Source organism: Veillonella rogosae JCM 15642 (genome assembly GCF_002959775.1).
GTDB classification, from domain to species: Bacteria; Bacillota; Negativicutes; order Veillonellales; family Veillonellaceae; genus Veillonella; species Veillonella rogosae.
Map to the genome: position 1 here is coordinate 1 of NZ_PPCX01000012.1, position 57,671 is coordinate 57,671.

48 protein-coding genes, 1 tRNA gene, 2 other RNA genes and 1 other annotated feature are annotated in these 57,671 nt (G+C 40.2%); all 51 genes read right to left on the bottom strand.

The features are described 5' to 3' along the window. Window positions 1–297: 297 nt before the first annotated feature. Window positions 298–1,503 (bottom strand): MFS transporter, encoded by a 1,206-nt coding sequence (locus VRHSUH09_RS08555; protein WP_105081923.1) that lies wholly within the window; start codon window positions 1,501–1,503, stop codon window positions 298–300. Between the two features lie 254 nt (window positions 1,504–1,757). After that, complete coding sequence (gene thrS, locus VRHSUH09_RS08560; RefSeq protein ID WP_105081924.1) at window positions 1,758–3,668, bottom strand: threonine--tRNA ligase; 1,911 nt, start codon at window positions 3,666–3,668, stop codon at window positions 1,758–1,760. Window positions 3,669–3,740: 72 nt separating this feature from the next. Next, window positions 3,741–3,973 (bottom strand) — a binding site (T-box leader). Between the two features lie 247 nt (window positions 3,974–4,220). Beyond that, entirely contained in the window at window positions 4,221–5,210 is a 990-nt protein-coding gene (locus tag VRHSUH09_RS08565; protein WP_105081925.1) for a hypothetical protein, read from the bottom strand. A 116-nt stretch (window positions 5,211–5,326) separates the two neighbouring features. Continuing rightward, the gene (locus VRHSUH09_RS08570; RefSeq protein WP_054746786.1) at window positions 5,327–5,602 is read right to left on the bottom strand and encodes a DUF4911 domain-containing protein; all 276 of its coding nucleotides are present in this window, start codon (window positions 5,600–5,602) and stop codon (window positions 5,327–5,329) included. A gap of 114 nt (window positions 5,603–5,716) precedes the next feature. Beyond that, window positions 5,717–6,958, bottom strand: coding sequence for a peptidase U32 family protein (locus VRHSUH09_RS08575; protein ID WP_105081926.1), 1,242 nt, complete (start codon window positions 6,956–6,958; stop codon window positions 5,717–5,719). Continuing rightward, entirely contained in the window at window positions 6,958–7,566 is a 609-nt protein-coding gene (locus tag VRHSUH09_RS08580) for an O-methyltransferase (RefSeq protein WP_105081927.1), read from the bottom strand. The genes VRHSUH09_RS08575 and VRHSUH09_RS08580 overlap by 1 nt, the downstream gene beginning before the upstream one ends. 23 nt (window positions 7,567–7,589) lie before the next feature. Beyond that, window positions 7,590–9,026 carry an endolytic transglycosylase MltG gene (gene mltG / locus VRHSUH09_RS08585; protein WP_105081928.1) on the bottom strand — a complete coding sequence of 479 codons (1,437 nt, stop codon included), beginning with the start codon at window positions 9,024–9,026 and terminating at the stop codon, window positions 7,590–7,592. A gap of 249 nt (window positions 9,027–9,275) precedes the next feature. After that, a complete protein-coding gene (locus tag VRHSUH09_RS08590) occupies window positions 9,276–9,572 on the bottom strand; it encodes a DUF1292 domain-containing protein (RefSeq protein ID WP_009351240.1) in 297 nt (98 codons plus the stop codon). A gap of 28 nt (window positions 9,573–9,600) precedes the next feature. Then, a complete protein-coding gene (gene ruvX, locus VRHSUH09_RS08595) occupies window positions 9,601–10,020 on the bottom strand; it encodes a Holliday junction resolvase RuvX (RefSeq protein ID WP_005386119.1) in 420 nt (139 codons plus the stop codon). After that, entirely contained in the window at window positions 10,020–10,280 is a 261-nt protein-coding gene (locus VRHSUH09_RS08600) for an IreB family regulatory phosphoprotein (RefSeq protein WP_009351224.1), read from the bottom strand. Before VRHSUH09_RS08600 ends, ruvX begins: the two co-directional genes overlap by 1 nt. A 155-nt stretch (window positions 10,281–10,435) precedes the next feature. Then, window positions 10,436–13,051, bottom strand: coding sequence for an alanine--tRNA ligase (alaS, locus tag VRHSUH09_RS08605; protein ID WP_105081929.1), 2,616 nt, complete (start codon window positions 13,049–13,051; stop codon window positions 10,436–10,438). Window positions 13,052–13,264: 213 nt separating this feature from the next. Continuing rightward, window positions 13,265–14,077, bottom strand: coding sequence for a C40 family peptidase (locus VRHSUH09_RS08610; protein WP_009351205.1), 813 nt, complete (start codon window positions 14,075–14,077; stop codon window positions 13,265–13,267). Between the two features lie 81 nt (window positions 14,078–14,158). Next, window positions 14,159–15,169 (bottom strand): glycosyltransferase family 2 protein, encoded by a 1,011-nt coding sequence (locus tag VRHSUH09_RS08615; protein WP_105081930.1) that lies wholly within the window; start codon window positions 15,167–15,169, stop codon window positions 14,159–14,161. A 592-nt stretch (window positions 15,170–15,761) separates the two neighbouring features. Then, window positions 15,762–16,139, bottom strand: coding sequence for a hydrogenase expression/formation C-terminal domain-containing protein (locus tag VRHSUH09_RS08620; RefSeq protein ID WP_054746792.1), 378 nt, complete (start codon window positions 16,137–16,139; stop codon window positions 15,762–15,764). 8 nt (window positions 16,140–16,147) lie between these two features. After that, window positions 16,148–16,726 (bottom strand): HyaD/HybD family hydrogenase maturation endopeptidase, encoded by a 579-nt coding sequence (locus VRHSUH09_RS08625; RefSeq protein ID WP_105082020.1) that lies wholly within the window; start codon window positions 16,724–16,726, stop codon window positions 16,148–16,150. Next, a complete protein-coding gene (gene cybH, locus VRHSUH09_RS08630) occupies window positions 16,719–17,528 on the bottom strand; it encodes a Ni/Fe-hydrogenase, b-type cytochrome subunit (RefSeq protein ID WP_105081931.1) in 810 nt (269 codons plus the stop codon). The genes VRHSUH09_RS08625 and cybH overlap by 8 nt, the downstream gene beginning before the upstream one ends. A gap of 14 nt (window positions 17,529–17,542) precedes the next feature. Beyond that, a complete protein-coding gene (locus VRHSUH09_RS08635; RefSeq protein ID WP_105081932.1) occupies window positions 17,543–19,444 on the bottom strand; it encodes a nickel-dependent hydrogenase large subunit in 1,902 nt (633 codons plus the stop codon). Further along, window positions 19,444–20,583: a hydrogenase small subunit gene (locus tag VRHSUH09_RS08640; RefSeq protein ID WP_054746796.1), complete on the bottom strand. Its 1,140-nt coding sequence runs from the start codon at window positions 20,581–20,583 to the stop codon at window positions 19,444–19,446. The genes VRHSUH09_RS08635 and VRHSUH09_RS08640 overlap by 1 nt, the downstream gene beginning before the upstream one ends. A 271-nt stretch (window positions 20,584–20,854) precedes the next feature. Next, window positions 20,855–21,184: a thioredoxin family protein gene (locus VRHSUH09_RS08645; RefSeq protein WP_054746797.1), complete on the bottom strand. Its 330-nt coding sequence runs from the start codon at window positions 21,182–21,184 to the stop codon at window positions 20,855–20,857. A 60-nt stretch (window positions 21,185–21,244) separates the two neighbouring features. Further along, an RNA gene (gene rnpB, locus VRHSUH09_RS08650) (RNase P RNA component class A) lies at window positions 21,245–21,595 on the bottom strand. Window positions 21,596–21,645: 50 nt separating this feature from the next. Continuing rightward, window positions 21,646–22,749: a Nif3-like dinuclear metal center hexameric protein gene (locus tag VRHSUH09_RS08655; protein ID WP_105081933.1), complete on the bottom strand. Its 1,104-nt coding sequence runs from the start codon at window positions 22,747–22,749 to the stop codon at window positions 21,646–21,648. A 15-nt stretch (window positions 22,750–22,764) separates the two neighbouring features. Then, a complete protein-coding gene (locus tag VRHSUH09_RS08660; RefSeq protein ID WP_105081934.1) occupies window positions 22,765–23,496 on the bottom strand; it encodes a tRNA (adenine(22)-N(1))-methyltransferase in 732 nt (243 codons plus the stop codon). Between the two features lie 71 nt (window positions 23,497–23,567). After that, window positions 23,568–23,642, bottom strand: a tRNA-Ile gene (locus VRHSUH09_RS08665). Between the two features lie 179 nt (window positions 23,643–23,821). Next, on the bottom strand, window positions 23,822–24,982 hold the full coding sequence (gene rpoD, locus VRHSUH09_RS08670) for an RNA polymerase sigma factor RpoD (protein ID WP_105081935.1): 1,161 nt from the start codon (window positions 24,980–24,982) through the stop codon (window positions 23,822–23,824). A gap of 23 nt (window positions 24,983–25,005) precedes the next feature. Next, window positions 25,006–26,778, bottom strand: a complete 1,773-nt coding sequence (dnaG, locus tag VRHSUH09_RS08675) for a DNA primase (protein ID WP_105081936.1) — start codon at window positions 26,776–26,778, stop codon at window positions 25,006–25,008. 252 nt (window positions 26,779–27,030) lie between these two features. Continuing rightward, entirely contained in the window at window positions 27,031–28,575 is a 1,545-nt protein-coding gene (gene rny / locus VRHSUH09_RS08680; RefSeq protein ID WP_105081937.1) for a ribonuclease Y, read from the bottom strand. A gap of 196 nt (window positions 28,576–28,771) precedes the next feature. Beyond that, a complete protein-coding gene (locus VRHSUH09_RS08685) occupies window positions 28,772–29,215 on the bottom strand; it encodes a regulatory protein RecX (protein ID WP_105081938.1) in 444 nt (147 codons plus the stop codon). 2 nt (window positions 29,216–29,217) lie between these two features. Next, window positions 29,218–30,258, bottom strand: a complete 1,041-nt coding sequence (gene recA, locus VRHSUH09_RS08690) for a recombinase RecA (RefSeq protein WP_009351219.1) — start codon at window positions 30,256–30,258, stop codon at window positions 29,218–29,220. A gap of 4 nt (window positions 30,259–30,262) precedes the next feature. Further along, window positions 30,263–31,510 carry a competence/damage-inducible protein A gene (locus VRHSUH09_RS08695; RefSeq protein ID WP_105081939.1) on the bottom strand — a complete coding sequence of 416 codons (1,248 nt, stop codon included), beginning with the start codon at window positions 31,508–31,510 and terminating at the stop codon, window positions 30,263–30,265. 35 nt (window positions 31,511–31,545) lie between these two features. Further along, on the bottom strand, window positions 31,546–32,892 hold the full coding sequence (rimO, locus tag VRHSUH09_RS08700) for a 30S ribosomal protein S12 methylthiotransferase RimO (protein ID WP_105081940.1): 1,347 nt from the start codon (window positions 32,890–32,892) through the stop codon (window positions 31,546–31,548). A 68-nt stretch (window positions 32,893–32,960) separates the two neighbouring features. Continuing rightward, window positions 32,961–33,998, bottom strand: coding sequence for an ABC transporter substrate-binding protein (locus tag VRHSUH09_RS08705; protein WP_105081941.1), 1,038 nt, complete (start codon window positions 33,996–33,998; stop codon window positions 32,961–32,963). 60 nt (window positions 33,999–34,058) lie between these two features. After that, window positions 34,059–36,041: a YgiQ family radical SAM protein gene (locus VRHSUH09_RS08710; protein WP_105081942.1), complete on the bottom strand. Its 1,983-nt coding sequence runs from the start codon at window positions 36,039–36,041 to the stop codon at window positions 34,059–34,061. A gap of 39 nt (window positions 36,042–36,080) precedes the next feature. Further along, a complete protein-coding gene (locus VRHSUH09_RS08715) occupies window positions 36,081–36,533 on the bottom strand; it encodes a helix-turn-helix domain-containing protein (protein WP_054746804.1) in 453 nt (150 codons plus the stop codon). Window positions 36,534–36,575: 42 nt separating this feature from the next. After that, on the bottom strand, window positions 36,576–39,320 hold the full coding sequence (locus VRHSUH09_RS08720) for an FtsK/SpoIIIE family DNA translocase (RefSeq protein ID WP_105081943.1): 2,745 nt from the start codon (window positions 39,318–39,320) through the stop codon (window positions 36,576–36,578). An 82-nt stretch (window positions 39,321–39,402) separates the two neighbouring features. Next, complete coding sequence (locus VRHSUH09_RS08725; RefSeq protein ID WP_105081944.1) at window positions 39,403–40,704, bottom strand: replication-associated recombination protein A; 1,302 nt, start codon at window positions 40,702–40,704, stop codon at window positions 39,403–39,405. A 90-nt stretch (window positions 40,705–40,794) separates the two neighbouring features. Further along, window positions 40,795–40,967: non-coding RNA, 6S RNA (gene ssrS, locus VRHSUH09_RS08730), on the bottom strand. An 80-nt stretch (window positions 40,968–41,047) separates the two neighbouring features. Beyond that, window positions 41,048–42,853 carry an aspartate--tRNA ligase gene (gene aspS / locus VRHSUH09_RS08735; RefSeq protein WP_105081945.1) on the bottom strand — a complete coding sequence of 602 codons (1,806 nt, stop codon included), beginning with the start codon at window positions 42,851–42,853 and terminating at the stop codon, window positions 41,048–41,050. Between the two features lie 8 nt (window positions 42,854–42,861). After that, window positions 42,862–44,133 (bottom strand): histidine--tRNA ligase, encoded by a 1,272-nt coding sequence (gene hisS / locus VRHSUH09_RS08740; RefSeq protein WP_105081946.1) that lies wholly within the window; start codon window positions 44,131–44,133, stop codon window positions 42,862–42,864. Next, window positions 44,133–45,560, bottom strand: coding sequence for a coproporphyrinogen dehydrogenase HemZ (gene hemZ, locus VRHSUH09_RS08745; RefSeq protein WP_105081947.1), 1,428 nt, complete (start codon window positions 45,558–45,560; stop codon window positions 44,133–44,135). The genes hisS and hemZ overlap by 1 nt, the downstream gene beginning before the upstream one ends. Continuing rightward, on the bottom strand, window positions 45,553–46,044 hold the full coding sequence (locus tag VRHSUH09_RS08750) for a Fur family transcriptional regulator (RefSeq protein ID WP_054746808.1): 492 nt from the start codon (window positions 46,042–46,044) through the stop codon (window positions 45,553–45,555). The genes hemZ and VRHSUH09_RS08750 overlap by 8 nt, the downstream gene beginning before the upstream one ends. 44 nt (window positions 46,045–46,088) lie before the next feature. Beyond that, the gene (locus VRHSUH09_RS08755; protein WP_105081948.1) at window positions 46,089–46,724 is read right to left on the bottom strand and encodes an MBL fold metallo-hydrolase; all 636 of its coding nucleotides are present in this window, start codon (window positions 46,722–46,724) and stop codon (window positions 46,089–46,091) included. Next, window positions 46,724–48,964, bottom strand: a complete 2,241-nt coding sequence (locus tag VRHSUH09_RS08760; protein WP_105081949.1) for a RelA/SpoT family protein — start codon at window positions 48,962–48,964, stop codon at window positions 46,724–46,726. The genes VRHSUH09_RS08755 and VRHSUH09_RS08760 overlap by 1 nt, the downstream gene beginning before the upstream one ends. Before the next feature lie 11 nt (window positions 48,965–48,975). Beyond that, window positions 48,976–50,958 carry a single-stranded-DNA-specific exonuclease RecJ gene (gene recJ, locus VRHSUH09_RS08765; RefSeq protein WP_105081950.1) on the bottom strand — a complete coding sequence of 661 codons (1,983 nt, stop codon included), beginning with the start codon at window positions 50,956–50,958 and terminating at the stop codon, window positions 48,976–48,978. 194 nt (window positions 50,959–51,152) lie between these two features. Next, window positions 51,153–52,571 carry a [FeFe] hydrogenase H-cluster radical SAM maturase HydG gene (gene hydG, locus VRHSUH09_RS08770; protein ID WP_105081951.1) on the bottom strand — a complete coding sequence of 473 codons (1,419 nt, stop codon included), beginning with the start codon at window positions 52,569–52,571 and terminating at the stop codon, window positions 51,153–51,155. A gap of 238 nt (window positions 52,572–52,809) precedes the next feature. Further along, window positions 52,810–53,574, bottom strand: coding sequence for an ABC transporter permease (locus tag VRHSUH09_RS08775; protein ID WP_105081952.1), 765 nt, complete (start codon window positions 53,572–53,574; stop codon window positions 52,810–52,812). After that, on the bottom strand, window positions 53,571–54,227 hold the full coding sequence (locus VRHSUH09_RS08780) for an ABC transporter ATP-binding protein (RefSeq protein ID WP_054746814.1): 657 nt from the start codon (window positions 54,225–54,227) through the stop codon (window positions 53,571–53,573). Before VRHSUH09_RS08780 ends, VRHSUH09_RS08775 begins: the two co-directional genes overlap by 4 nt. 214 nt (window positions 54,228–54,441) lie before the next feature. Further along, window positions 54,442–54,726 carry a 50S ribosomal protein L27 gene (gene rpmA / locus VRHSUH09_RS08785; protein ID WP_054746816.1) on the bottom strand — a complete coding sequence of 95 codons (285 nt, stop codon included), beginning with the start codon at window positions 54,724–54,726 and terminating at the stop codon, window positions 54,442–54,444. Window positions 54,727–54,738: 12 nt separating this feature from the next. Next, the gene (locus VRHSUH09_RS08790) at window positions 54,739–55,053 is read right to left on the bottom strand and encodes a ribosomal-processing cysteine protease Prp (protein WP_105081953.1); all 315 of its coding nucleotides are present in this window, start codon (window positions 55,051–55,053) and stop codon (window positions 54,739–54,741) included. Window positions 55,054–55,055: 2 nt separating this feature from the next. After that, window positions 55,056–55,367: a 50S ribosomal protein L21 gene (gene rplU / locus VRHSUH09_RS08795; RefSeq protein ID WP_004698652.1), complete on the bottom strand. Its 312-nt coding sequence runs from the start codon at window positions 55,365–55,367 to the stop codon at window positions 55,056–55,058. Window positions 55,368–55,571: 204 nt separating this feature from the next. Beyond that, the gene (locus tag VRHSUH09_RS08800; protein ID WP_054746817.1) at window positions 55,572–56,147 is read right to left on the bottom strand and encodes a manganese efflux pump MntP; all 576 of its coding nucleotides are present in this window, start codon (window positions 56,145–56,147) and stop codon (window positions 55,572–55,574) included. A 29-nt stretch (window positions 56,148–56,176) separates the two neighbouring features. After that, the gene (locus VRHSUH09_RS08805) at window positions 56,177–57,604 is read right to left on the bottom strand and encodes an Rne/Rng family ribonuclease (protein ID WP_105081954.1); all 1,428 of its coding nucleotides are present in this window, start codon (window positions 57,602–57,604) and stop codon (window positions 56,177–56,179) included. Window positions 57,605–57,671 lie beyond the last annotated feature (67 nt).

The window sequence follows — 57,671 nt, forward strand, 5'->3', positions numbered from 1 at the left end:
CATGTTTCATTACAATCAGGACATTTTATTTGTCGCATAAACTCTTCCTCCATATTTGTTTATATATAGGAAGATATAACCTCATTTTAGTCAGTAATTACAAGGGTTAATTGATGTTTTCACCCACACTTTTTGTCCACCCTCAAACTTCTCCAAAAAAAGATTAAACCCTTATAACACTAGTAAATATCTAGTGTTATAAGGGTTTTTACACACACTTTTTGTCCTATAAGCCAAATCCTACAATTTCTGATTTCCGGAAATTGTAGGATTTTTAATTGTATTAGATTGCTTTTCCTATTCTAATTCCTTACCTTTTAGTTCAGGAATCAAGAATACTGTTGCTAAAATATCGATTACATAGATAATCGCAAGGAAGGCAATTGCCACTTGGTAGGAGTACATAGAGATAATCATACCTACCACCATTGGGCTAAAGCCACCTACAGCACGACCGATATTAAATAATACGTTTTGAGCTGTTGCACGAGCGCTTGTTGGGTACGCTTCTGCCATTAAAGCACCGTAGCCACCCATCATACCATTTACAGAGGCACCTAGAATAGCACCAGCAAATAGCATTGCTGTTGGATCAGATAGTTGGGAGTAAATCAAAATAGAAGCTACTGCACATACTTGGAATAGGATAAATGTAGGTTTACGGCCAAGTTTATCCGCTAATCGTCCGAATAGCCAAATACCAACCATCATGCCGCATACTGTAACGGCAGTCCATAAACCAGATTTAGTAAGAGAGAAACCTAATTGCTTACTCAAGAAGTTAGGTAACCAAATCATAATACCGTAGTAACCAAAGTTCTGAACCGATGTTAAGATGGCCACACCAATCGATGTTTTCGTAGTGGCTACATCTTTCACAAGTAATTTAAAGGATTCCGTATGGGAATGTTCATTTACCTCTTTGCTTTGTACAAAAATTTCTGGTTCATGTAATTTCGCACGGAAGAACCAGGCCACAAAGGCAGGAATAATACCTATCATAAACATGCCACGCCATCCGATGTAAGGAATCAATAACGGTGTTAATAGTGCAGCGGCCAATACGCCTAATTGCCAACCAAGGGCAACATAGCTAGTCGCTTTTGCACGGTGTTTCGCAGGCCATGCTTCAGCAGCTAATGCCATGCCGATACCAAATTCACCACCTAAACCAATACCAGCGATTGTACGGTAAATAAGTAGGTCCCAATAGCCTTGAGCAAAGGCACAGAGTCCAGTAAATACAGCAAAGAGTACGATAGTCCAGGTTAAGACGCGAACACGGCCATATTTATCCGATAAGGTACCAAAAACAAAGCCACCTAATACAGCACCAATTAAGGTCCACGTAACTAACGAACCAGCTTGTCCCGTAGACAAACCTAAATCCCCTGATATCAAGGTTAGCATAAAACCTAGAATCAAGAGATCAAAACCATCCATGGCATAGCCCACAGAAGAACCAATGACAGCTTTCCAGCCGTATGAATTTACATCTTTCATAGTTTTTTCCTTTCGCTACTCACAGGTAACAATTAAAGAGAATATAAGTCAACTTAATATTTGTACTAAGTTCACTAACATTAAATTATACAGCTTAGTGAAAATTATGCAATATATATTTCTTAATCTTCTAAATTATTTAGTTGTCTAAAAACTTTATTTAGAGAAAAACAAAAAGGTAGGGTTTGGTTCACTTAGTGAGGACCAAACCCTACCTATTATAGAGTCATCAGAAATAACTAAGCCCTTTAAGGTTAGTTGCGTTCTTTGATTTCGATTTTAATCGCATTGAAGAATTCTTCGAATGGTACAGAACCTAATTCGTCACCGCCGTGTTTACGAACGTTAACTGTGCCTTCTTCAACCTCTTTATCCCCCACAACAAGCATGTATGGAACTTTTGCCATTTGTGCTTGGCGGATTTTGTAGCCAATTTTTTCGCTACGATCATCCACTTCTACACGTACATAGTCGCGATGCATTTGTTTTGCCAATTCTTTAGCATATTCAACATGTTTTTCAGAGATAGGCAAGATTTTAACTTGTACAGGAGCCATCCAAGTTGGGAATGCACCTGCATAGTGTTCAGTCAAGATACCGATGAAACGTTCCATGGAGCCGAAGCATGCACGGTGAATCATGATAGGGCGGTGTTTTTGACCATCTTCGCCAACGTAATCAATTTGGAAGCGTTCAGGCAAGTTCATATCTAATTGGATAGTACCACATTGCCATGTACGGCCTAAGGAGTCTTCGATATGGTAGTCAAGTTTAGGACCGTAGAATGCACCATCGCCAGGGTTAATTACGTAAGGAATCCCTTTGGCTTCAATCGCATTGCGCAATGCTTCTGTAGCGGCTTCCCAAATTGCATCATCACCCATTGCATTGTCTGGTTTAGTAGACAATTCAACATGGTATTTCAAACCAAATTGGCTGTAAATCCGGTCGAACAATTCGATAACTTTCATCAATTCAGATTGCATTTGATCTGGCAACATGAATACGTGAGCATCGTCTTGTGTGAATGCACGTACACGGAATAAGCCGTGTAATGCACCAGATAATTCATGACGGTGAACTAAACCAAGTTCAGCATAACGCAATGGGAAGTCACGATAGGAATGCATTTCGTTTTGGTAAACCAAGATACCACCTGGGCAGTTCATTGGTTTAATTGCATATTCTTCATCATCGATAATTGTAGTGTACATGTTTTCACGGTAATGGAACCAGTGACCAGATGTTTCCCACAATTGTTTATTTAAGATGATTGGTGTACGAATTTCTTCGTAATCAAATTCATGGTGAACTTCACGCCAGAAGTTTTCTAATTCGTTGCGAAGTGCCATACCTTTTGGTAAGAAGAATGGGAAACCAGGGCCTTCTTCTTTGATAACGAACAAGCCAAGTTCTTTACCAAGTTTACGGTGGTCCCGTTTAGCTGCTTCTTCAAGCAAGTGAAGGTATGCATCAAGGTCTTCTTTTTTCTCAAATGCTGTACCATAAATACGTTGCAACATTTTATTTTTTTCATCGCCACGCCAGTATGCACCTGCAATGCTTTGTAATTTGAAAGCTTTCACCTTACCAGTGGATGCTACGTGAGGACCTGCACAAAGATCGATGAAATCGCCTTGAGAGTAGCAAGAGATTACTGCATCTTCTGGAAGGTCTTGAATCAATTCTACCTTGTAGTCTTCGTTTTTAGATTTGAAGAACTCAATAGCTTCTTGACGAGACATTACAGATTTAGTAATAGGCAAGTTTTCTTTCACAATACGGCTCATTTCCTTTTCGATTTTGCCTAAATCTTCAGGAGTCAAAGTATGTTCCATATCGATATCGTAGTAGAAACCTTTGTCGATAGCAGGACCGATAGCCAATTTAGCTTCAGGCCATAAGCGTTTAACCGCTTGTGCCAAAATATGAGAAGCTGTGTGGCGCAAAGTATGTTTACCGCCATCTTCTTCGAATGTTAAGAAAGCTACTTCAGAACCATCTACGAGTTCTTCGCGAAGATCTGTTAATTCACCGTTTACGTTTGCAGCTAGTACTTTTTTAGCTAAGCTGTTAGATAGTTGTTTTACTGCTTCCCCAAGAGTAGTGCCAGCAGCGTATTCCTTTGCACTACCATCAGGTAAAATGATTTTTACATCTGCCATTTTTCTTTCCTCCAATTTATAAACTAGGATAGTTGGATTTTGGTAATAAAAAAAGACCCTCTATCCCTACAAACAAGGGACGAAGATCATTCGCGGTTCCACCCTAGTTAACTACCTATACGAATATATGTGTATAGTTAATTCACTTCATTAAGCCCGATAACGGTGGCGGCCGTATTTGCCTACTTAGGTTCGACAAATCAGTTTAAAGGGGGTAACTCTGATATATGTGTAAGGCATTTCCAGCATCAGCCTCTCTCTGGTACACAGGGATATGAGAATCATGTCCTTTGCATAACTTTTACTAGATTATAGTATCATAGAGAATTAAAAAATTCAATACAGTTTAACTGTAAATTTCACAAAATCTATAAATAAAAGAAATGCCTTCAAACACATCATATAAAAACGGCCCGATATAACTGATATGTACCCCTTTACGGGTTGTCCATTAAAAGGGGTACATATCAAACTCGAGCCGTTTATTAAGATTATCATATATACGCTAACCAATGTAGCTGTACTACAGCTCACTGTACATAGGCTAGATTATTAGCGTTTGAAGTTTGTAGATAACATAGCACCAATTACTTTTTCCAACTTACTATTGGAAAGGTCTGGGCCTTTGTAAAGTGTTAAGAGCACATCATTGGAGTTATCTTGTTTAGAAACCATCATAACACCGCTGCCACGAGCACCATTATCGTCGTAATCTTTCGCTACGATAACGAGGTTTAAGTAATGGTCCTTCATGTATGTGTACACTTTGCTAGTACGTGCAGAAGAGCCAATCATTTTCGCCATGCTCATACCACGGTTGAATACGATTGTATTTGCATTATGTGGATTTACCGCTAATTGTTGTTTCTCCTCTTCATTGAGAGGCATAAGGTTTACCATGAGGGAGTCCCCCATTTTACCACGGAACATAGTTGGCATTGTTTCCCGTACGTCTTCTGGAATAGCAGTATCAGCCGTCAATTTCAATTCCTTAGGTACAGTCATGTATAGAACGCCCTTGCTATTGCGACCTACCTCTGTTGTACTAAGGTCTACAGCGCTAAGCATAATGGAATCTTTAATGGTTGCTACTTGGTTTGCCAATGGCTTTTCAGGAACACCACGGCTGGCCAATTGCACGTCGCCAGATTTAGTTTTTTTCAACGTTTCTACGTTCCAGTTAGCCCCTTTTTTGTCAGCATCGCTAACTTCTGTGAAAGCGTTCGCCCCATCTTTTGTGCCTACATATACGTAAGTTTGCGCTGGGATAATTGTATCTGGTGCACCTAATTTATTGAACGCTGCACCGTATACAACATTAGGAATTACTGTGGAACCAATTTGTAAATTATTATTGGTTTGGCTTTCCACATCAAAATTGATATTCCCTGTGAAAGTCATATCAGGGCCATGATTGATAATAACCACATCCCCTGCTTGAGGAATGATGACAGGACCTACAGGGCCTGCCATAGCCACACCTGCCATAGATACACCAAGGCAAGCTGTTAATAATGCACGTTTCAAAATAGATTGTTTCATAGATATACTCTCATTTCTCTACTATTCATATACTTGGTTCTAGTTGTATGCCCTATAAGATGCTGTAACAGACTTACATAGGTGCACACTAGATATAGATAAAACCAACAATATACTTAATTTTCGATAGTGACATAATCAGATAAACTACGTAATACGTCAATAGCCAATGACCGCGTAGAGGGCGTACAGCGCAACATGCACCGCCCACTTGTATCTACAGAGGTCATAACACCTAAGTATTCATAGCCTTCAATGATACGATTGATGAAGTTCGTATGTGTAGGATCTATATGAAAGTACACATACGCTTCCTCTCCGGAGGTCGGTAAGTCAGGTATATCTGGAAATGCACCGATAGATTTACTCGGTTCTAAAGCTATACCACTCATAATCGCCCTCCTTCAAAGCTACTCCATATATCGCTTACTGTTATAATCTAAATACCATTGTTAATGTAACTACTACTCAAATGTAAGATCTTTTATATTAGTATATGTAAACTATTAATCCTCTTTAGGTTTGCACTCACGACGCATCATGGAGTACGGCTCAAGTGGTGTATCCATATAGATACGAACCTTCATTTGTGCATGAGGCGCTACGTCGATTGGATTACCATCTTCGTCTGTCATTTTTTCAATTACAGTTTCTACAAGGTCCCCTTTAGGTTGGCAGAATTCTACTTTATCGCCTACTTTGAAGTTGTTCCGTTGTTCAAGATCAACGTATTTTTCTTCTTCATTGTAGCCCATAACTAAGCCGATGAAGTCATGGCTTTGTGTATTAGTAGATTTGCCATAGTTTTGAGCCGTTTCGTCAGGACGACCTTCTGCAAAGCCATCTGTATATGGACGGTGGGAAATTTTTTCTAATTCTGCAATCCATTCTGGACGAACGTACCAATCTTTACCTTCTTTAAGGTATGCATCAATCGCTGTACGGTATACTTTCGCTACTGTTGCGCAGTAGTGAACAGATTTCATACGACCTTCAATTTTTAAGCTATCTACGCCAGCTTCGTATAAATCTGGAATGCGGTGAATCAAGCACAAATCTTTAGAGTTAAAGATATATGTACCATGCTCATCTTCTTCAATTGGATAGTATTCACCAGGTCGGTTAGATTCTACAAGGGAGTATTTCCAACGACAAGATTGAGAGCATTGACCACGGTTCGCATCACGATTACCTGTCATGTAGTTAGACAAAAGACAACGGCCAGAATAAGAAATACACATGGAACCATGTACGAAGGATTCGATTTCAATATCTACATTATCCTTCATTTCTTTAAGATCTGCTAAAGATACTTCACGAGCTGCTACTACACGTGTAGCACCAAGTTCTTTCCACATTTGAACTGTGTGCCAGTTTGTAGTGGAAGCTTGGGTACTTACGTGAAGTTCAAGACCTGGAGCCACGCGTTTAGCAAGGCTAAAAATGCCCATATCGGCAACGATGATTGCATCAACGCCGATACTTTCAAGGAATTTCAAATAGTCCTCTAAACCTTCAAAGTCCTCGTTGTGAGGAATGATATTACATGTAACATGGAGTTTTTTACCATGAGCATGTACGAATTCTACAGCCTCCTTTAATTCCTCGTCGGAGAAATTAGAGTTACCTGCGCGCAAGCCAAAACGTTTACCTGCGCAATATACGGCATCCGCACCATAGCGAATCGCCATTTTAAGCTTGTCCATATTCCCTGCAGGACAAAGCAATTCCATAAAATGTTCTGCCATTATTTGTTGTGCCCTTTCCACACACTCACACTCATGCCATCACCCATAGGGTAAATGGTGGTGTTAAACAATTCTTTATTTTCAACATATGTTAAGTATTCTTTTAACCGTTTTACGATAGTTTTGAACCGTTTTGGCGGCTCCTTATCGCCCCTCACATAGCCTCTAAAGAGTACATTGTCCGCTAGGATAACGCCTCCTTCTTTCACATGCGGCAAAATGAGCTCTAATTGCTTTAGATATTGCCCCTTAGGACCATCTAAGAACACTAGATCATATTCCCCAGTGAGTTCCGTTAAGACTTGAGATGCATCGCCTTTCAACAATCTAATTTTATCGGCATAATCGGATTGGTTAATATAATATTTCGCCATTTCGTGACGCACATCATCTGATTCAATAGATGTAATGTGTCCCTCCTCTTTATCGAGTAGCGGAGCCATCAATAAAGCTGAGTAACCAATGGCGGTGCCCACCTCTAACACAGAGGTGGGCCGGTACAAACCTATTAATTCTTCAAATAGATGAACCTCGGATTCACGTAAAATCGGTACATCATTAATCATCGCATAAATACGCTGTTCATTTAAAATATCATTTAATGTCATGAAAGTAGATTCAATCTCCTACATTATTTATTGCTATTACCAGTAGGCACGTTGATCGTAGAACGATCAACTGATTCAGCTGGTTTCACTTCAATACGCGGTACCTCTTGTGTACTTGGAGTTACATACGGAGTCGTTTCTGGTGCACGATTAGTAGTCGGTACATAAGTATTATTACTGCTATTACCATTAGATGGAGTAGTTGGTGTAACTTGAGTTGGTGTTTGATTTTGTGTTGGAGCAGGCGTAGGAGCTGGAACCTCAGCTGCTGGAACAGTTGTTGGCGTGTATTTATACGTAGGTTCTACGTCAACATATTGAGAATCTGCTTCCACCGCTTCTGCAGAACTATAGTTGTAGTCAGGCTCTGTAGTTGCTACTGCTACGTCATAGTTAGGACCTGCTTGTGCTGCGATTTCTGTAGTGGCAGAAGGAGTCGCACTTGTTGCAGTATCTGCACCATAAATCTTATTAACTTCCGCTAAATGCTCTTCGTATGTTTTAGAGAAGTGATTATGACCTTCTTTATCTGCTACAAAGTACAAGTAATCTGTATTTTCAGAATGTAATACTGCGTCTAAAGATTTTTTACCAGGGTTAGCAATCGGTCCTGGTGGTAAACCTTTAGATACATATGTATTATATGGGCTTTGTAGTTGAGTATCACCAATTGTTACGTTTTCTTTTGCGTAACCAAGTACATAGGAAATGGTCGCATCAGATTGTAATGGAATACCATGAGCCAAACGCTTTTTAAACACACCCGCAATAGTAGGACGATCCGCATCAAATAAAGACTCACGTTCAACAATAGATGCTAATGTAACAAAGTCATGAATGCTCATGTGCTGCGCTTGAATTTGTTTCTTCACAGCTGGTGTGAGGTAACGATTCATTTCGTCAGCCATCATTTGAATGACTTCGCGTGGTGTCGCCCCTACTGGAATCTCATAGGTACTTGGGAATAAGAAGCCCTCTACTGGATATGTAGCAGGTCTTGTACCCTTCATGTATGGATATGGTACAAAGGTTTTCGCTTCTGCTAAGAAGTCCTTTGCCTTCATAATTTGATTTTTTTCTAGAACAATAGCAATATCCCCAACGGTATATCCTTCAGGAATGGTAACACGAATCGATTCTACATGACCTTCTTGTAATAAAGAAATGAGTTCGCGCACAGTTACCTTATTAGGAATTTGGTAGTGCCCAGTTTGTAGCTTGTCATTAGTACCGCTCAAGTACAACCAAAGTTTGAAACCTTGGGTAGAACGGATAAGACCTCTTTCAAAGAGCATATCTGCAATTTCAGAGCCCGTTTGACCCTTTTCAATAACTAAAACTTGGGTACCATCATCTTGAGCGAAGGTATTAGGTATCAGGTATAGTGCACCAAGACCACCGCCAATAATCAATACACCAATAATAGCAAGAATTAGAATATATCTTAAGGCTTTTCTCACGTCCTTGAGTTCCTTTCTGTAACATAACAGTATTTATCACTTTATTATACCATAAACTCTATATTTCCCCTACACAAAAGGGTATTAATCACCTTGTTTCCCTCTGCTTATGTGATATATCAATTATAGTTTTTTGTCATGCTAATAATATGAATGAACACCTTAGTTTATAATTCAATACTAACTATCTCCAAACATAAAAATAGCGCATTGCTCTACGCAATACGCTAGATTTATGTTTAAAGACGATTATTCGTCTTCACCCATTTCTTCATACAATTTTACTAGAGTTTCAAAAACTTCATCTTCTTCATCTAAAGGTACGTATTCTTCTACGCCTTCTTCATTTTTTTCGATGCTAGCCAAGATCATGTATGTGTCATCTTGACCTTCGTGGTCTGCATCTTCGTCTTGTACATGTACAAGAACTGCATACTCACGACCTTCATGGTTTAGAACAACATCTTCTGTGAAGTATTGTTTATTGCCGTTTTCGTCTTCGAATTCTAAATAATACACTTCACCTTCAAAGTTTTGGTCAACCATTGGAAACCCTCCTTGTGGAAAAAAAGATTTATTTATTGAACTGCAAGCGATCTAAGTATCCTTGCAAAATTACAACCGCTGCCATTTTATCAATAACAGATTTACGCTTTTTACGACTTACGTCAGCTGCAATGAGTTGGCGTTCAGCCATAACCGTAGATAACCGCTCATCCCAATATGAAACAGGTAAATCGATGACTTCTTTCATCTTTTCAACGAATTCTTCAGTCTTTTCAGCTCGTTCACCTTTTGTACCATTCATATTCTTTGGCATACCTACTACAAGCTCATGTACTTCATATTCAGCAATAAGTTCTTGTAAGCGATTAAAGTCTTTTTCAAGAGATGTTCTACGAATGGTTTCAATACCTTGTGCAGTCATGAGCAGTGCATCGCTACAGGCAATACCGATAGTGCGGCTGCCCACGTCTAATGACATAATTCTCATTATAATTGTTTAGCCTTTGCGTATTCTTTCAACAATTCCTCAATCAAGTCATCTCGTTCTAAGCGACGAATATCAGAACGTGCATTATTATAACTAGTAATGTACGCTGGATCACCAGAGATTAGATAACCTAATATTTGATTGATTGGATTGTAACCTTTTTCTTGAATAGATTGATAAACACGAGTAAGCACTTCTTCTGCTGTCATCGGTTCATCGTCTACTTTACGGAATAGCATGGTTTCATCAGAAACTTTCATCGTATCCCTCCTTTTTATTACATTGGCGGGCTTCACTTGTGAAAGTGAAACCTCGCCTACTATTATACTTGAATCAAAGGTACATAGTCATTAACTTTTTATGTATTATGAATTTTTTCTATAACAGATAGAAATATAATTATAAAATTATATGCCTATTGTAACATAGATGTTAATTCCTCACCACCAGCTTTTAATGCTTGCATCAATTTAGCTGGCTCTTTACCGCCTGCTTGAGCCATATCTGGACGACCACCGCCATTACCACCAGCTACTTGAGCCGCAGCTTTTACGATGTTACCAGCTTTTGCACCTTTAGCAACAACGTCTTTAGATACTTTACATACAAAGTTAACTTTATCGTCACCCATAGCAGCACCTACGAGGACTACGCCAGAGCCATTTAATTTATCTAGGCCCATATCTGCTAAGTCACGTAATTCATCGATAGAGGATGCTTTTACAGCAGCCGCTACAAATGCAACATCGCCAATCATGACTTTCCCAGCAATGATATCCGCAGCACCTGCAGCAGAAACTTCTTTACGAATTTGTTCTAATTCTTTAGCAGTTTCTTTAGCTTCTGCCAACACTTGATGTAGACGTTCTTCTACTTGAGGTGCTTTAGTTTTAAGCTCGCCCGCCATGCGTTCGATGGTCAAACGATCTTGTTTAGCTGCATCGAGAGCTGCACGACCAGTAATAGCTTCAATACGACGTACGCCGGAACCGATACCAGCTTCAGAAGTTAAACGGAAGGAGCCTACGAAGGCAGTATTACCTACGTGAGAACCGCCGCATAATTCAACGGAGAAGCCTGGAACCTCTACAACGCGAACAACGTCACCATATTTATCACCAAAGAGTGCCATCGCACCTTTTTCTTTTGCTTCGTCCATGGACATTTCAGCAATAGCAAGATCAGTAGCTTTAAGTACCTCTTCATTTACAAGAGCTTCGATTTGATCAAGTTCCTCTTGTGTTACAGGAGAGAAATGAGTGAAGTCGAAACGCAAGTAATCTGGCGTTACTAAGGAGCCAGCTTGGTTAACATGGTCGCCTAAAATTTGTTTTAATGCAGCATGTAACAAATGAGTTGCAGTATGGTTACGAGCCATTGCAGAGCGACGGTTTGTATCTACTTCAAGAGCTACATCATCACCTTCAGAGATGGAGCCTTCTACAACAGTACCGATATGGTATACTGTGCCTTCTGGTAAGCGTTTTGTGTTATGAACCTCTACTTTACCCATTGGGCCCACGATGAAGCCTGTATCGCCCAATTGACCGCCCCCTTCTGCATGGAATGGAGTTGTGCGTACGATAATCGTAATTTCATCACCGTCAGCAGCTGTTTGTAAACGCTCAGCACCTTTACCTATCATCAATACAGAAGATGCTTTAACAGACTCATCTTCAATAAGTTCTTCGTCTTTCAAGAAAGTAATGTCTGGTGTGGCTACCTTCGCATCTTCTTTAACACGAGCTTCACGAGCGCGTTCACGTTGCTCTTTCATAGCAGCTTCGAAGCCCTCATGGTCGATTGTAAAACCACGTTCAGATGCGATTTCCTCTGTTAATTCCCAAGGGAATCCATAAGTATCATATAATTTGAATACTTCAGAACCAGGAACTACAGTTGCTTTTTCAGCAGCCAATGTGTCGATCAAGGAGTTTAATAACTCAAGACCTTGTTCCAATGTTTGGTTAAAGCGTTCTTCTTCGTTTTGAACTACCCGTTTAACGAAGTCTTTCTTCTCAGCAATGGATTTAATACCAGGGCCAAGAATATCTACTACTACATCAACTAGCGGTGTTAAGAAGATACCCTCAATACCTAATAAGCGACCATGACGTACAGCACGGCGCAAGATACGACGCAATACATAACCGCGACCTTCATTAGATGGCAATACACCATCGGAGATCAATGCTGTTACAGCACGAGCGTGGTCAGCAATGACTTTCAAAGATACATCGGTATTAGGGTTATCGTTATAAGTAACACCAGCACGTTTTGCAGTAGCTTCGATAATTGGATAAATCAAATCTGTTTCGAAGTTAGTTCTGCAACCTTGCAATACGGAAGCCAATCGCTCAAGACCGGCGCCTGTATCGATGTTTTTATGTTGTAATGGCTCATAGGAACCATCTGGCATTTTATTGAATTGAGTAAATACAAGGTTCCAGATTTCAAGGTAGCGATCGCAATCACAGCCCGGTGCACAGTTAGGATCATCACAACCATGTTCAGGACCTTGGTCAAAGAAGATTTCGCTATCTGGACCACATGGGCCTTCACCGATTTCCCAGAAGTTGTCTTCTAAGCGAGAAATGTGGCTTTCTTCTACTCCACACTCTTTATGCCAAGTATCATATGCCTCTTGGTCATCTGGATATACAGTAACGTATAATCTATTTTTATCGAGTTTAATAACCTCAGTTAAGAACTCCCATGCCCAATGGATAGCTTCTTTTTTGAAGTAATCACCAAAAGAGAAGTTACCAAGCATTTCAAAGAATGTATGGTGACGCGCTGTGCGACCTACGTTCTCAAGGTCACCTGTACGCATACATGTTTGGCTTGTTGTAATACGACGACAAGGAGGTACCAGTTTCCCTGTAAAGAAAGGCTTTAATGGCGCCATACCTGCCCCGATCAATAATAAAGATGGATCATTTTCTGGTATAAGAGAAAAAGTATCTAATTTTAAATGTCCTTTACTTTCAAAAAACTGCAAATATGCTTGACGCAGCTCATTACCCTTCATGTGTATATTCCTCCTAAAATTATTTACTCTTCATTATATCGTAAAAACGACATAAAATCTATTAAAAACATTGAGATTATGCGGAATTTACCGACTTTCACAATAGCAAATACAAGGATAAAATTCAATATTTCTAGAAATGAGAAAAAGAGGTTATACAAATCAACAGAACATAATTGATTCGTATAGCCTCTTTTATAGCTAGTTATTAAATTAGCGCACAACGCGTTTCGCGCCGATGTAGCGTTCGCCCCAATATCCTGTATCAAGGTCTGCTACTGCAACACCACGACTGGAAGTGGCGCTGATGAACTTGCCATCGCCAATATAGATACCGGAATGAGATGGACCTGGCTCATATGTTTCGAAGAATACCAAATCCCCTGCTTTCAAGTTCGCACGAGAAACCTCAACACCTACGTTATATTGTTCGTCCGCCAAACGAGGTAAGGAAATACCTTGTTTTTCGAATACATATTTAACGTAACCAGAGCAGTCGAAACCACTTGGAGTCGTACCGCCAAATACATATGGTACACCACGGTATTTGTCAGCTTCTGCCAAGATAGCATGAATGCTGCTAGGTGTTTCATTTTTCGCAATATTATTTAATTTAACGTTTTTGCCATTAATGGATTGACCAGCAATACGACGAGATGTCGCATTATTGTTTGTGAAAGCGGATTTCGTTGCTACTGCTTTAGTCGCTGCATTTTGAGTCAATACTGCCTTCGTAGAACGAGGAGCACCCATCAATGCGTTATACGTAGCAGGACCTACGATACCGTCCACTGGAAGGCCACGATCTTGTTGGAACAGACGAACTGCCCATTTCGTTTCCTTACCATATACACCATTTTTGTCTGTAGCATTATAACCGTGCTTAATTAGTTGTTGTTGAACCGCTGTAACACTTTTGCCCTTATCACCATATTGTAATGTTGTTGCGCCAACCATGGCTGTTGTGGCACACACAAAAGTTAATGTTAATGCCGTTATTTTAACCTTACTATATTTTGACTTCATATGCTTCCTTTCCAAACTTTTAAAGTAAGTTATTTATTCAAAATATACTAACCGTCTATTTATTTGCATCTACAAATACAGCTAGTCTTCTTTGCGTTTGTGAGTATAAGTCTCTGATGCCATAAATACATCTGCACTACTAGGTCCGAGTAACGGAGCCTCTTCATGCTCTTCAAAATTTATAGCTGACTTAACCCAATACAAAGGCCGTTGCTTCACCTCTTCAAAAATACGACCTACATACTCGCCAATAATTCCCAGTCCGACGAGTTGAATCCCTCCAATAAACAAAATGGATACGCCTAACGTAGTCCACCCATTCAAGGCTTGTCCTGTAATGTATACATACAACAGATGTAAGATAAGCAAGAAGCTCATACCACCACAGAGTACACCTACATACAAAGCGGCCCGTAAAGGAACCCTTGAAAAGGCTGTTACCCCATCGAGAGCAAATCGAATCATTTTGCGCACACTAAACTTTGAAACCCCTGCAAATCGAGGTGGAGCTACAAAGTGCAACTCAGCTTGTCTATACCCTAAGGCTCCAACAATACCGCGCAAGAAACGACCATGTTCTCTAAACCGTTTCAACGTGCCTAATGCTTTACTATTCATGAGGCGGAAATCAGATCCACCTTCCACAATAGGAACATCAGCCATCTTGTTCATTAGCTTGTAATAATACTTAGACGTGAAAGATTTGGCCCAACTAGCGTCCTCAGTTGAATCTCGAATGGTGCGCACCACATCGTACCCCGATTCCCATAACCGAACGAGTTCAGGAATCAATGCCGGTGGATGCTGCATATCACCGTCCATTGTAATAACTGCATCGCCATGAGCATAATCAAGACCACACGTAAGTGCTGTCTGATGCCCAAAATTACGAGCAAGCAATAACACTTTCACATGTTTATCATTGTATGCAATTTCACGTAATATCATAGATGACGAATCACTAGATCCATCATCTACGTAGATTAGTTCATAATCGTACGTGAGACCTGCCATAACATCAGTGACGGCTTCATAGAAAGTTGCTATGTTTTCCTCTTCGTTATATACAGGTACTACAATAGAAAGTAACATAAATCCTCCAAAGTATTTTACTCACATATTTTATGTTAATTAGTAAATTAAGGCAAATTATCGAGGTTAACAATAGACAAAATTCTACTTATAAACCCAGTAATTAAGCTATTCTTTAAGAAATTACTAAAAACACGCTTCATTTAGCTTATATATAAGTACGACAAATTAATAATGCATTTATTTATTTAAAATTTTACTCAATACAGCTAATTATAAAATAATTTTATTTCTCCACTAAATTAAGGAATAATGATTATTTCTACTTTTATAAAGTATTAATCAAAATATCAGATGTATTTTTGTTACCAAACGCATCAAAACGCCCTTAATTCATTTTATATTCATATAAAATTTAGTTATTTTATTAATTTAGCCCCACTATTATGAATTAAATTTTTATTCCACAAAACTCTCTTAAAAGAAAAGAGTCTTTATATAATAATACAATTTCATAACTTTTACAATGATACATATTTCACTTATATAAAATACAAGTTTCAAAAAAGCCACAAATGAATAGGAAGTCCAACATAAAATGGATCCCCAAATCATGTTTAATTTGGGAATCCACTTCAAAGGTCCTTTTCTGTTATAGTCCTGCAGCATCAATCCAGGATTGTAAATCCTCTTCTGCTATTTCCATATCTTCTTCGTACGCACCAGCAACAACAGGATATTTTGCTACCTCTACAGTGTGCAAAATTGAGTCGTCGCGACCATTTTTAAAGGTACCAATCCAAATCCCTGAAAATTGAGATTCATACCACTCTACAGGTTGATCAGTTTCATTAAAACTAATTGTAATATGACCACGTCCAAGGGTTTCTAATACTTCCACTTGTTCTTCCTCTGTAAGGCCTGTTTTTTCAATATAAATAGAATAGGTTTCACCAGTCTCACGTAAGTTTTTAAGAGCTAAACGCAATTCATTTAATACAGCCCTTACATTGTTATAATTTTCAATCATATATACTCCTATAATTTCGGTTCTACTTGTACGCCCCATTGTCGAAGTACATTAAGGACACGGTCTTTTACCTCTGGTAAGGCCCGTTGAACAACCTCGCTTGGTTCAAAACCAATCTCAAGGGATTCTGGCTCTACACCAATGACTACAGCATCCTCTAGAGGCTCCTCTTGAATGGCGCGGATACGTAAAATATCTTGCATACCTACTTCATGCACAGAAATATGCTCAGTAAAATATTGCTCTAACTCTTTATGAAGGAACTCATAAACTGTTCCAGGCGGTTCTCCTCCATTAATTGCATCTACAAGAAGGATTTTCTTCATACCTCTCATATAGGTCAGTAATTCCATCCCCATAGTGCCACCATCTATAATGGTAATGGCAGGTGTAAAAGTAAAAGACTCTTTTAAGTCTTTTACAACATGTACTCCAAGCCCTTCATCGGTAAGTAATATATTCCCTACTCCAAGCAGAACAATTTCATTATTTCCATCATCATAAAGGCTACTTAAATCAATACGCGGACCCTCAGAGTCCGCGTATTGTTCCAAGCCACTGATGAAGTCAGTACTTGTATCAGTCATCATTCTTTAATTCTCTTTCTTTTGGATCGTCAGGATTGCTTGGACGATACGTAGTGAAGGATGGTTTATCAATACGTTCACCACGACGGCGTTTACCATTGAGGTCCTCAATATCAATTGGATCGTGAGCATAGTATTTCATACCAGAAACCATAGCTGATACCTCTCCAGATTCTTCCATAACGTCTTCTCGGAATGCCATGTACACATGCACAATTGTGAAGAACAAGAAGCCCCAAGCAATGTAGTGATGGATTATATGAATATTATATTCCCCACCAAATAGGCCAACTAAAGGAGACAAAAGAGTGCCTAAGAAGCCATTCGGATCGATCATAGCGTACATGGTAGCACCTGTAACGATTTCAAAGAAGAACATAATATATACCATCAAATAGGCCGTTCTCGCCAAAGAGTTACGAATCCAATGATGTTCATGTTTTTGAGGAATCATCAAATAGTGTAATGTAGTTTCTTTAAGACCATACCAATATCGTTTTTGGCTGAATTTAGGTAATAATCTATCACCACGATTAAAGAAACCCGCAGCAATACGGAAAATAAAGGAGAATGTTAAAATTGCCCCTGCACCGAAATGAATTCGGCGCATAGTCTCCATAGAAAACCAGCCATCAATTGCAAAGGTTGGCTCCGGATTACCTGTTATGGCAGCAAAACCTGGGTCACCAATATATAGACCAGTCCAGAATAAAGCTGTTACGCTAAGTACCATAGTCCAGTGGAAGATGCGCAGCCATAAACTAAATACGACATACGCCTTTTTGTCAGTATGTATTAACATAAGTCCACCACCCTTTATTTACACAATGCATCAGTATTGACGGAAACGATTTTTTCGCCTTTTTTATTGTATAAATGGGTTGCACAGGCAAGACATGGGTCGAAGGAGTGAATAACCTTCAAAATCTCAAGTGGTTTATCTGCAATTTTTACTTTTGTATCAATCATGGAATCTTCGTATGCACCATGTTCATTAGCTGCAGTCTTAGGACATGCATTCCATGTGGACGGTACGATACATTGATAGTTTGCAGAGCGACCATCTTTGATGTGGATCCAGTGACCCAAACCACCACGAGGCGCATCTACAAGGCCAACGCCTTTTGCATCTTTTTCCCATGTATTTGGTTCAAACTTAGTCATATCTGCTACTGCAGTATCACCATTTTTGATATTGGATACAAGTTTATTAAAGAAGTATTGGCTAATATTTGCTGCCACTTGTGCATCAAGACCACGACATGCTGTACGACCTACCATAGTTGTCATCCATACATGTGCAGGTACGCCCAATACTTGGGACACTGTATCGATTTGACGAACAATCATAGCTTCTGCCCAAGTAGGTTCTTTAATAATACCTTGTTTTACTTTTGTATATACAACGATATATTTTGCTAATGGACCCACCTCTGCAGTTTTACCTTTGAAAGTTGGGGATTTAATCCAAGAGTATTTTTTATCTTCGTCAAGATACTCCCATTTCTCTTTAGTACCAGATTTAGGACCTGTGAATTTAGGATCTGTAACACCATCAATAGGATGAAGTGTTTTCGTACCATCTGGATATGTGAACCAAGAGTGATCAACCTCTTCACTAAGGTATTGAGGATCCATGAAGTCCTTACCTTCCAGTGGGATAAATGTAGCTTTATCTACGCCTAATGCAAAGTTTTCTACTACACCATTAGAGCGAACGATACATTTTTTATGGTAGTCACCATCAGAAGTACCTGTATAAGTATCGTCAGGATAGTCACCATAAGACATAACGCGTTTTTTCGCAAGACCACCGCCATCAATCATGCCTTTTTCTACGTACATTTTGCCGATAGCTAAAAGATCGGGTACATAGAAGTTATCTACCAAGTCTTTAGCCAATGCAATAGATTGTTCCACTGCAGCAAGACGTTGCGTATTGATAGGCGCATTCATATCATTCATGGAGATAGCGCATGGCATACCACCAATGATGTAATGTGGATGAGGGTTTTTACCACCAAATACAACATGAGGAATTACGATATCACGTTGACGGTCAAGAATATTCAAATAATGGGATACAGCCATCAAATGAACCTCAGGTGGTAATAAATTATAATCTGGATGATTCCACCATTGAGCAGAGAAAATACCTAATTGGCCAGATTCAACAATTTTCTTAACCTTTTGTTGTACTGCTGTAAAATACGCAGTGGTTGCTTTAGGGAACTCCTTAGGATATGCAGAATCTTTAGATGCTGTTTCTGCCGGAGCTAAACCACTAATATTATAAGTAGCTAATACGTCATTTTGTAATTGCGCTGTTTTAGCTGGATCTGCACTAAGAGCCGCTACAGGGCTAACCCAGTCAAGAGCATGTAAGTGATAGAAATGCACGATATGGTCATGTACATCTAAACAGCTATGCATAATATTGCGGATATAGTTCGCATTCTTAGGAATCGTAATACCTAATGCATCCTCTACAGCACGTAAAGATGCTAAAGCATGTGTTGTTGTACATACGCCACAAATACGTTGTACAAAGGCCCATAAATCACGAGGGTCACGGTTTTTTGCAACGAGCTCGATACCACGCCAAGCAGTACCAGAAGACAATGCGTCCTCTACCTTACCACTTGCTTCATCAACTTTTATTTCTACCCGTAAATGACCTTCAATACGGGAAATCGGATCTACTACTACGCGTTTCATTAGTGACCTCCTCCATTATTATGCTTCATTTCATCCCATAAACCTTGTTCTTTCAAGCGTTTTTCCTCTTGAATATCAAGATATTTATTGCGAATAAGGGTTGCAGCACCATGAGCAATAACCGCTGTAGTAGCGCCAACAGCAGCTACAGTACCAATTGTATCAGCAGTTGTAATGGTATTCGCTAATGGAATGTCAGGTAAGCGTTTATAGAATACGTCATTATCCCAGAAGCCCTTTTCAGAGCAACCAATACAGCCGTGACCGGATTGAATTGGATAGGACAAACCATTCCACCAACGCAAGTTACCACAAGAATTATATGTTTGAGGTCCACGACAACCTACTTTGTACAAGCACCAACCAGATTTGGATGCATCATCGTCAAATTTTTCAACGAATAGACCTGAGTCAAAGAAGGCACGACGGTAGCAAGTATCGTGAATACGATTGCCATAAAATTGTTTAGGACGACCTTGTGCATCAAGAGGTGGAATTTGACCGAACAATGCATAGTGCATTACTACACCAGTCATAACCTCTGGAATCGGAGGACAGCCAGGAACTTTAATAATTGGTTTACCAGATACAACAGAAGATACAGATACTGTGTTTGTTGGATTTGGTTTAGCCGCTTGAATACCACCCCAAGAAGCACAAGAACCATATTCGATGATCGCTGCAGCCCCTTTAGCCGCTTCTAACAAGGATTGTTTAAATGTACGACCACCTACAGTGCAGTAAACACCATCTTCGTCAAGTGGCACGCCACCTTCAACCGCCAAGATATATTTACCAGCTTTTTCTTTGATGATTTTTTCTAGATGTTCCTCTAACGGTGCACCAGAGGCAGCAGACAAAGTATCATCATATTCAAGAGAAATCATGTTCAAAATAACATCAGAGGTAAATGGAGAGGATGAACGGATAAAAGATTCACTACAACCAGTACATTCATGACCATGTAACCAAATTACCGTAGGCAATTCAGTTGTTTCAGCAGCCTTAACAACGGTGTCTAACATCGTTGGTGGTAGACCTAAAATGGCGGTGAGTGCTACACAGGATTTCATAAATGTGCGTCGACTCAAACGGCGCTCTTGGAAGAGTGTCCATAGACTGTTTACACGATTCTTCACGGAATATAGCCTCCTTACAACAACTTTGCGCAATATATGTATATTACTTAATAAACTACAACGATATGATAGAATCATTTTTATAAGCTTAATTTATCAGACGATAAAGTTAAAAATACATGATAACAATCACATTCTTATTACTTTATTATAACACTTTATAAAACTAATAACTATAGAATTTAAGCAAAAAAGCTGTATATAAGAGGTAATTTCTCTTATATACAGCTCTGTATGCTATGTTTTTGTAATTTTTAACAGTTATTAGCTGTTACATGATTTCCTTAATTAGGGCCTCAAGCACGTCAGCTTTTTTGTAACCTACAAGGGAATCAAGCATTTTGCCATCACGGAAGAATACCATGGATGGAATGCCATCGATGTCTTCTTTCAACAAAACGCCACGAAGGTTTTTATCTTCTGCATCAACACTGAAGAATTCTACTTGCCCTTCGAAGCGTTCTGCTACTGCTTCTACCTCTGGACGCATAACAGTGCAAGGTTCGCACCAAGCAGCCCAAAAATCAACAATAGCTAAACCTTTAGAGCCAAGTACTTTTTCATCAAATTCTTGTACACTAGTAATCGCTGTAATTGCCATGAAGTTCTCCTAACAAAGATCTACAATCTTATATACTACTATAAATTATATCCTAAATATGGAAGCAAGCAATCAATAAGCCGAGTTCTGTTCCGCTTGCGCGGTGACGATTATCTTTCTAGGCGTACAGTCGCCTGCACGCTCGAGCGACACAACCCGGAAGGTAGGCGGGACCACCCTTAACCCTTCCCTATTCGGTCTTGCTCCGGATGGGGTTTACCGAGCCAGCCTGTTACCAGACTGCTGGTGAGCTCTTACCTCACCTTTCCACCCTTACCACTGACGTGGCGGTTTCCTTTTCTATGGCACTTTCCCTAAGGTCACCCTCGCCAGACGTTATCTGGCATCCTGCCCTATGGAGCTCGGACTTTCCTCGAGTCCTATGGACTCGCAACCGTCTTTCATACTTGCTTCAATTCAGTTTATCATAGCTAAGCTATTTGTTGCAAGAAAATGCAACATTATAAAAAGAAGAAATCATTTTGCTCTGTGAAAGCTTGAACAGGAATAGAAAGACCTGTTCCGATTAAATAATCTCGCAAACCATCAGCTACAATAGATTCTGTACCAAAATGCCCTGCATCAACTACAAGGAGTCCTAACTCCTTAGCCATTTGGGCCTCATGATACTTCACATCACCTGTAATATATGCATCCACATGCAAACGAGCTGCATCTTTAATAAATTCAGCACCAGCTCCGGAGCATAACGCAATAGATTGAATCTCCCTAGGTGCAATACCTGCAAAGCGAATATTTGCCAATGGTAAAGCTTCTTGTACCCATTCACGGAATGTATCTAAATTTAATGCATTTGGCAAGCGGCCAACTCTACCTAAATACTGAGTAGATGCTGTAGGAGATACTAAGGACACCACTTCATAAGCCACTTCTTCATAAGGATGTGCTGCTTTCATAGACTCAATCACTTGGCTTAAATGAGTACCATCAACGATAGCATTCACTTGTACCTCAGGTGCCACCGTTAAAACACCTGCTTCACCGATGACAGGATGAGACGCTTCATTACCGATGAAGCGGCCTTCACCGTGAAGACTAAAGCTACAGTGCTCATAGTTGCCAATTTTTCCTGCCCCTGCGGCCCCCATAGCATGACGAACCGCATCAGCAGAGCTTTCAGGTACAAAGGTAGTCACCTTATATAGCACTTCTTCACCAGTTTTAACAAAACCTTTTATGTCAATAAGACCTAATTGATTTGCCAACATATCATTAAGACCACCTGGTGCGATATCGAGATTTGTATGAGCACTATAAACAGCAATCTTATGCTGAATCAACTGATTAATCATACGACCTTGCACCGTATCGCATGATAACTGTTTTAAACCTTTAAAGATTAATGGGTGGTGGCTAACAATCATATTGTAGTTATGTTCAATAGCATAGGCTATAGCTTCCTCTGTAACATCTAAGGTCGTTAATACACCTGTGACCACTGTATTACGATCACCTACCATAAGACCTACATTATCCCATGATTCAGCATAGGAACGCGGTGCTAATTGTTCCATCAATGAAATAACATGTTGAACCGTTGTCATATAACTCACTTCCTTTTATCTATTTTCTAAAAGACTACAAAGAAATGCCACTTCAGCATCTAATTCCTTATATTTATCGGTATGACTCAATTTATCAGTCATACCATCTAGTGCACATTGGCGTTGGTAAATCAAATAGTCAATGTATTTCTTCCAAAGAGGTGGACGTTCCTGTTCAAGAAGAGCCCCCACAGACCACAATAAGGATTCTTCAGGTAATGCGGCATACACATTTTCTTGAATTGGTGTACCAGTATACTTTTCTACACAATCTTCGCGAATCGCTAAAAATGCAGTATATAATTTACCTGCATCTTCAACGATAATTTCAAGAACGATAACATAGCCCTTTTGCACCATATACTGACGCAATTCTTTTTGCCCATTTTGTGGTTGTAACACGTAGAACTCTAATGGTTCAGGTCCTGCGTCTACAATATCGCGCATCAAAAAGCCGCCCATACCACAGCAGATGGCACCATTTAGCTCGCCTTTCTCCGTTACCTTTAGACCATCCCCTAAACGGCAATCTACCTTAGACTCAAGCCCACGGGACTTAACATATTCTTTTGCTGACTCTAACGGTCCTTTATGCACATCTCCAGCGATGACAAATTCAGCACGACCACGATTAATGAGTTCTACTGCTAAGTAGCCATGATCAGTACCGATATCTGCAATAGCATGAGCCTTTGGCACGATTGAAAACACCGCTTCTAAGCGGTCCATCATAGGTCTAGGTTCCATAATATCCTCTACTATTAGTATATAAAAATAACCGCCCTTGAATTCTCAAGGACGGTAGATATCAACATAATTGGTGGGCCCACCTGGGTTCGAACCAGGGACCGACCGGTTATGAGCCGGTTGCTCTACCCCTGAGCTATAGGCCCACAGTTAGTTTCTAGCTTATTAATTATACCGAATAGGCTAGTACTAAGTCAAGGTACACCGTATTTCTATGACTGTTTCATGATCATAAAACGATGAATCATATCTTTATTTTAACACAAAAGGGCTGTAACACAGTGCTAGAGAACACTGCATTACAACCCTTCCGAGATTCTTTATCTTATAAGAAGTCTTTGATTTTATCGCGTTTACCGCGGTTACGCAATTTAGTAAGTGCCTTACCTTCGATTTGGCGGATACGTTCACGCGTAACATTGAAGTGTTGACCCACTTCTTCTAATGTACGAGGTTTACCATCCTTCAAACCAAAGCGCAAGATCAATACTTGTTGCTCACGATCAGTTAAGCATGTAAATACATCTTCAATTTGCTCTTGCAACAAGATATAACTAGCTGCATCATCTGGAGCAATTGCGTCTTGGTCTTCGATGAAGTCCCCTAAATGGGAATCTTCTTCTTCACCAATTGGAGTTTCCAAGGATACTGGCTCTTGTGCAATTTTTTGGATTTCACGCACACGCTCTACAGTAATCCCCATGCCTTCCGCAATTTCCTCAGGCAATGGTTCGCGACCTTTATCTTGCAACAACTGACGAGAAATACGAATCAATTTATTAATCGTTTCTACCATATGTACAGGAATACGAATCGTACGAGCTTGGTCCGCAATAGCACGCGTAATCGCTTGACGAATCCACCATGTAGCATATGTGGAGAATTTGTAACCTTTTGTATAGTCGAATTTATCAACCGCTTTAATCAGACCAAGGTTACCTTCTTGAATCAAATCCAAGAATAACATACCACGACCTACATAGCGTTTCGCGATACTGACAACTAAGCGCAAGTTAGCATCTACCAATTTTTTCTTAGCCTTTTTGGCAAGTTGAATATCTTTATATGTAGCATCTTCTGCTGCGCCAGCTTCAATTTGCTTTGCTAAAACGATTTCTTCGTCCGCAGAAAGCAAAGGAACACGACCAATTTCTTTGAGGTACATACGCACTGGGTCATCGATATTAACACCAGAGTCTACGCTTAAGTCGATGGAGATATTCTTCTCACTAACAACCTCTTCAGCATCTTCTTCTGGCTCGATTGGATGTTCTTCTACATCTTCTGCATCAATGTCAGCTACAACCTCAATATTTAATTTACCTAACGTAGTATAAATGTCATCTAATTGTTCTGCAGTGAGTTCCGCCTGCTCATGAAGAGCATCTGAAATCTCGGATTGTGTCAACACACCGGTCTTACGGCCTTTTTCAAGAAGTTGTTCCACAATCTCCTCTATTTGACTTTTTTGTACTTTCTTAGCCACAGCGCTCTCCTTTATAGTATTGTTTACTTAGACCATTCTCTAATTAAATTCTGTATTTCCTGACATTTATGTAATTCGCTAATAAACGTCGAATCTCCTGCCCGTTTTAGTTGATCCGCCATAATTGAATGCGCTTTATACTGTTCACGCAATGAATGGAGTCTTATCTTGCGGATTAATCCAGGCACTTGTACCTTATATTCATCGTCACTCATCACAACCAATCTAGAGTAAATATCATACTCTGATGGGGTTAACACAGACTGAATTGCTGTTTCATCCAGGTGACCTTCTGTCTTGTACAAGGAGAATATCTTTTCTATTATACATCGATATTCGCTTTTTTGAAAGTCTTCTATCGGCAAATAGCTCATCATATGAGATAATATTTCCCCATTAGTGAAAGCTAAGGACAATAATTTTTCCGCATCCCCCTTAGGTAAATCCTGTGTTGGCAAAGGAGCTGATGCAGTATCCACTAATTCAATTTGTCCTTTTTTCACATAGTCTCGGAAGTATCTAAATATGCTGCTATTATCAAGCCATAATGGCAGTGCCAATGTTTTTAATGCGTCATCTCGCTGTGTTTGACTATCTATATTTGCAATATATGGGAACACGTCAGCCATAACGGCTTGTTTTCCTTCGGTATCGTTAGTATCGTGCTTAATTAAAGACTCACTCAATAAATAATCGAGGGGCTTCACAGCCTTTGCGACTAAGTCTTTAAATGCCTGTCCACCATGATTACGTACATAATCATCAGGATCCTTTCCATCTGGCATAGCGAGAACACGCACCTTAAAATCTGTATTTTGTAATAATTCAATGGCCCTAGCAGCCGCTTGACGCCCAGCACCATCCATATCATAGGCTAATACAATTTCATCAGCCTGTCTCATCAAGATATGACCATGATCTCTTGTATAAGCAGTCCCTAAAGATGCCACCACATTCGTAACGCCATGGTTATGGGCTGATATAACATCCATATACCCTTCTACGAGAATGGCTTGTCTCTCCTGACGAATCGATTTGTACGCCTTGTCAAAAGCAAATAGTATTTTACCCTTTTCGAAGATAGATGACTCTGGGGAGTTTAAATATTTTGGTGTGCTGTCATCCATGACACGACCACCGAAGGCAACTACTCGCCCTTTACCATCCATTATAGGAAACATAATACGATTTCTAAAGAAATCATAGAATTGTCCCTTTTGGTTTTTGCGTACTAGATTCAACTCTAATAAAATTGAATCATCAATACCGCGCTCATGGAAGGCACGATATAACTTATCCCAACCATCAGGGGCAAATCCAAGCTTGAACTGTTCTATGATTTCCTTCGTAAGTCCCCGCTTCTTTAAATAATCGAGCCCCACCTTTCCCATAGAGGTTTGTGTGAGACAATTATGGAAAAATGTGGCTGCTAAATCACAAGCTTCATATAGTTTTTTACGCCTTTCATCTCGAGCTCGCTGCTCAGGTGAAAGCTTCGCCTCTGGCAATGGAATATTCGCTCGATTAGCTAGCCGCTCTAGTACCTCTACAAAGGTTAAATGTTCTAACTCCATAAGGAATTTAATAACATTCCCCGATGCATGGCAACCAAAACAATAATAAAAACCCTTTTCAGGGGCAACGCTAAAGGATGGCGTTTTTTCATTATGGAAAGGACAACAACCCCAATAGTTCTTGCCGCGTTTCTTTAAGGCTACATGCTCGGATATAACTGATACGATATCATTAGCATCTTTGATTTGTTCAATCAATTCATTTTCAAAATATCGGCTCATAGCCAACGCCTCCTTCCCCATATATATATTAATTCGATATACAAATAAAAAATCCTCTATTTGTAAAAGATTTTAATTAGTTAAATTATTAAAATAATACAAAAACTAAATACGAATCATAGGAATCCTTATCTATCAAACTAAATACATAAGGATTCCTATACGTCGTATTAAACGATACCATTACCAATATTTTGATAACAATAGGCTGCAATGATAACATTGCAGCCTATACTTATCGCTTATTGCATATTATTTTGCGTAATCCACAACGCGAGTTTCACGAATAATTACGACCTTGATTTGGCCTGGATATTCGAGTTCAGACTCGATGCGTTTTACGATATTCCGAACGAGTAATGTAGACTCAGCTTCATCAATCTTGTCCGGTTTTACTACAACGCGAATCTCACGACCTGCTTGAATAGCAAAGCATTTTTCAACGCCTTCGAAGGATTCAGCGATTTCTTCCAATTTAGATAAACGTTTCAAGTAGTTTTCTAATGTTTCTCGACGCGCTCCAGGACGAGCTGCGGAGATAGCATCAGCAGCAGCTACTAATACAGCCTCAACACTTTGGAATTCTTCATCACCATGATGAGCACCAATACAGTTGATTACTGCTGCACTTTCACGATATTTACGAGCTACATCAACACCGATTTGAACATGAGAGCCCTCAAGTTCGCGGTCCAATGCTTTACCGATATCATGAATTAAGCCACCTCGTTTAGCCAATGTTACATCACAGCCAAGTTCAGCTGCCATTAAACCTGCTAAATGAGATACTTCGATGGAATGTTTCAATACGTTTTGACCGTAACTAGTACGATATTTCAAACGACCTAAAATCTTAACAATTTCAGGATGTAAGCCGTGAACATCAGCTTCAAATGTCGCTTGTTCACCAGCCTCTTTAATAGTTTGGTCAACCTCTTTACGAGCCTTACCAACCATTTCTTCAATACGAGCTGGATGGATACGACCGTCTACAATCAATTTTTCCAATGCGATACGAGCCACTTCACGACGAATTGGATCGAAACCGGAAAGAATAACTGCTTCTGGTGTATCATCGATAATCAAGTCAATACCTGTTAATGTTTCAAGTGCGCGAATATTGCGGCCTTCACGACCGATAATGCGACCTTTCATTTCATCATTAGGCAATGCCACTACGGATACGGTAGTTTCCGCTACATGGTCAGCTGCGCAACGTTGGATTGCAGAGGAGATAATTTCTTTCGCTTTTTTCTCCGCTTCATCCTTAGCTTGCTGTTCCATTTCCTTAACCATAATCGCCGTTTCATGACGGATTTCTTGTTCTACATTCGTTAACAAGATATTTTTCGCTTCTTCGAAAGTCATGCCAGAAATGCGTTCCAATTCTGCCATTTGTTTTTCATACAAAGCTTCTACCTTTTCACGGCTTTGGGCTAATTCAGCTTCTTTGCGATGTAAAGTTTCCTCTTTGTGCTCAATATTGTCTAATTTTTTATCCAAAGATTCTTCTTTTTGAAGAATACGGCGTTCCATACGTTGAAGTTCAGAACGACGATCTTTATTTTCTCGTTCCACATCGGAACGGAGCTTATGAATTTCTTCTTTTGCTTCTAATAAAGCTTCTTTCTTTTTAGACTCAGCTGTGCGCTCACCGTTAGCGATGATGCGTGAAGCCTCTTGCTCAGCTTGATTCAGTTTTCCTTCAGCAATATTTTTTCTTAAAAAATAGCCTGCCCCTAGTCCAATCAGTACCATTACCACTGCAATTAGACAATACTCTAAAATCTGTCCCACATTCTCTAAAATCTGTCTCACCTCCTCTTAAATTCTCAAAATCGAGCTTTCATGCTCCTTTTTATGCCCTTCATGCATTAAATTATCAATTAGCCTTATCATCATTTAAATAAATAAGGCTATTTTTAATTTTAGACTTGAAAGCCCTTTCTGTCAAGATTTTACAAGCCTAGCAAGGACTCTCAAAAAGCATACTTTATTCATAAAAATCATTACATACGACTTGAATCGTGCTTGTTGAGAACCCTCTGTATTTGAGAAAGTTGAATACTTTTACACGAGGAGTGCGGTCCTCATTGAGAGTGGAGCCAAATTTTTTCTCCATCACTCGATAGGCCGCTTTTACTTCATCATAAGAAGAAATTTCTTGGGGAATCTCAAGCCCCCGAAGTTTCATCTTTTGTTTAATCATGTAGGCCCCATATTTTTGTTCTTTCATCAAGTACGCTAATACCTGCTCAGATAAGCGCTCATCATTGATATAATCATACTCTCTAAGGCGTTCAAGGACCCGCTCAATGATTGGGTCCTCGAATTGTTTACGTCTCATTTTTTGTGTTAGTTCATAGGAACTAAGAAATCGTTGAGCTAGGAAGCGATACGCTTGATCCATAGCAGCTTGCATCGTTTCATCACTCATGATTATACTTCTTCAGTTACTTCTTCACCGATTACGTCGATTTCTTCTGTACCTACTGCCAATGTATCGCGAATAATACGATCGATTTCATCTGCTACTTGTGGGTTATCAAGTAAGTACTGTTTAGCAGATTCTTTACCTTGGCCCATACGCTCCCCATTATAGGAATACCATGCACCAGATTTATTGATGATTTCCATATTTGTACCGATATCAATAAGTGTACCAGCTTTAGAGATACCTTCGCCGTACATCAAATCGAATTCAGCTGTTTTAAACGGAGGTGCTACTTTGTTTTTAACAACTTTAACTTTAGTGCGGGCACCAACATTTTCATTATTAGCCTTAATTAATTCACCTTTACGAACATCGAGGCGTACAGAAGAATAGAATTTCAACGCACGACCACCGGTTGTCGTTTCAGGGTTACCAAACATTACGCCTACTTTTTCACGCAATTGGTTGATAAAGATAACAACCGTTTTAGATTTGCTGATGATACCAGTCAATTTACGCAATGCTTTACTCATCAAACGAGCTTGTAAACCTACGTGAGCATCGCCCATTTCGCCTTCGATTTCAGCTTTAGGAACTAAAGCTGCAACGGAGTCAACTACGACAATATCTACAGCGCCACTGCGAACAAGAGCTTCTGTAATTTCAAGAGCTTGCTCACCATTGTCTGGTTGAGAAATCAATAAATTATTGATATCTACGCCCAAGTTACGAGCATATACTGGATCCATCGCATGCTCCGCATCAATAAATGCTGCAATGCCACCTTGTTTTTGTGCTTCTGCTACAGCGTGAAGCGCTACTGTTGTTTTACCAGAGGATTCTGGGCCGTAAATTTCAATAACACGACCACGAGGGAAACCACCTACGCCAACAGCGATATCGATAGCAAGAGAACCGGAAGAGATAACCTCTACGTTCATGCGATCAGCCGCTTCACCAAGACGCATAATAGCGCCTTTACCAAAGTCTTTTTCAATTTGTTTTAACGCGTTATCCAACGCTGCTTGTCTGCCATCTACAGCCATTATTTTATTTCCCCTTTTCTGTTATATAAGTATACACATAATATAGTGCTAGCTCTGCTGCACTTTGTCTAATATCATCTCGATTGCCAATTAGATTTGCTTTATGAGCTACGGTGCCATGTGGCCCAGTAACGCCAAACCATACAAGACCAACTGGCTTTTCAGGGCTACCTCCGCCAGGACCAGCTATGCCCGTCGTAGAAACGGCATAGGTCGTTTGTCCAATAGCTCTTGCCCCTTCCGCCATAGCCTTAGCGACTTGTTCACTTACGGCACCATACGTATCGAGCATGTCTTGAGGTACACTTAGTACACGATGTTTTATGTCGTTGCTATACGAAATAACGCCACCCATGTAGTACTCACTACTGCCACTCACATTAGTAAGTAATTTACCAACTAAACCTGAAGTACAAGATTCAGCAGTACTAATCGTACTGTGCTCCTCCAGTAGAGCACGACCGAGGGTTTCCTCCATAGAAACCGTCAAATCACGGCCTACCCGAGAGCCTAATCGTTCTCGAATAATAGTATCCCAAGGATTGAGAAGCGCTTGTGCCGCTTCTAAGGTGTCAGCCTTAGCGGTGATACGAACCTCGATATAGCCCTTTTTAATGAGCAAAGCTATGGTCGGATTTGATTGATTCTTAATGAGGTCCATCAACGTGTTCTCTAGGTCGATTTCACGGATATCATATACGCCATATCGATAGGATGTAACAACACCTTGCGAACCGAATCGACTATCTAAATAAGGTACTACGCCCTCTTGGAACATCCCCTTCATTTCTCCAGGAGGTCCAGGTAAAAGTATATATGTAGTGTCCCCATCTTCTACGACAACACCAGGAGCTACGCCTACAGGATTTTTAAGAATCTTTGCACCTTCAGGCAACTCCGCTTCCCGACGACTTGCATCAGGTACAGTTCGTTTTACACTTTCAAAGAAACGTTTAACCTCATCCATTGCCTCTTGATTAAATACAATAGGTCGTCCAATAGAATCGGCTAATACATTACGCGTAATATCACCTTGCGTTGGACCTAGCCCACCAGTACTAATCACAATATCAGCCCGTGTGCTAGCTAGCTGAAAGACCTCTGCCATGCGCTTAGGATTATCGCCAACTACGGATTGATAAGCAATAGTATAGCCTAATTTATTTAACTCTTGTGCTAGCCAAGATACATTCGTATTAACTGTATCGCCTAGCAATAATTCTGAGCCTGTAGAAATAAGTTCTACAATCATCAGATCACCTCCACACTCGAATATATCGAAGTGTATTATTCTACAACAGTAGCTACAACGTCGTACGCAAAACCTTGTTCTACTTGTACCTTGAGAATGTCACCAGGTTTAATATCTTCGCCGCAGTCTTCGATGTACATATTGCCGTCTACATCAGGAGCTTGAGATTTCAAACGACCTTTTGCAAGCAATGTATTATTATCGCCTTCTTCAATTTCTTCGACCATCGCATAATCAATGGTACCTTCTAAGTCGCGATTATTCTCTTCAGAGATAGCAGCTTGGATGGACATAAGAACGTGGTAACGTTCTTCTTTAATCTCTTCTGGGACTTGGTCTTCACGAGCACCTGCAGGTGTACCTTCCTCTTGAGAGTAGGTAAACACACCCATATTATCGAATTTGATTTCTTTTACAAAGTCGCAAAGTTCCTCAAATTGCTCGTCTGTTTCACCAGGGAAACCAACGATAATAGATGTACGCAATGTAATATGTGTAGGAGCATTTCTAATTTTCTTAAGCAAACGCTCAATATCACTACGATCATCGCGACGATTCATTTGCTTCAAAATATCGTTATTAACATGTTGCAACGGAATGTCTACATATTTGCAAAGTTTTGGCTCATTAACGATAATATCTAACAATTCATCAGAGAAGAATGTTGGATATAAGTAAAGCATACGAATCCATTCGATGCCTTCTACAGTAGTTAATTCTTTTAACAACGTAGTCAACAATGGCGTACCATCGTTGAGGTCAATACCATAGCTAGTCGTATCTTGAGCGATAAGAACGACCTCTTTAACACCAGATGCTGCTAAGCGTTCTACTTCGGCTTTAATAGACTCAATTGTACGGCTACGGAATGCACCACGCACCTTTGGAATAATACAGAAAGTACAACCATTATTACAGCCTTCTGCAATCTTTACATATGCACTGTAACGAGGTGTAGTCTGAATGCGAGGCATACGTTCATCATAGATGTTCGTAATATTCTCCATAATACAACTTCGATTGCCATGCTCAATAGCATCAACGGCTACCATAATTTGGTCCCAGGCACCAGTACCGATTAATGCATCAATTTCAGGAATTTCTTGGAATAATTCATCCTGATATTGTTGGCTAAGACAACCTGCTACAATAAGGCCCTTACAAAGGCCATCTTCCTTATATTGAGCAACCTCAAGGATGGTATTAATAGACTCAGCCTTGGCTTTCTCAATAAAAGTGCAGGTATTAACAACGATAAGGTCTGCTTCGCTTAGGTCTTCAGTAATGGTATAGCCATTGTCTCTCAACAAACCTAACATTACTTCAGTATCTACTAAATTTTTAGCACAACCTAGGCTAACATACCCTAATTTCTTACCCATTCTATATCCTTTCTTCACTCGATTCTATCTCTATCTCTTTTCCTATTGCTAGGATCTATTCAACGGTCTTAGTCTTTACGGAATCGTACTTGACTAACCCAGTGATTTAACAATAACTTTTTACCTTCCATAGTATAGCCACCATTCACAGGCCATAGCACTAAATCTTGTCCCATAGAATCCTTCGGCTCATCCATTTCAGGATTGGTGAACATATAGGTAAAATTATTTTCTACCATATATTTTGCCGTTTTTGTAGATAACAACCAATTAATAAATTCAACACCATCTGCTTTATGCTTTGAGTTTTTTAACACCGCAGCACCAGTCACATAGTAAGACGTGCCATCTTTAGGGTATATGAACTTAATTGGATACCCATGACGGTTATACTGAGCGGCATCAGATAAGTTACCAATCCCAATGTTTGTCTCCCCCAATGCAGTTAAGCGTACTGGAGTAGATAAGAACTTAGCATGTTGTACTACATGTGGTTTCAAGCTATACAAATATTCAAGAGCCTCTGGTTCTCCTTTGTACTCCACCATATTGTACAGTAAATTTGCTGCATTCTGAGATGCTACAAAGTCCGTCATAATAATGGACCAGTCGCCTTGTTTTCCCAATGTCTCCCAAGTAGTAATATACTTGCCAATACCATTATGGAAGGTATCATTCTGAACAAATACGATAGGATCATACCAAAGGCCAACCCAGTAGCCATTAGGATCTTTAAATGTATCTCGTACTTCATCAATTCGTTCATTAACGATTGGTGCATATTTACCAGTATTAGCACCTACAACGAGATTATCCTCAGAGGTGAGTACTAAATCGCCAGATGTGTCAGCCACAGTTGACGCTGACCGTTGTGCCATTTGATCCTCTGTAAGAGGCATGATCGTAACCTTTACATTTTGTTCCACTTCATACCGAGCAGCTAGCATTGTAGTTAAATTATTTGGCAAGTCTGTGTAGACTGTGATTTCACCGCGAACTGGCTCTTTTGCCTGTTCGATTTGTTCTTGATGGTAAAAGTTCATGCCGTAGGTCAACATCCCTACTACAAAAAGGGCTAAAACGCCCGGAGCAATCCACCGTTTCATATATGCCTCCTATAAGACATAACGTATCCCCAACGAAACTAGTAAAACTAATCTCTATAATTAACGACCACCACGGCTTTTATTAGATGGACGACCTTTAGTCATACCACTACGAGATGGTCTCCCCTTACTAACACTAGATTGACTATTAGAAGAGCCTCGTACATTAGATTTGCTATTCGACGTACGTCTTAAGCTTTCAGATTTAGAGCGTGTATTCCCCTTACTACGCGGTTCACTAGTGTTGCGACCAATTGGACGTGGCGGAATTAAACATTCTGGGCCAAAACCAATTAAGTCACGTCGATTAGCCTCTATAAGGGCCTCTTTAACAAGGTCATAGTTTTCAATATTTTTAAACTGCATCAAAGCGCGTTGCTTAGCTTTATCTCTACCCTTTTTAGCTACATATACAGGCTTTCCATCTAAGGGATTAATACCTGTATAGTACATACAAGTAGACAGACTACCCGGTGTAGGAATAAAGTCTTGTACTTGTTCAGGGTACATGTGGTGATCGCGCAAAAACTCCGCTAATTCGATAGCATCTTCCAAGGCACAGCCTGGATGAGAGCTCATAAAGTATGGTACTAAGTATTGCTTTTTACCAAGTTTTTTATTAGCCTCTTCAAACCAAGATTTAAAGGTGAGGAACTCTTCCTTTCCAGCCTTGCCCATCATGTTGGTTACACGTTTAGACACATGTTCTGGAGCTACTTTTAACTGACCACTGACGTGAAATTCACAAAGCTCGCGGACGAAGTCTTTATTGTTATCCGCTAGCACATAGTCATAGCGCAAGCCAGAGCGAACAAATACTTTTTTTACCCCTTTTAACTTACGCAACTTACGAAGTAAAGCAATGTAATCATCATGATTTGTATTCAAGTTCTCACAAGGCTCAGGTGCGGCACAAGTACGCCCTTTACAAGCACCATATACAGCTTGTTTATCACAGGCTAAATGACGGAAATTCGATGTAGGCCCCCCTACATCGTGAATATACCCCTTAAAGTTATCCATATTAATCATCATCTGAGCTTCGTCAATCAATGACTCATGACTGCGATTTTGGATGATACGACCTTGGTGGTTTGTAATAGCGCAGAAAGAACAACTGCCAAAACAACCACGTTGGCTCACAAGGCTAAACTGTACCTCGCTTAAGGCTGGTACGCCACCTTTATCATCGTATTTAGGATGCCATTTACGAGTATAGGGCAGATTATACACCCCATCCATCTCCTCTTGTGTCAATGGCAATGCAGGCGTATTCTGAATCAAATATCGGTCACCATGCTTCTGTACCACTATGCGGCCATAGAACGGATCTTGTTCATCATATTGGATGCGAAACGCATCGGCAAAGTCCATTTTGTCAGCCTTAATAGCTTCATAAGATGGACACTCCACATAATCAATGGTAGGAATGTCCTTTGCCATGTAACAAATCCCCCGTATAGACGCCAAGGACTCTTTAAATCTTCCTTGGTCTAACGCATCAGCTAGTTCGACGATTTGAAGTTCACCCATACCGTAAACGAGTACATCCGCCTTAGAATCGACTAAGATAGAGCGACGCACTGTATCTGACCAGTAGTCATAATGACCAAAGCGGCGTAAGGATGCCTCTATGCCCCCAATAATGAGCGGCACATCACTATAAGCCTCCTTCATCCGGTTTGCATATACCAAGGTAGCACGATCTGGACGATGACCAGCTTCACCGCCTGGAGAGTAATCATCTTGACGGCGAAATTTCTTTGCCGCCGTAAATTTATTGAGCATTGAGTCTAAATTCCCTGCCGTAACAAGGGATGCTAGACGCGGTTTACCTAGTTTTTTGAAAGCCTCTACATCATTCCAATCTGGTTGATCTATAATGCCTACACGATAGCCTTTGGATTCTAGGTATCTGCCGATAACCGCAGGAGCAAAGGACGGATGGTCCACATAGGCGTCCCCACTGATGAGAACGAAATCTAATTCGGCCCAACCTCGTTCCTTCATATCCGAAGGTTCTGTTACTAAAAATCTATCCATTGATTGTGTAAATGCCTTTCCATCATTCCTAATCAACTATTAGAAAAGGAATAACCACAGTAAAAATAATGCCATACAGAATAAAATAATGCCTAAAACAATACGTTCCTGAACGATAGAACGTTGGCGTTTTCGTTGTCGCGTTTCCAAAGACATACGCTTCTTAGAGGTTTGGTATTCAACAAATTCGCTTTGCACCAAAGTAGGAGCGGCTTGAGCTTTCTGTCTCGTCACAGAGCGCAAAGAAAAGGTATCAATATCTCCTACTTGGCTTTGATAGGCTTTCACCAAACGATCTCCATCGAGATCTAAGTAATTGCCATAATTACGAATAAAGCCTTTTACGTAGACCTGTCCAGGAATGATGTCATAGTTGCCATCTTCGATAGCCTCTAAATAGGTTGTTTTGATATGTAGCACCTGCTCCACATCTTTAAAGGTTAGATTACGTCTTACCCGTTCACGTCGTAATTCTTCGCCTAATTCAGCCATTTTCGTTCCTTTCTAAATCTACGTAATATTATATTCATTCAATTATTGTTCATCAGTGGAATCAGAGAAATATCTAGCTTTCGCTTGTTCAGGGCTCATCAAAATTTCTCGAGCCTTACTGCCCATGCTAGGACCAACGATTTTAAGGTCTTCCATAGTATCTACAAGGCGTGCTGCACGGGTATAACCGATGCGGAAGCGACGCTGTAACATGGATACAGAGGCTTGACCAGATTCCATAACAAGATTTACCGCACGCTCTAATAATTCATCGCGGTATACATCATTATCATCGGAAGTTTCTTTTTCAGCTTCCTTTTCTGCCTCTTGCGTTACCGTATTATCATACTCTGGCTCGCGTTGAGCTTTCACAAATTCTACGAGGTTTTCTACCTCATCATCAGAGATAAATGCACCTTGTACACGAATTGGTTTATTCGCTCCAATTGGAGCAAACAACATATCGCCTTTACCTAGCAATTTCTCGGCCCCCGCCATATCAAGGATAGTACGGGAGTCAATTTGAGAGCCTACAGCAAAGGAAATACGGCTTGGTACATTGGCTTTAATAGAGCCAGTAATAACATTAACAGATGGACGTTGTGTAGCAAGTACCATGTGGATACCTGCAGCGCGCGCCATTTGTGCCAAACGACTAATGGATTCTTCAATGTCATCTGGAGCAGTCATCATAAGGTCAGCCAACTCGTCGATAATCAGTACAATCAACGGCATAGCCGCCTTAGGGTGTGCTTCATTATAGCTCTTAATATCACGTTTACCAGATGCTGCAAAGGCTTTATAACGCGCCTCCATTTCTCGAACGGCCCATCGCAATACAGCTGCTGCTTTTTTCATATCTGTTACAACTGGCGCCATCAAATGAGGGATACCATTGTAAATAGACAATTCAACCATCTTAGGGTCAATTAATAAAAGCTTAACCTCTTCTGGTTTACGACTAAAGAGAATACTGGAAATCAATGTATTTACACATACAGATTTACCAGAACCAGTCGTACCTGCTACAAGCAAGTGAGGCATCTTCGCAAGGTCTGTGATCACAGGTTTCCCTGCAATATCCTTACCAAGACCTACAGGAATACCACCTCGAGCATCCTTAAAGTCGCTACAATCTAAAACATCACGCAAATGAACGGCTTCAGTTGTCTTATTAGGTACCTCGATACCGATAGCAGATTTACCTGGGATTGGAGCCTCCATACGAATATGTTGCGCAGCTAAATTAAGAGCAATATCATCTGTTAAATTAACGATACGGCTAACCTTCACCCCAGGAGCAGGCTCGATTTCATAACGCGTAACGGTCGGACCTTGTGTAGCATTTACAACCTTAGCCGTAATGCCGAAGTTACTCAATACATTCTCAAGCATCATCGCATTGTGAGCCACTTCTTCCCCATTATTTTGACTCCCCTTCCCTTTCGCCAAAATATCAAGGCTTGGGAAATGGTAAGGTCTATCGTAAGTACGGTGAATTTGACCGTCTTTAGATACTGCAACTTGGGCTGTATCCTCTGTAGTGCTAATAATGGATGGCACTTGTAAGCCCATGCCTGCCATACCGGCTCCAGCACTTACAGAACTAGCAGCAGCACCCGTTCCAGGCACGGCAGACGCAATAGCCCCATGATTAGTTTCCAATGGGCCAATCGTTGTATCTTGATAGGAAAATTCAGGTTCTTTTACCTCAGTATGTCTTGCTGCTTCAGACTCATCAGTATAGCCTTCGTCAGGTGTATATGTATAATCCTCATCTGGAACATATACATAATCATCACCAGTAGATCGATGCGTATCAGAAAATTGATCAAAATCATCAGCATCATAAGTCTTAGCATCGCCAGATGCATCAGAAATATTAGCCAATTGCTCAGCTGCACGATTACGCGCTTCTAATTCAGCTAATTCCTTCCAAGATGTAGGCGCTTTTGGCGGCTCTACAGTTGTAACTGTGTCTGGAATAGGTTCCACATCTATAGAAGTATCAGTTTCAAAGCTATCTCTATCGGTAGTAATACCACGTTTTTCTAAGCTATCTAATGCTTGATCAGCAGCATCTTCAAAGCGTGTATCTTTTTCCCTGTTATAGGCTTTACGTTGTTCCGCTGCTTCTTTGCGTTGCTCATTCCAGTCCTCAAAGACCTCTTTCGCAACTGCCACCTTCTCAGCAGCTACTTCTTTTGCTACGTCTAAACCTACTTGAGTTTTATCTGCTGCCTTTTGTAAGCCACTGCGCAAGGATAATCTAGTAATAAGAAGACCAAAGGCTAATAACAAGAACACATCGAGAATAATTGCACCTAAATTACCTAATAAAGTGCGCATAAATGTTGCAATAGCTCCACCTACTACACCACCTTGATTAGCCAATTGTGTAGTAATGAGTTCCTGCCCCTCAGGAACACGCCACAATGGAACAAGAGCTAACAAGAATAGGAAAAACAAGGTCATTACTACGCCTCGTTTTGTAAAGGAAATAAATGTGCCCTTATATAATAATCGCCAACCTACCCAGAAAACGCATAAACAAGGAATAATACCACCTAGACCGAAGCCATAGCGGAATATACCTGTTAAAATTTGACCCACAAGACCAAGCTCAAAGCCAAAGAACCCGAGCAAAGAAATCACTGCAAAGGCAATGACAATAAGGCCTTTAACTTCGCTGCGCAAAGAAAAGCCTTGGGACTTTGATTGCTGTTTTGTACTTGTTCGCTTACGGCGTGTGTTGCGTTTTTTGGTGGAAGTGTTTTCTTCTGCCATAAATCTATACAAACCCCTTACTTATATAACATTACAGTAAATTAACTTATCATTATATTATAGCATATATCGAAGTATTTAGTTAACTTTTACGACGTTCTTCCCAGTCATTAAGCAATTGTTCTTCTCTACCTCTTTTTATGCCATTGTAATAGGTGGCATCTACAAGAGGTGTCGGTAAATATTGTTGTTTTACATAGCCATTCGGATAGTTATGAGCATACTTATAAGCTTTCCCGTGACCTAATTTGCTAGCCCCACTATAATGACTATCCTTCAAATGATCTGGTACCTGCCCACAATCCTTGTGGCGCACGTCGGCAATAGCTGCATCAATTGCCATATAGGCAGAATTACTTTTTGGCGCTAACGCCACATAACATGCAGCCTCGGACAATATAATACGCGCCTCTGGGAAACCTACCATATGAGCCGCTTGAGCCGCAGCATTTGCCAAAATCAATGCTTGAGGATCAGCAAGACCTACATCTTCAGCAGCACAAATCACGATACGACGAGCGATAAAGTTCGGGTCCTCCCCTGCTTCAATCATACGAGCTAAATAATGCACTGTAGCTTGTACATCAGAGCCGCGCATACTTTTAATAAAAGCAGAAATCGTATCATAGTGGCTATCACCTTTTTTGTCATATGTATAAATACGACGGCCTACGACCTTTTCAAGGACCTCAATAGATATAGTACCTTCGTCGGGAACCATAGCTGCTGCTTGCTCTAAAATATTGAGAGCCATCCTGCCATCACCGTTGACGAAGATGCCTACATCCTCTAGTACTTCGTCGGTTACTTGTAAACGACGTTTACCAAGACCTACCTCTTCATCGGTAATAGCACGACGCAGAATTTGACCGATAGCCTTTGGTGTAAGGGCCTCTAATGTGATAAGTCTCAATCGAGATAATAGAGGTCTATTAACCTCAAAAAACGGATTTTCTGTGGTGGCACCAATAAGAATAATTGTGCCATCCTCTACGCAAGGTAACAGCACATCTTGTTGGCTTTTATTAAAACGATGAATTTCATCGAGGAATAGAATGGTTCGCTGTTGCAGAGAACGAACACGCTTACGGGCATCTTCAATGATGGTGCGCAATTCACCAATGCCTGCATTAGTAGCATTTAAATTTACAAAATGACTATTACTCATCTTGGCAATAATGCCAGCTAATGTAGTTTTACCCGTTCCACAAGGCCCATAAAAAAGCATGGATGGTATGGTATCCTTCTCTACCATAGCACGCAAGAAAGTCCCCTTTCCTACAGCCTTCTCCTGACCATATAAATGGTCTAATTTAGTAGGACGCATCCGTACAGGAAGCGGCTCATATGTATTTGTAGGCGTCAAATCAAATAAACTATCCATTCTCTCACCTCAATCCATAAATTCTTAACTATTGATTAATCCATAATATATTAACTATTTCTTATATTTTAACGCTATTTTTACACGCAAAAAAGCCCCACCATGCCGTAATGTACCGCGTTTTGATCCTGCTTAGGGCAGGTGGGTGTCCTCCTCATCCTGCGGTTGTCCCGTAAGGGCGTAACGTTCAGACGAGAGTCCGGACTCCCGAAGTAAATGTGTTGGCTCAAAACTGCGATATCACACGCACATGGCAGGGATATCTTATACATAAATAGTATCAGAAAGATTAGTAATTAACAAGACTTGACATTTCAATTTTAATCAATTCTTGCCTATGTTTTTACACCAAAGATTGCTCTTCTTCTTCCTCAATATCTGGTTTAATATGCAATTCTTTTAATTGCTTAGGTTCTACTTCAGATGGAGCTTGGCTCATGATGTCAGAAGCAGATTGTGTTTTAGGGAATGCGATTACGTCGCGGATAGATTGACGTTTTGCCATTAACATAACAAGACGATCTAAGCCGAATGCACAGCCTGCATGAGGAGGTGCACCATATTGGAATGCATCAAGCATGAAGCCAAATTTGGATCTTGCTTCTTCGATAGATAAACCAATTGCTTTGAATACTTTTTCTTGTACGTCAGCTTGGTAAATACGCAAGGAACCGCCACCGATTTCTACGCCATTTAATACCATGTCATAAGCAATCGCTTTTACGCTGCCAGGATCGGATTCTAATTTATCAAGATCAGCATGGCGTGGCATTGTGAACGGATGGTGCATTGCAACATATCGTTTTTCATCTTCGTTATATTCGAACATAGGGAAGTCAGTTACCCATGTGAATGCCAATTTATCAGAATCAATCATGTTCATGCGGCGTGCCATTTCAAGGCGCAATTCGCCTAATGCACGTGCCACAGTAGCAGGTTTATCAGCAATCATCAATACGAGGTCGCCACCTTTAGCGCCCATTTTTTCACCGATATTGCGGATTGTATCTTCCCCTAAGAACTTCATGATTTGAGACTTGATGGAACCATCTTCGTTGAAGCAAGCCCATGCAAGGCCTTTTGCACCATAACGGTTTACATATTCAACGAGGTCATCAAGTTCACGGCGAGGAATACCAGCATCGCCAGGTACTACGATACCTTTAACTACGCCACCATTGTCGATTACAGAGCGGAATACTTTGAATTCTGTATCTTTTACAAGATCAGTTACATCAGTAAACGCCATATCGAAGCGAAGGTCTGGTTTATCAGAACCATATTTATCCATTGCTTCGTCCCATGTAATACGAGGCATAGGCAACGTGATTTCTTTGCCCATTGCAGTTTTGAATACATGAGCTACCATTTCTTCAAGCATGGAGTAGATGTCTTCTTCGTCTACGAAGGACATTTCTAAGTCGAGCTGAGTGAACTCAGGTTGACGGTCTGCACGCAAATCTTCATCGCGGAAACAACGAGCGATTTGGAAGTATTTTTCATAACCAGCAACCATCAAGATTTGTTTGAAGATTTGTGGAGATTGAGGCAACGCGTAGAATGTACCAGCATTTACACGGGAAGGAACTAAATAGTCACGTGCACCTTCAGGTGTAGATTTAGTAAGCATTGGTGTTTCAATTTCCAAGAAATCGCGGCTATCGAAGAAGTCGCGCATAGCTTTTGTTACTTTATGACGTAAAATCAAGTTGCGTTGCATTTCTGGACGACGCAAGTCAAGGTAACGATATTTCAAACGAATATTTTCATCTACATCGATATCATCTTGGATATAGAATGGAGGCGTTTTAGCAGAGTTCAATACGCGCAACTCTTCACAGAACATTTCATATGCACCTGTAGGAAGATTTGGATTGATAGCAGAATCATCACGCTTTGTGATAGTACCACGCACGCAAAGAACATATTCATTACGAACATCCTCTGCTTTGTGGAAAGATTCTACGTTATGATCTGGGGACGCTACTATTTGTACTACGCCAGAACGATCGCGTAAGTCCAAGAAAATCAAACCACCATGGTCACGACGGCGTTCAACCCAACCACATAATACGACCTCTTTACCTACCTCTTGTTCAGAGATGGTGCCACAACCGTGCGTACGGTGTAAGCCTTGCATTGTTTCCATTCTAATTGTCATCCTTTCACCAAAGAAGTTATACGCTCAGACACTGCATCGAGAGATACAGTCTCTTGTTCACTAGTATCCATGAATCGGATAATGGCTTCTCCACGAGCCAATTCATCATCACCCAATATGATAACATATTTTGCATTAATTTTGTTAGCATATTTTAATTGTGCCTTCATACTCTTGCCCTGTCCGTCCATTTCAACGGTTACATAGGCATCATGTAATGCTTGGCAGATTTTGAAAGCCTCTACCTTAGCCGCATCACCTAGGGCTACTACAAACGCAGATGGTTCTACAGTTGGTTCAGGCAATAAGTTTTGTTTTTCAAGAGCTAATAATAAACGCTCCATGCCCATAGCAAAACCAATCGCTGGCGTATGAGGACCATCGAGTTCCTCTACGAGGCCATCGTAACGTCCACCACCGGCTACGGCACTTTGTGCACCTAATGGAGTGTATTGCACTTCAAACGCTGTTTTAGTGTAATAATCAAGGCCACGTACTAAACGAGGATTTAATGTATATTGCACATTAGCAGCCGTTAAATAAGTTTTTAATTCTTCGAAGTGATCATGACATTCTTCACATAAATGTTCGTGAATTTCAGGAGCACCTACGGATAAGGATTTACATGTTTCATTTTTGCAATCCAAGATACGCAATGGATTTTTGTATAAACGCTCTTGGCAATCGCTACATAATTGTTCTTTTTTAGGTTCAAAGAACTCAATTAATTTTTCACGGTATACAGGGCGGCATGTTGGACAACCTACAGAGTTTACCTCTACATTGAGGTCTTTAAGGCCAAAGTCTTTTAGCAATTGTACGACCATGCAGATAACTTCGCTATCTACCACTGGAGATTGAGAACCTAGTACCTCTGCACCGAATTGGTGGAATTGACGGTACCGCCCTGCTTGTGGTTTATCATGTCGGAACATAGGCCCCATGTAATACCATTTTGTAAGGCCTTCTTTACCATATACTTTATTTTCTAAGTATGCGCGCACAGCGGATGCTGTATTTTCTGGGCGCAATGTGAAGCTAGAACCACCTTCATCACCTGTAGTAAAGGTGTACATCTCTTTTTGTACTACATCTGTAGTTTCACCGATGCCGCGTAAGAATAATTTAGTATCTTCAAAGGCAGGTGTGCGAATTTCATTGAACCCGTATACTTTGCAAATCTCGCGCATACGTTGTTCAATATAGTGCCAATTTATCATTTGCTCTGGCAAAAAATCTTGTGTACCTCTTGGTTTTCTAATAGCCATTACACAACCTCCCAAAATTTTTCACAAATTCTATGTCGTTTCTCTAATAGTGCATCTATCGTTACGTGGTAAACATCTACATCCTTTGGCATATGCTGTTTCAATTGTCGATATTCAGGGGCGCGCATCCACTTGGACGAGCTTCCTGGCCCCATGGATAGAATGCTTTGTCGCTCTTCCATAATCTGAATATTGTATTCGCATGCTTTGCCTGGTAAGGTATAACCGATATTCTCTAACTGCCCCCGCATATATTGTTGGCGATATAGATAATATGGCACATACCCAGCCGCTTCAAGACGCTCTTTACCATATTGTACCATTTCTGCTACCAGATGTTCCGCTGGAATATCATCTTGCATATTTAAATCGTACAACGGGCTACCACGTTTTAATGCTAACGTATGAATTGTAACATTTTCCGGCAGATTTTGACATACATAATCCATATTCTCTACCATGTTTTGCATCGTTTGATTCGGTAAACCTGCAATAAAATCCATATTTACCGCTAGAGACGTATTTGCTTTTACATATTGTAACAGTTCATCAATATCACGTGCACTATGTCCACGACCAATGCGCCGTAAAATATCGTCTTGCATAGTTTGTGGATTAATGCTAATACGATTTACACCTAGCTCTAACATAGATTGTAGTTTTACTGAATTCACAGAATCTGGCCGCCCTGCTTCTACGGTAAACTCATGACCTTCAGGAACAAGTATAGACAGCTGTTTTAGAACTTGGTGAAAGTCTTCATCCCCTAACACCGTCGGAGTACCGCCACCCATATAAAGAGTATCTACCGTTAAACCATACGATTCAACAATAGTTTTCATATCCTCTATGTCCCGGCCTAAGGCAGTTAAAAATTGCCTTTTTCCATCATAGTCCTGATAGAGTCCATAAGGAAATGAGCAGTATACACAACGAGTATCGCAAAATGGAATACCACAATAGAGACTCACCTTTTTATCGTCTGTATCAGCTAAAAATGGACGTTGATACTCACCGATGGCCCCTAATGTATTAAGCTTTTCCATAGACACAGAAAACTCGTCCCTAATGTGACGAGTTGCTGCGTGGACAGAGCCATATGTATCTATATATTTATGTAGTAGCTTAGTTGGGCGTACACCTACCATAGTCCCCCAAGGAGCCTCAGCTGGTAAACCTTGATATACACGCAAGTAGCGCAGTAAGGCTTGACCTATTTGACGTCGTCCCATAGAGGAAACAGGCCCAGTAAACTTCTGAATTGTATCGCCAATGGTAACTGTTAGTGTATAATTCCCATCCACTTCACAAGCTTCAAGGATTACATCTGGCTCCACCTTGTCAGAAAAGAGCCCCGCTGCACCACAGTTATGAGCTACTACGGAGCCAAGGGGTAATGGCCCCGTATATAGATATGTATTAACCATGGTGATGAGCCATACGCTCTAATTTTTCAAGCTCTGCTTCAGTCATATGGCTTTGGCAATCACTGCAATAACCATATACTTTTAATTGATGGTCAATAGTACGGAAGTTCAATTTTTTAGCGATAATGGACTCTAATGTTTCAAGCATATCGTCTTCAAACTCGGATACTTTGCCACATTTTACGCAGATCAAATGATGGTGGAAATGAGCAAACTCTTCGTCATTCAATTCGTAACGGTTACGACCATCGCCAAAATCAAGACGTTTCAACAAATCAAGTTCAGTGAAGAGATCAAGTGTTCTGTAAATAGTAGCCAAGCCGATATCAGGAGCCACTTCTTTTACAAGTACATATACGTCTTCTGCACTTAAATGATTTTCATCAGCATCGATGAAGGCTTGTAAAATTGTTTGACGTTGCGTTGTTAATTTGTATTTTTTGTCTTTAATGCGTTCTTTTAATTTTTCTAATGTTGTGTTCATGATAATTATCCCCTCTACAATTTGTAAAAATACTTCATTTAAACCTACTGCCCAACAAATGGGTTGTATTGTTTTTCATACTCTATATTGGTTTCTGGCCCGTGACCAGGATATACCATCGTATTATTAGGCAGTTTATAAAGCTGAGTTTTGATGGATTCCATCAACGTCTCATATGATCCATTTGGAAAATCTGTACGACCTACGGAATCTCTAAAGAGAGTGTCCCCTACAAATACAAGACCTTCCATGTAATAGCACACACCACCTGGCGTATGCCCTGGTGTTTCTAAGACTTCTAGGTCAATATCACCACAGGTAATATGGTCACCTTGCTGTACCTCAATAATATCAGCCTTCACTTTAATTGGCGTAGGATTGCTATAGGCACTGAGATTAAGCTCAGGATCAGATAAATACGGCACATCACCCTTATGCACATATACAGGTACATGATGAGCATTTACAATGTCTTGAACGCCCCCAATATGGTCACCATGACCATGTGTAAGCAAAATAGCTTTTGGCTTCAAGTCATGTTTCTTTATCGCATCTAATACTTCCGGTGTGGCAGGATCGATGATGAAAGCCTCACCAACCGCTTTATCGCCTATGACATAGCAATTGGTTCCTAGTGGACCTAAAGGCATGCGCATAAGCACTAATTGTTGTTCGCTCATTAAGCCCCTCCTCTACTACGTTGTACCGTATACACTTCACGAATACGGCGCAACTTAGTCATTACAAAATCTAATTGTGAAATATCACGGATATCAACCGTAACATTAATACTTACATTTTTTGTATCCTCTTGGACCTTAGCATTGATATTGGTAATGGTAATTTTCAACTCTGAAAGGACAGCCATAACTTCCATAAGAATACCAGCCCGATCGTAAGCTTGAATATCGATACCTACGTGGAAGGATTCACTAGAAGCGCCATCCCAAGCCACCTCTATCATACGTTCTAAATCCTCAGGTGTATGTCCTAGGCTACAACAATCACTGCGATGTACTGAAACACCACGACCGCGAGTGATATAACCGATAATATCGTCCCCAGGTACAGGATTACAGCATTTTGCCATCCGCACCATAACGCCAGCTTCTCCTTTTACAAGGACACCAGTGCCATTTTTCGTTTTCTTTTGGCCTTGAGATTTTAATTTCTCAAGAATTTGCGCTGTACTACGTTTAGATTCTTCTGCTTCTTTAGATTTTTTATAGAGTTCAATTAAACGCAAGAGAACAGTGCTTACAGGGATACCACCATAACCACAAGCAGCAAACATTTCTTCTTCTATACCTGCTTTGAGCTGTTTCGTAACCTGTTGAAGTCGATTATCTGCAATCAATTCTTTCCAGCTATAATTTAATCGTTTTGCTTCTTTTTCAAGAGCTTCTAAGCCTTTTTCAATATTTTCAGCTTTATTTTCGCGCTTGAACCAGTTGCGTATTTTGCTCTTACTTTCAGAGGAACCTACAATGTTAAGCCAATCAAGGCTTGGTTTACTCGTTTTAGATGTAATAATATCGACGATATCACCATTTTGTAAGGTGTAATCGAGCGGTACAATTTTGCCATTTACCTTAGCACCTACACAGCGATGACCTACATCGGTATGAACACGATAGGCAAAGTCTAATGGTACAGAACCAATTGGCAGCTTAACTACGTCCCCCTTAGGTGTAAATACGAATACTTCACCGGAGAAGACGTCTAATTTCAAAGCATTAACGAGCTCTGTTGGATTGCTTGTATCTTGCCATTCTAGAACTTGGCGCAACCAAGCAACCTTTTGGTCGAACTCTTTATCGCCGTTTTTATTACCTTCTTTATACCGCCAGTGAGCAGCAACACCGTATTCGGATACACGATGCATTTCCCAAGTACGAATTTGGATTTCTACAGGTTGTCCCATGGTACCGATAACCGTAGTATGCAAGGATTGATACATATTGGATTTCGGCATGGAAATATAATCTTTAAATCGATATGGCAATGGTTTCCACAAGCTATGCGCAATACCGAGTACCGCATAACAATCAGGGATACTATCAACGATTACGCGAACTGCAAGCAAATCATAGATTTGTGACAAATCGCGATTGTCCTTTTTCATCTTTTTGTAAATACTGTAGAAGTGTTTAGGACGGCCTTTGATATCTGCCTTAATATGGGCCTCACCTAAAGCCTTAGTGAGTTGACTCATCGTATCATTAACGATATCTTCACGGACTTGGCGTTTTTGCTTCATTTGATCTACGAGATCATAATATTTTTCCGGTTCTAAATAGCGGAAGGATAAATCCTCTAACTCCCATTTCACATTGAAAATACCGAGACGATGCGCAAGTGGAGCAAAGATTTCGAGCGTTTCCTTAGCAATGCGTTTTTGTTTATCACTGCGCATATGCTTTAAGGTACGCATATTATGTAAACGGTCACCCAATTTGATAACAACGACGCGCACGTCCTTTGCCATCGCTAAAATCATCTTCCGATAATTTTCCATTTGACGATCTTCTTTTGTTTCATATTGGAATTGGTTTAATTTTGTTACCCCATCAACAAGGAATGCTACTTCAGAGCCAAACATTTCCTCTAAATCTTCCTTGGAGTAGGATGTATCTTCAACCACATCATGCATAAGCGCTGCCATAAGCGTAATATGGTCGATTTGTAAGTGTGCCAAAATATCAGCTACAGCTAGTGGATGCATGATATAAGGTTCACCAGAAGCTCTAAACTGACCTTCATGAGCCTTATCAGCAAGTTCAAACGCCTTTAATACTTGGTTACACTCGTCATCTGTTAAATACGTATGGATATACTCCATAAATTCAGCTAAGGCTTTCTCTTTATCAAAAGTGCTTTGTTCAACTAAAGCTTTGCCTTCTTCATTTACAGTTGTCATGGTGTCACCTCCTATACACTATAAGTAAGGAATGTTACGGATGTGACAAGATCTAATTTTCCTTCAATGGCATTCCATCTAAGCATTAATTGACCATCATCACTTGTATATTCTTCAACAATGCCCAATTCTTTAAAGACATCGATAGATGTAAGAGCACTGCGATTATTTTGATCTGCCGGCTTACGGCGCAATATATCTTGTTCTACATTATAAAGCGATTGACTGTGACCGCGCATAGACTGTTTTACAATAACATACATCTGTCTAAGCCCTTCTGTAGTCAGTTTTATAGGCTCTTCAGTCAATGGCTCAATCGCTTGAATCATAAGTTGTGGGGAAACCATACCTTGCCATTCATTCTTTTGCAAGGAGAAGGCTACTTTCACAACAGAACCTACAAATATAGATTTAAATAAGTCTGGACGATTCCAAGCGATAGCATCTACGGTTCCATTCGAGGTTGCAAAAATCACCTTACAATGATTTTTTAACTGCCCCATGAGCATAATATCCTGTACCGTAGCTTCCATTACAGCAAAAATCGGTGTGCTATTAGCCATCCCATAAGGTTCAAGGGCTGATACGCGGTCAATAATATCAACATCGATATCATCAACAGGTAGTTCTGCATCAATTGTCACTACAGGAATATATTCCTCGGCAGTAACAATCTTTTTACAATACTCCGTTAAACGCTCTCGCAATTCGTCAATGCGATTTGCGTCAATGCTAAAGCCTGCTGCTGCAGAATGACCACCAAACTGTAGCAAAAGGTCTTCACAAGACTTTAACGCATCATACATATTAAAACCGTCGATACTACGACAAGAGCCTTTGCCAACACCATCATGAATGCTGATAACTAAGGTCGGTTTATAAAACTCCTCCACGAGACGAGAAGCAACAATACCGATGACACCAGGATGCCATTCTTCACCAGCTACAACAGTTACATAGTCAGCTTTATGGCCTTGATTAGCCACATCAATGCGAGCCAATTCGTGGATATTACGCTCTAGTTCTTGTCGCTCACGATTGGTTTCGTTCAATTCCTCAGCAATCGCCTCTGCTATATCACCATCATCGGTCACGAGTAGTTCAACAGCACGCGTAGCATGCGTTACACGACCAGCTGCATTCAGGCGAGGTGCTAAGGTGAAACCAATATGCCCAGATGTTATAGTTCGCTCATGTAGTCCCGCTACATCGATGAGCTTTTTAATGCCTAAATTAGGCTGACTATTCATCTTCTCAAGGCCTGCTTTTACGATGATGCGGTTCTCACCCACCAAAGGCACTACATCCGCCACAGTACCTAAAGCAACGATATCTAAATCATCTAAATACCATTCACCATGCTTGGTAAGCCACAATGCTTGGCATAATTTAAAAGCCACACCGACGCCAGATAAATTTTTATCCTTATATGGACAATCCTTTTGCTTGTGGTTAATAACAGCCTTAGCCCGTGGGATCAAATCTGGTGCCGTATGATGATCCGTAATAATCATATCGATACGGTCACGTACAGCCTCTACAATATCGTAAGAGCTAATACCGCAGTCTACGGTAATAACCAGAGAAGTTTCCCTCTCTATAAGGTGCTCTAAAGCCTCTAAATTTAGACCATATCCTTCGCTTTGACGCTCTGGTATGTAATAGGTAACATCGGCACCTAGCTTCTTTAAAAATCGATATAGAACAGATGTGGCCGTAATACCATCTACATCATAATCGCCATAAATAACGATTGGTTTATGTTTTTCAATTGTCTCCTGAACTAGCGAAACAGCTACATCCATATCTTTTAAGGTAAATGGATCTAACAAATCTGACAAAGAGCTTTGTAAAAACTTCCGCCCTTCGTCAACATCTATGTGGCGATTTACCATTAATTTTGCCACAATAGGGTTCACACCAAGTTCACGGATTAAGATATTTTCTTTTTCTCGATCACCTTCACAGAGGCGCCAACGTTTTTTCTTAATCATCATATCCCTCAGTAGTTTATAATCAATATTATTCTAGAATTTAACGTATTATCATTATCATTTTTATTTATTATAACCTAAAAAACGAATAAAATAAACTATTTTATATACTTTATTCTCATTTAACTTTTGACATTTTCTCAACAAAAAAGAACCTCCCATTATCAATAGGAGGTTCTATATCAGTGAATTACCTAGAATCGGAAGTCCCGTTCGCCGTCTTTCATCTGTGCAATATAAGCTTTAGCTTTATCTTTAACTAAATCATTTTTAATATTTTCTAACTGTTGTTCGATAACCTTCGCACCATGAGCTTTAGTCTTCTCATCACCGTAGTCCATGATGTATTCGTTTAATGTCATCAACGCATTTGGTTGGCAACAGTTGTGAATTTGACCGGATTTAGCAAGGGCCATGAACCGATCCCCTGTTCTACCTGCACGATAACATGCAGTACAGAAGCTTGGTACATAACCAAGGTCTAATAACCAATCTACGATTTCATCTAATGTACGCGTATCGCTACGATCAAATTGAGCAGAATTATCTTCTGGTTTCTCTTCTTCTTTGTAACCACCTACACTAGTACGAGAGCCACCGCTGATTTGGGAGATACCAAGAGCCAATCCGCGTTCACGCATTTCTTGAGTTTCGCGTGTGGACATAATCATACCTGTATATGGTGTGGATACACGAATGAGAGCAACAATTTTTTCAAATACATCGTCAGGTACTGCATTGCTGAAATCATCTACATCAATATCATCAGCCGGACAAATACGAGGAACAGAAATAGTATGTGGACCTACACCAAACACTGCTTCTAAATGCTCTGCATGCATCAACAAACCTACAAAATCATATTTATAATGTTCTAATCCGTAAAGAACACCGATACCAACATCATCAATACCACCTTGCATAGCGCGGTCCATCGCCTCTGTATGGTAGGCGTAGTCGCTCTTAGGGCCTGTTGGATGTAATGCTTCATAGTTTTCTTTATTGTATGTTTCTTGGAACAGTGTATACGTACCAATACCGGCTTCATGTAATTTCTTGTAGTCCTCAACGGAACAAGCTGCAATATTTACATTTACACGACGGATTTCACCATTTTTATTTTTAATACTGTAAATAGTCTTAATGGATTCCAAAATATATTCAAGTGGATTATTAAGAGGATCTTCACCAGACTCAATTACGATACGCTTATGGCCCATCGCTTCTAAAGCAATAACCTCTTCCCTAATTTGGTCTTGGGTCAACTTCTTACGTTTAATATCGCGGTTTTTAGAGTGATACGGGCAGTACACGCAGCCATTGATACAATAGTTAGATAAATATAATGGTGCAAATAATACGATACGATCACCGTATATGGCTTTCTTGATTTCTTTTGCTAAAGCAAAGAGCTTTTCCTTATATTCAGGTAACGGACATTCTAAGAGAACTGCTGCCTCTCTGTGGTTTAACCCCTTAAACGTAGCAGCTTTTGCTAAAATAGCATCTAACAACTCCCGATTTTCCTTATTTTCCTCTGCATAAGCAAGAGTATCAAGGATTTCCTGATGGGAAATAAACTCCTCCGCCTTTGGAGATTTTACATCATACATAGTACTTACCTCAATTCTTTCTAGTGGCAATGCCACCCCTCTTTAGGTTTATGAAAGTATATGACAACCAGTCTTCTGGCATTTCACTGATACTGTATATAGTATACCACTATTCCTACTAAAAAACATAGGAATTTGACATACTATAATAAAAGAGTAGTACCCTTTCGGATACCACTCTAAAAACTGAGTAAATATTCTATTAGTGAATTATGATGTTAAATAAATATATCTAAAACTACTTATTTAACTGATTTCGATTATTAAAAAATGTTTTATAAGCTAATTGACACGTAATAAAACAAGAAATTGATATAGTGGATAACGACATAAATGTAACGATTATCTGATATTTTACAGCTTCTAAAGGAGGCATACCCGCCAATATTAGGCCTGTCATCATCCCCGGCAGCGCTACGATACCTAATGTCTTGGCACTATCTACAGTAGGTTGTAGACCCGTCTTTATAACATCACGAACTATCGCTTTCGAAGCTTGTTTAGGTGTACTACCCAAGGCTAATTTAATTTCCACCTCTTGTTTACGCAATTCAAAATTTGATAGCATTTGGCGATAACAAAGCCCAATCGCTACCATGGCACCACTAATGACCATACCACCAACAGGAATCAATTGGTACGCAGTAAAGCTAAGCACGCCAGTTACCAATAAAATAGATAAGGTTATCCATGCACCAATGGTGATAGCAAACCAAGAAATCCATAACGCATGCGGAATCCCTTGCCCTCGTTTAGCTGAGTTATAAGCCGCATTAAAAGCCATAAATCCAAGTAAGCCAATTATAAATATTGGACTTTCCGTACTAAAAATATACGATAAAATAAACCCGATAACTAATAGTTGAACTGTAGCACGTATAGCACTGATGAAAATATCCTTTTCTAGCTTCAACTCTTGTCTATAAGATATCAGTATACTGATAATCACTAATACAGATGCAAGGCATAAGGAAGTAGCAGAAATAGTTTGAAACTGACTCATCTCAGTACCTCCTCTTTAGCTAATTGACCGTCTACGATAGTGATGCGGCGATTTGCAGTACGCAAGCTTTGCTCTTCATTATGAGTAATGGAGATAATGGTGATTCCCTTTTTATGAAGCTCATCAATAACATTTTCTACAATCGATGTATTCGTCGTATCCAAGGCAGACGTAACCTCGTCTAAAAGCAACACTTTAGGCTCAAAAATAAGGCTCCGAATGAGGCATATTCGTTGCATTTCACCGCCAGACAACTCATCATTACGGCGCTCCATATAATTTAGTGGCATATGTAGTAGATTAAAGAGATATTCTATACGACTCATATCCGGTTCTAAACCGCGAATATCGTAAGGAAATAGAATATTGCGACGTACTGTTTTCGCAAACAAATAAGGTCTTTGAAAACAGTACCCTACCTCTTTGCGATAAGATTCAGGATCTATAGCCGTTAAGGGACGACCATTATAAGTAATAGTGCCCGATGTAGGACTAATCAGATCACTACATAATTTTAAAAGTGTACTCTTACCACTTCCAGAAGGACCTACAATAGTAATGTAATCGCCTTGATTGACCGATAAAGATACATCACGGATAATAGATTTGTCTTTTACAATATAAGATATATTGGATAATTCTAGCAGTGCCATAATGCCCCCTATCTCGTCATATGTATATTAAAAGCAAAATATCGGCTTACTGTGGCTAGTTATTTAGCATTCTTAAGCTTAATGATTCTAATTATGATATCATTGCCAATATGATAATGCTAAGCTTAATTATAATATATCTATCAGACACATACTACAGAAAAACAAAAAATCCCTAGTGGAAAACCACTAGGGATTAATAGTCTTTGTAAAATTAAGCTTCTACAGGGTATACGCTAACTTTACGGTTATAACGACCAGCACGTTCGAATGCTACTTTACCAGGCACAAGTGCGAATAAAGTGTCATCACGACCGATACCTACGTTAGTACCAGGGTGGAAGTGAGTACCACGTTGACGAACGATGATGTTACCGCTCTTTACGATGGAACCATCATGGCATTTAACACCAAGACGTTTAGATTCACTGTCACGACCGTTACGAGTACTGGACACACCTTTTTTATGTGCGAACAATTGCAAATCAAAAGTAAACATTAAGTTCACCTCCTATATTTCGTGTATTTGGACAAACTCTGGATATTGACGGCTAATTTCCTCTAAACCGAGAAGCATAGTCCCCAGAATATCCTGTCCACTCTGGTTAATCGTCCCAGAGAGAACTATATCACATCGACCTTCGCTATTCGTATATTCCCCTTCTTGTTGAGCAATCTGGGTAAGTCCTAACATTGCCGTTGCCGTTAAGGCAGACACTGCAGCACATACGATATCGAAGCCATGCTCATCATATCCTGCATGACCGGATAGGTGACAACCAATGACTTGACCATCACTATTCCGCTGGATTCTAATGGAAACCATAATTAAGCTTGGATAGATTCAATACGAACTTTTGTGAACGGTTGACGATGGCCTTGACGACGACGGTAGTTGGATTTAGCTTTGTATTTGAATACTAAGATTTTTTTACCTTTACCATGCTCAAGAACTGTACCTGTAACTTTTGCACCGTTTACAAGAGGAGCGCCAACTTTAACATCGCCGTCATTCACTACAGTCAAAACTTCTTCGAATGTAACGGACTCGTTAGCAGCTGCTTCCAATTTTTCGATAGTAATTACATCGCCTTCAGCAACGCGATATTGTTTACCACCAGTTTTAATAATTGCGTACATGAGAACACCTCCTTGTTATCGAACTCGCTGAATTCGGTATCCCGACCCGAACTTCGGTCGGGCGTTTAAACCTGCTTCACGCGGATTGCAAAGTTCAGTAAACCGAACTAATACTGATATAGTATATCCTATTTACCTATCCATGTCAAACAAAATTCAACATAAATAGTTCAGTTTCTGATACTTTCATATATATACAAACCTCTAAAATTCTCCGATAATTCCGAGATGTTGTAAAAGTATTTTGGTACCGATGAGAATTAGTACACCGCTACCGAGAATATCTGCATATTTCCCAACAAACTGGCCCATAAATTTACCTAAGTATACACCAATTAAAGAAATACCGAAGGTAATAACACCGATCATAGTAGATGCTTCCCACACATTGATGGGCATGAAGGCAAAGGTAAGGCCGACAGCCATGGCATCAAGGCTGGTGGCTACAGAGAGCATCATCATTTCCCAAGCACCTAAAAACTGCTTATCATCGTCTTCATCATCTTCATCGCTAAGGCCTTCTCTAATCATAGCGATACCTAAATAGCCGAGAAGGCCAAAGATAATCCAATGATCCCAATCGGCGATTACATCGATAAACTGGCGACCAATGAGCCAACCGATAACGGGCATGAGAAACTGAAACAACCCAAATAAAAACGCTAAGGTCACTTTTCGTCCATTCTCACCTACGGGCATGGACAATCCTTTGCCGATAGATACGCCAAAGGCATCCATAGCAAGACCCATGCTAATTAATACAATTTCAAATACTGACACAATATTCCTCTATCAACAAACTACTTACTTTATTCTGCGACAGCCATCAAAGAATAGCCTTCGCGACTAATTTGTGGATTTACCACAATCGAAATCTTCCGGCCCATAGACTCGCCTAGGTCCTCAAGAACGGCCTTTGTTAAATATTGAGCTACCTCTGGATGGACTTCAATTTCTAGATTAGATTTAATACGACCCGATTTAAACAATTCACGGATACGTCGAACAATCTGCATATATACTGTTCTACCAGACAACATATACCCCGTCCCTCCACATTGAGGGCAAGTATCAAACATCAATGTCTGCAAGCCTTGGCGCGCACGCTTACGCGTCATTTCCACGAGACCAAGTGAACTAATACCACATACCACAGTTTTCATCTTGTCTAACTTGGCTTGCGCACTTAACACTTTCAACAATTCTTGTTGATTTTGTTTATCTTTCATGTCAATAAAATCGACAACGATAATGCCACCTATGTCTCGCAATCGCAATTGACGACAGATTTCTTTAGCCGCCTCTTTATTAACGGTGAAAGCCAGATCTTCAAGCTTGTTGGATTTGCCCGTATAATGAGCAGAGTTCACATCGAATACGGTAAGTGCCTCTGTATGATCAATGCGGATGGATCCGCCAGAAGGAAGATTGATATCACGAGAGATAAGATCTTCTAATTGAGGTTCAATGTGATTGGCTTTAAAGATAGGTGTGCTATCACGATGGCGTGTCACTTTAATTTGCTGTGATGTAGGGCCATGACCTAAGAGATCCATCAATCGAGATTCGCCCATATCGGAATCGACGATGATTTCCTCTACATTGCGGTGCGCATAATCTCGCACAAGACGGAACCAGAAGTCCGCATCACTATAGAGATCAGTGCCGCTCTTAGCCACCTTAAAGCGCTTTAACACATGTTGCCATGTGCGCCACAAGTAGTCCATATCTCGACCAATTTCATCAGCGCTAGCCTTAGCCGCTGCTGTACGGATAATAAAGCCGCAACCTTCTTGCACATACGGTGCCGCCAACTCTTGTAACTTAGCTCGCAACACTTCATCGGTAATCTTTTTAGAAATGTGCATACCTTCAGAATATGGTAAAAGTACCATAAAACGACCGGCAAGGCTCACATCAGCAGTAACGCGAGCCCCTTTACCGAGCATCTCCTCTTTTACGACTTGAACAAGAACTTGTTGCCCCACAGATAGGCGTGGCAAGATTTTCTGTTCCTTCCCTTGTTGAAGGTTCAAATACGCGTTTTGCGAGCCCCCAATATCAACAAAGGCCGCTTGCATGCCGTTAAGTACATTCTTAACAGTACCCTTGTACATATGATTTGCCATGTGAGACTCATCAGTACGTTCTAAGACAAAGTCTACTAACTGACCTTCTTCGTCGATAACAGCCATGCGGATTTCTTCGCGCATAACATTGACCAAAATTTTATGCATCCTATCCCTCCCTTCTTTCAATTCAAAATATATAGTTCATTTAAATCACTAAAGCTTATATAACTGC

Excerpts from the sequence above, each read along its gene's own strand:
- VRHSUH09_RS08565 (WP_105081925.1), bottom strand. The coding sequence starts at position 5,210 with ATGAAACAATCTATTTTGAAACGTGCATTATTAACAGCTTGCCTTGGT.
- aspS (WP_105081945.1), bottom strand. The coding sequence starts at position 42,853 with ATGGAAACAATGCAAGGCTTACACCGTACGCACGGTTGTGGCACCATC.
- VRHSUH09_RS08715 (WP_054746804.1), bottom strand. The coding sequence starts at position 36,533 with ATGGCTGAATTAGGCGAAGAATTACGACGTGAACGGGTAAGACGTAAT.
- VRHSUH09_RS08750 (WP_054746808.1), bottom strand. The coding sequence starts at position 46,044 with ATGAACACAACATTAGAAAAATTAAAAGAACGCATTAAAGACAAAAAA.
- VRHSUH09_RS08655 (WP_105081933.1), bottom strand. The coding sequence starts at position 22,749 with ATGACAACGGTTCAACATGTTATTTCATTGATGGAACAATTAGCACCG.
- VRHSUH09_RS08725 (WP_105081944.1), bottom strand. The coding sequence starts at position 40,704 with ATGGATAGTTTATTTGATTTGACGCCTACAAATACATATGAGCCGCTT.
- cybH (WP_105081931.1), bottom strand. The coding sequence starts at position 17,528 with ATGTTAATACATACTGACAAAAAGGCGTATGTCGTATTTAGTTTATGG.
- rpmA (WP_054746816.1), bottom strand. The coding sequence starts at position 54,726 with ATGTTTACTTTTGATTTGCAATTGTTCGCACATAAAAAAGGTGTGTCC.
- hisS (WP_105081946.1), bottom strand. The coding sequence starts at position 44,133 with ATGGCTATTAGAAAACCAAGAGGTACACAAGATTTTTTGCCAGAGCAA.
- VRHSUH09_RS08780 (WP_054746814.1), bottom strand. The coding sequence starts at position 54,227 with ATGGCACTGCTAGAATTATCCAATATATCTTATATTGTAAAAGACAAA.
- VRHSUH09_RS08645 (WP_054746797.1), bottom strand. The coding sequence starts at position 21,184 with ATGGCAATTACAGCGATTACTAGTGTACAAGAATTTGATGAAAAAGTA.
- thrS (WP_105081924.1), bottom strand. The coding sequence starts at position 3,668 with ATGGCAGATGTAAAAATCATTTTACCTGATGGTAGTGCAAAGGAATAC.
- VRHSUH09_RS08720 (WP_105081943.1), bottom strand. The coding sequence starts at position 39,320 with ATGGCAGAAGAAAACACTTCCACCAAAAAACGCAACACACGCCGTAAG.
- rplU (WP_004698652.1), bottom strand. The coding sequence starts at position 55,367 with ATGTACGCAATTATTAAAACTGGTGGTAAACAATATCGCGTTGCTGAA.
- hydG (WP_105081951.1), bottom strand. The coding sequence starts at position 52,571 with ATGTATGATGTAAAATCTCCAAAGGCGGAGGAGTTTATTTCCCATCAG.
- VRHSUH09_RS08615 (WP_105081930.1), bottom strand. The coding sequence starts at position 15,169 with ATGTTACTTTCTATTGTAGTACCTGTATATAACGAAGAGGAAAACATA.
- VRHSUH09_RS08635 (WP_105081932.1), bottom strand. The coding sequence starts at position 19,444 with ATGAAACGCGTAGTAGTAGATCCGATTTCCCGTATTGAAGGTCATTTA.
- VRHSUH09_RS08805 (WP_105081954.1), bottom strand. The coding sequence starts at position 57,604 with ATGCATAAAATTTTGGTCAATGTTATGCGCGAAGAAATCCGCATGGCT.
- VRHSUH09_RS08590 (WP_009351240.1), bottom strand. The coding sequence starts at position 9,572 with ATGGTTGACCAAAACTTTGAAGGTGAAGTGTATTATTTAGAATTCGAA.
- ruvX (WP_005386119.1), bottom strand. The coding sequence starts at position 10,020 with ATGAGAATTATGTCATTAGACGTGGGCAGCCGCACTATCGGTATTGCC.
- VRHSUH09_RS08775 (WP_105081952.1), bottom strand. The coding sequence starts at position 53,574 with ATGAGTCAGTTTCAAACTATTTCTGCTACTTCCTTATGCCTTGCATCT.
- rimO (WP_105081940.1), bottom strand. The coding sequence starts at position 32,892 with ATGGGTAAGAAATTAGGGTATGTTAGCCTAGGTTGTGCTAAAAATTTA.
- VRHSUH09_RS08685 (WP_105081938.1), bottom strand. The coding sequence starts at position 29,215 with ATGAGTGATGAAACGATGCAAGCTGCTATGGATCAAGCGTATCGCTTC.
- hemZ (WP_105081947.1), bottom strand. The coding sequence starts at position 45,560 with ATGGTTAATACATATCTATATACGGGGCCATTACCCCTTGGCTCCGTA.
- VRHSUH09_RS08600 (WP_009351224.1), bottom strand. The coding sequence starts at position 10,280 with ATGAAAGTTTCTGATGAAACCATGCTATTCCGTAAAGTAGACGATGAA.
- VRHSUH09_RS08695 (WP_105081939.1), bottom strand. The coding sequence starts at position 31,510 with ATGATTGTAGAACTTATTTCTACAGGCTCAGAATTATTGCTAGGCGAT.
- VRHSUH09_RS08755 (WP_105081948.1), bottom strand. The coding sequence starts at position 46,724 with ATGAGCGAACAACAATTAGTGCTTATGCGCATGCCTTTAGGTCCACTA.
- alaS (WP_105081929.1), bottom strand. The coding sequence starts at position 13,051 with ATGAAGGGTAATGAGCTGCGTCAAGCATATTTGCAGTTTTTTGAAAGT.
- VRHSUH09_RS08660 (WP_105081934.1), bottom strand. The coding sequence starts at position 23,496 with ATGGAACCTAGACCTATGATGGACCGCTTAGAAGCGGTGTTTTCAATC.
- recJ (WP_105081950.1), bottom strand. The coding sequence starts at position 50,958 with ATGATTAAGAAAAAACGTTGGCGCCTCTGTGAAGGTGATCGAGAAAAA.
- VRHSUH09_RS08625 (WP_105082020.1), bottom strand. The coding sequence starts at position 16,726 with ATGACTGATACAAGTACTGACTTCATCAGTGGCTTGGAACAATACGCG.
- VRHSUH09_RS08570 (WP_054746786.1), bottom strand. The coding sequence starts at position 5,602 with ATGAGTGGTATAGCTTTAGAACCGAGTAAATCTATCGGTGCATTTCCA.
- VRHSUH09_RS08760 (WP_105081949.1), bottom strand. The coding sequence starts at position 48,964 with ATGACAACTGTAAATGAAGAAGGCAAAGCTTTAGTTGAACAAAGCACT.
- dnaG (WP_105081936.1), bottom strand. The coding sequence starts at position 26,778 with ATGAGCCGATATTTTGAAAATGAATTGATTGAACAAATCAAAGATGCT.
- VRHSUH09_RS08705 (WP_105081941.1), bottom strand. The coding sequence starts at position 33,998 with ATGAAACGGTGGATTGCTCCGGGCGTTTTAGCCCTTTTTGTAGTAGGG.
- recA (WP_009351219.1), bottom strand. The coding sequence starts at position 30,258 with ATGGCTGTAGATGGCAGACAAGCAGCGTTGGATAACGCGTTAAAACAA.
- VRHSUH09_RS08580 (WP_105081927.1), bottom strand. The coding sequence starts at position 7,566 with ATGACATTAAATGATATTTTAAATGAACAGCGTATTTATGCGATGATT.
- VRHSUH09_RS08575 (WP_105081926.1), bottom strand. The coding sequence starts at position 6,958 with ATGGCAGAACATTTTATGGAATTGCTTTGTCCTGCAGGGAATATGGAC.
- VRHSUH09_RS08790 (WP_105081953.1), bottom strand. The coding sequence starts at position 55,053 with ATGGTTTCCATTAGAATCCAGCGGAATAGTGATGGTCAAGTCATTGGT.
- VRHSUH09_RS08555 (WP_105081923.1), bottom strand. The coding sequence starts at position 1,503 with ATGAAAGATGTAAATTCATACGGCTGGAAAGCTGTCATTGGTTCTTCT.
- VRHSUH09_RS08610 (WP_009351205.1), bottom strand. The coding sequence starts at position 14,077 with ATGAAGTCAAAATATAGTAAGGTTAAAATAACGGCATTAACATTAACT.
- VRHSUH09_RS08710 (WP_105081942.1), bottom strand. The coding sequence starts at position 36,041 with ATGGATAGATTTTTAGTAACAGAACCTTCGGATATGAAGGAACGAGGT.
- VRHSUH09_RS08620 (WP_054746792.1), bottom strand. The coding sequence starts at position 16,139 with ATGATTGAAAATTATAACAATGTAAGGGCTGTATTAAATGAATTGCGT.